The 56,127-nt window shown below is 63.5% G+C and carries 51 protein-coding genes and 1 pseudogene (1 of these 52 only partly in view); 27 read left to right on the plus strand and 25 right to left on the minus strand.

Features of this window, described 5'->3' with window-relative positions; all coding sequences use genetic code 11:
* Positions 1 to 296: 296 nt before the first annotated feature.
* Positions 297 to 2,597 (minus strand): patatin-like phospholipase family protein, encoded by a 2,301-nt coding sequence (locus tag RM96_RS21540; protein ID WP_082016649.1) that lies wholly within the window; start codon positions 2,595 to 2,597, stop codon positions 297 to 299.
* Between the two features lie 150 nt (positions 2,598 to 2,747).
* Positions 2,748 to 4,079, minus strand: coding sequence for an AraC family transcriptional regulator ligand-binding domain-containing protein (locus RM96_RS21545; protein WP_082016650.1), 1,332 nt, complete (start codon positions 4,077 to 4,079; stop codon positions 2,748 to 2,750).
* A gap of 142 nt (positions 4,080 to 4,221) precedes the next feature.
* On the opposite strand from RM96_RS21545, the gene RM96_RS21550 reads away from it, so the two are divergent.
* The 4 genes from RM96_RS21550 (at position 4,222) to RM96_RS21565 (ending at position 7,957) form a co-directional block, all read left to right on the plus strand.
* Positions 4,222 to 4,629: a carboxymuconolactone decarboxylase family protein gene (locus RM96_RS21550; RefSeq protein WP_039013546.1), complete on the plus strand. Its 408-nt coding sequence runs from the start codon at positions 4,222 to 4,224 to the stop codon at positions 4,627 to 4,629.
* A 67-nt stretch (positions 4,630 to 4,696) separates the two neighbouring features.
* On the plus strand, positions 4,697 to 5,752 hold the full coding sequence (locus tag RM96_RS21555) for a 3-keto-5-aminohexanoate cleavage protein (RefSeq protein ID WP_039013547.1): 1,056 nt from the start codon (positions 4,697 to 4,699) through the stop codon (positions 5,750 to 5,752).
* Between the two features lie 84 nt (positions 5,753 to 5,836).
* A complete protein-coding gene (locus RM96_RS21560) occupies positions 5,837 to 7,111 on the plus strand; it encodes an MFS transporter (protein ID WP_039013548.1) in 1,275 nt (424 codons plus the stop codon).
* A gap of 6 nt (positions 7,112 to 7,117) precedes the next feature.
* The gene (locus RM96_RS21565; RefSeq protein WP_039013549.1) at positions 7,118 to 7,957 is read left to right on the plus strand and encodes an SDR family NAD(P)-dependent oxidoreductase; all 840 of its coding nucleotides are present in this window, start codon (positions 7,118 to 7,120) and stop codon (positions 7,955 to 7,957) included.
* Positions 7,958 to 8,361: 404 nt separating this feature from the next.
* Here RM96_RS21565 and RM96_RS21570 read toward each other — a convergent pair whose 3' ends face one another.
* Entirely contained in the window at positions 8,362 to 9,138 is a 777-nt protein-coding gene (locus RM96_RS21570; protein ID WP_039013550.1) for a short-chain dehydrogenase/reductase, read from the minus strand.
* A 54-nt stretch (positions 9,139 to 9,192) separates the two neighbouring features.
* Positions 9,193 to 9,594, minus strand: a complete 402-nt coding sequence (locus RM96_RS21575) for a cupin domain-containing protein (protein ID WP_039013551.1) — start codon at positions 9,592 to 9,594, stop codon at positions 9,193 to 9,195.
* A gap of 550 nt (positions 9,595 to 10,144) precedes the next feature.
* Between RM96_RS21575 and RM96_RS21580 the strand changes: the two genes are divergently transcribed.
* The gene (locus RM96_RS21580) at positions 10,145 to 10,939 is read left to right on the plus strand and encodes an alpha/beta fold hydrolase (RefSeq protein ID WP_039013552.1); all 795 of its coding nucleotides are present in this window, start codon (positions 10,145 to 10,147) and stop codon (positions 10,937 to 10,939) included.
* Positions 10,940 to 11,010: 71 nt separating this feature from the next.
* Here the strand turns inward: RM96_RS21580 and RM96_RS21585 are convergent, their stop codons facing one another.
* The 3 genes from RM96_RS21585 to RM96_RS21595 form a co-directional block, all read right to left on the minus strand.
* A complete protein-coding gene (locus RM96_RS21585) occupies positions 11,011 to 12,405 on the minus strand; it encodes a hypothetical protein (protein ID WP_039013553.1) in 1,395 nt (464 codons plus the stop codon).
* 391 nt (positions 12,406 to 12,796) lie between these two features.
* The gene (locus RM96_RS21590; protein ID WP_039013555.1) at positions 12,797 to 14,335 is read right to left on the minus strand and encodes a sensor domain-containing diguanylate cyclase; all 1,539 of its coding nucleotides are present in this window, start codon (positions 14,333 to 14,335) and stop codon (positions 12,797 to 12,799) included.
* Between the two features lie 84 nt (positions 14,336 to 14,419).
* A complete protein-coding gene (locus tag RM96_RS21595; RefSeq protein WP_039013556.1) occupies positions 14,420 to 14,686 on the minus strand; it encodes a hypothetical protein in 267 nt (88 codons plus the stop codon).
* A gap of 486 nt (positions 14,687 to 15,172) precedes the next feature.
* On the opposite strand from RM96_RS21595, the gene RM96_RS21600 reads away from it, so the two are divergent.
* From RM96_RS21600 to RM96_RS40580, 4 genes are all read left to right on the plus strand, one after another.
* Positions 15,173 to 15,421 carry a hypothetical protein gene (locus tag RM96_RS21600; RefSeq protein WP_039013620.1) on the plus strand — a complete coding sequence of 83 codons (249 nt, stop codon included), beginning with the start codon at positions 15,173 to 15,175 and terminating at the stop codon, positions 15,419 to 15,421.
* Between the two features lie 124 nt (positions 15,422 to 15,545).
* Positions 15,546 to 15,815: a hypothetical protein gene (locus RM96_RS37460; protein ID WP_082016656.1), complete on the plus strand. Its 270-nt coding sequence runs from the start codon at positions 15,546 to 15,548 to the stop codon at positions 15,813 to 15,815.
* Positions 15,816 to 16,187: 372 nt separating this feature from the next.
* Positions 16,188 to 17,495, plus strand: coding sequence for an MFS transporter (locus RM96_RS21610; RefSeq protein WP_039013559.1), 1,308 nt, complete (start codon positions 16,188 to 16,190; stop codon positions 17,493 to 17,495).
* Between the two features lie 32 nt (positions 17,496 to 17,527).
* Positions 17,528 to 17,653 carry a hypothetical protein gene (locus RM96_RS40580; RefSeq protein WP_274520220.1) on the plus strand — a complete coding sequence of 42 codons (126 nt, stop codon included), beginning with the start codon at positions 17,528 to 17,530 and terminating at the stop codon, positions 17,651 to 17,653.
* A gap of 246 nt (positions 17,654 to 17,899) precedes the next feature.
* On the opposite strand, the gene RM96_RS36425 is transcribed toward RM96_RS40580, so the two are convergent.
* A complete protein-coding gene (locus tag RM96_RS36425) occupies positions 17,900 to 18,331 on the minus strand; it encodes a host attachment protein (protein WP_082016651.1) in 432 nt (143 codons plus the stop codon).
* Between the two features lie 338 nt (positions 18,332 to 18,669).
* Here RM96_RS36425 and RM96_RS21620 point away from each other — a divergent pair.
* Positions 18,670 to 19,373: pseudogene (locus RM96_RS21620) on the plus strand (dienelactone hydrolase family protein).
* Between the two features lie 198 nt (positions 19,374 to 19,571).
* Here RM96_RS21620 and RM96_RS21625 read toward each other — a convergent pair.
* Genes RM96_RS21625 through RM96_RS21640 form a run of 4 tightly spaced genes read right to left on the minus strand, consistent with a single transcriptional unit; the run spans position 19,572 to position 23,624 of the window.
* Positions 19,572 to 20,630: a VWA domain-containing protein gene (locus RM96_RS21625; RefSeq protein ID WP_039013561.1), complete on the minus strand. Its 1,059-nt coding sequence runs from the start codon at positions 20,628 to 20,630 to the stop codon at positions 19,572 to 19,574.
* Complete coding sequence (locus tag RM96_RS21630; RefSeq protein WP_039013563.1) at positions 20,627 to 21,673, minus strand: DUF58 domain-containing protein; 1,047 nt, start codon at positions 21,671 to 21,673, stop codon at positions 20,627 to 20,629. The genes RM96_RS21625 and RM96_RS21630 overlap by 4 nt, the downstream gene beginning before the upstream one ends.
* Complete coding sequence (locus RM96_RS21635) at positions 21,651 to 22,664, minus strand: AAA family ATPase (protein ID WP_039013564.1); 1,014 nt, start codon at positions 22,662 to 22,664, stop codon at positions 21,651 to 21,653. Before RM96_RS21635 ends, RM96_RS21630 begins: the two co-directional genes overlap by 23 nt.
* Before the next feature lie 12 nt (positions 22,665 to 22,676).
* On the minus strand, positions 22,677 to 23,624 hold the full coding sequence (locus RM96_RS21640; RefSeq protein ID WP_039013565.1) for a S1C family serine protease: 948 nt from the start codon (positions 23,622 to 23,624) through the stop codon (positions 22,677 to 22,679).
* A 75-nt stretch (positions 23,625 to 23,699) separates the two neighbouring features.
* Here RM96_RS21640 and RM96_RS21645 point away from each other — a divergent pair, with 75 nt between their 5' ends.
* Positions 23,700 to 24,764 carry a VWA domain-containing protein gene (locus RM96_RS21645; protein ID WP_039013566.1) on the plus strand — a complete coding sequence of 355 codons (1,065 nt, stop codon included), beginning with the start codon at positions 23,700 to 23,702 and terminating at the stop codon, positions 24,762 to 24,764.
* 246 nt (positions 24,765 to 25,010) lie between these two features.
* Here the strand turns inward: RM96_RS21645 and RM96_RS21650 are convergent, their stop codons facing one another.
* Positions 25,011 to 26,534: a CYTH and CHAD domain-containing protein gene (locus RM96_RS21650; RefSeq protein WP_052279647.1), complete on the minus strand. Its 1,524-nt coding sequence runs from the start codon at positions 26,532 to 26,534 to the stop codon at positions 25,011 to 25,013.
* A 410-nt stretch (positions 26,535 to 26,944) separates the two neighbouring features.
* Positions 26,945 to 27,148 (minus strand): hypothetical protein, encoded by a 204-nt coding sequence (locus tag RM96_RS37465; RefSeq protein ID WP_338011429.1) that lies wholly within the window; start codon positions 27,146 to 27,148, stop codon positions 26,945 to 26,947.
* A 537-nt stretch (positions 27,149 to 27,685) separates the two neighbouring features.
* Here RM96_RS37465 and RM96_RS21655 point away from each other — a divergent pair.
* Positions 27,686 to 28,237 carry a cytochrome b gene (locus tag RM96_RS21655; protein WP_039013569.1) on the plus strand — a complete coding sequence of 184 codons (552 nt, stop codon included), beginning with the start codon at positions 27,686 to 27,688 and terminating at the stop codon, positions 28,235 to 28,237.
* 17 nt (positions 28,238 to 28,254) lie between these two features.
* Here the strand turns inward: RM96_RS21655 and RM96_RS21660 are convergent, their stop codons facing one another.
* Together RM96_RS21660 and RM96_RS21665 are read right to left on the minus strand one after the other, a co-directional pair.
* Positions 28,255 to 28,854 carry an ABC-type transport auxiliary lipoprotein family protein gene (locus tag RM96_RS21660; protein ID WP_039013571.1) on the minus strand — a complete coding sequence of 200 codons (600 nt, stop codon included), beginning with the start codon at positions 28,852 to 28,854 and terminating at the stop codon, positions 28,255 to 28,257.
* The gene (locus RM96_RS21665; protein WP_039013572.1) at positions 28,851 to 29,678 is read right to left on the minus strand and encodes an MlaD family protein; all 828 of its coding nucleotides are present in this window, start codon (positions 29,676 to 29,678) and stop codon (positions 28,851 to 28,853) included. Before RM96_RS21665 ends, RM96_RS21660 begins: the two co-directional genes overlap by 4 nt.
* 645 nt (positions 29,679 to 30,323) lie before the next feature.
* Between RM96_RS21665 and RM96_RS21670 the strand changes: the two genes are divergently transcribed.
* Positions 30,324 to 32,690 (plus strand): DNA polymerase II, encoded by a 2,367-nt coding sequence (locus RM96_RS21670; RefSeq protein WP_039013574.1) that lies wholly within the window; start codon positions 30,324 to 30,326, stop codon positions 32,688 to 32,690.
* 36 nt (positions 32,691 to 32,726) lie between these two features.
* Here the strand turns inward: RM96_RS21670 and RM96_RS21675 are convergent, their stop codons facing one another.
* Positions 32,727 to 33,686: a Bug family tripartite tricarboxylate transporter substrate binding protein gene (locus RM96_RS21675; protein ID WP_039013576.1), complete on the minus strand. Its 960-nt coding sequence runs from the start codon at positions 33,684 to 33,686 to the stop codon at positions 32,727 to 32,729.
* Between the two features lie 171 nt (positions 33,687 to 33,857).
* Here RM96_RS21675 and RM96_RS21680 point away from each other — a divergent pair, with 171 nt between their 5' ends.
* Complete coding sequence (locus RM96_RS21680) at positions 33,858 to 34,280, plus strand: hypothetical protein (RefSeq protein ID WP_039013577.1); 423 nt, start codon at positions 33,858 to 33,860, stop codon at positions 34,278 to 34,280.
* 183 nt (positions 34,281 to 34,463) lie between these two features.
* Positions 34,464 to 34,961 (plus strand): hypothetical protein, encoded by a 498-nt coding sequence (locus RM96_RS21685; protein WP_039013578.1) that lies wholly within the window; start codon positions 34,464 to 34,466, stop codon positions 34,959 to 34,961.
* A 107-nt stretch (positions 34,962 to 35,068) separates the two neighbouring features.
* On the opposite strand, the gene RM96_RS21690 is transcribed toward RM96_RS21685, so the two are convergent.
* Positions 35,069 to 35,332, minus strand: a complete 264-nt coding sequence (locus tag RM96_RS21690; RefSeq protein WP_238587361.1) for a hypothetical protein — start codon at positions 35,330 to 35,332, stop codon at positions 35,069 to 35,071.
* Between the two features lie 542 nt (positions 35,333 to 35,874).
* Here RM96_RS21690 and RM96_RS21695 point away from each other — a divergent pair.
* The gene (locus tag RM96_RS21695; RefSeq protein ID WP_082016653.1) at positions 35,875 to 37,680 is read left to right on the plus strand and encodes a PHA/PHB synthase family protein; all 1,806 of its coding nucleotides are present in this window, start codon (positions 35,875 to 35,877) and stop codon (positions 37,678 to 37,680) included.
* Positions 37,681 to 37,745: 65 nt separating this feature from the next.
* Here the strand turns inward: RM96_RS21695 and phaZ are convergent, their stop codons facing one another.
* The 6 genes from phaZ to RM96_RS21725 form a co-directional block, all read right to left on the minus strand.
* Positions 37,746 to 39,002: a polyhydroxyalkanoate depolymerase gene (gene phaZ / locus RM96_RS21700; protein WP_039013580.1), complete on the minus strand. Its 1,257-nt coding sequence runs from the start codon at positions 39,000 to 39,002 to the stop codon at positions 37,746 to 37,748.
* Between the two features lie 729 nt (positions 39,003 to 39,731).
* Entirely contained in the window at positions 39,732 to 40,070 is a 339-nt protein-coding gene (locus tag RM96_RS37475) for a hypothetical protein (protein WP_238587362.1), read from the minus strand.
* Between the two features lie 125 nt (positions 40,071 to 40,195).
* Positions 40,196 to 40,396 (minus strand): DUF2905 domain-containing protein, encoded by a 201-nt coding sequence (locus tag RM96_RS21710; RefSeq protein WP_039013582.1) that lies wholly within the window; start codon positions 40,394 to 40,396, stop codon positions 40,196 to 40,198.
* A 50-nt stretch (positions 40,397 to 40,446) separates the two neighbouring features.
* The gene (locus tag RM96_RS21715; RefSeq protein ID WP_039013583.1) at positions 40,447 to 42,417 is read right to left on the minus strand and encodes an APC family permease; all 1,971 of its coding nucleotides are present in this window, start codon (positions 42,415 to 42,417) and stop codon (positions 40,447 to 40,449) included.
* 160 nt (positions 42,418 to 42,577) lie between these two features.
* The gene (locus RM96_RS21720) at positions 42,578 to 42,799 is read right to left on the minus strand and encodes a DUF2188 domain-containing protein (RefSeq protein ID WP_039013584.1); all 222 of its coding nucleotides are present in this window, start codon (positions 42,797 to 42,799) and stop codon (positions 42,578 to 42,580) included.
* A 121-nt stretch (positions 42,800 to 42,920) separates the two neighbouring features.
* On the minus strand, positions 42,921 to 43,469 hold the full coding sequence (locus RM96_RS21725; protein ID WP_039013586.1) for a universal stress protein: 549 nt from the start codon (positions 43,467 to 43,469) through the stop codon (positions 42,921 to 42,923).
* A gap of 412 nt (positions 43,470 to 43,881) precedes the next feature.
* On the opposite strand from RM96_RS21725, the gene RM96_RS39455 reads away from it, so the two are divergent.
* The 11 genes from RM96_RS39455 (at position 43,882) to RM96_RS21775 (ending at position 55,463) form a co-directional block, all read left to right on the plus strand.
* Positions 43,882 to 44,046 (plus strand): hypothetical protein, encoded by a 165-nt coding sequence (locus tag RM96_RS39455; RefSeq protein ID WP_193752502.1) that lies wholly within the window; start codon positions 43,882 to 43,884, stop codon positions 44,044 to 44,046.
* Entirely contained in the window at positions 44,046 to 44,135 is a 90-nt protein-coding gene (gene kdpF, locus RM96_RS21730; RefSeq protein WP_039013588.1) for a K(+)-transporting ATPase subunit F, read from the plus strand. The genes RM96_RS39455 and kdpF overlap by 1 nt, the downstream gene beginning before the upstream one ends.
* Positions 44,135 to 45,955 (plus strand): potassium-transporting ATPase subunit KdpA, encoded by a 1,821-nt coding sequence (kdpA, locus tag RM96_RS21735; protein WP_039013589.1) that lies wholly within the window; start codon positions 44,135 to 44,137, stop codon positions 45,953 to 45,955. Before kdpF ends, kdpA begins: the two co-directional genes overlap by 1 nt.
* Before the next feature lie 102 nt (positions 45,956 to 46,057).
* Complete coding sequence (gene kdpB / locus RM96_RS21740; RefSeq protein WP_039013590.1) at positions 46,058 to 48,283, plus strand: potassium-transporting ATPase subunit KdpB; 2,226 nt, start codon at positions 46,058 to 46,060, stop codon at positions 48,281 to 48,283.
* Between the two features lie 24 nt (positions 48,284 to 48,307).
* Positions 48,308 to 48,934 (plus strand): potassium-transporting ATPase subunit KdpC, encoded by a 627-nt coding sequence (kdpC, locus tag RM96_RS21745; protein ID WP_052279648.1) that lies wholly within the window; start codon positions 48,308 to 48,310, stop codon positions 48,932 to 48,934.
* Positions 48,935 to 49,048: 114 nt separating this feature from the next.
* Complete coding sequence (locus RM96_RS21750; protein WP_052279649.1) at positions 49,049 to 51,895, plus strand: sensor histidine kinase; 2,847 nt, start codon at positions 49,049 to 49,051, stop codon at positions 51,893 to 51,895.
* Positions 51,896 to 51,927: 32 nt separating this feature from the next.
* Positions 51,928 to 52,623: a two-component system response regulator KdpE gene (gene kdpE, locus RM96_RS21755; RefSeq protein ID WP_039013591.1), complete on the plus strand. Its 696-nt coding sequence runs from the start codon at positions 51,928 to 51,930 to the stop codon at positions 52,621 to 52,623.
* 205 nt (positions 52,624 to 52,828) lie between these two features.
* Positions 52,829 to 53,584, plus strand: coding sequence for a TorF family putative porin (locus RM96_RS21760; RefSeq protein ID WP_052279653.1), 756 nt, complete (start codon positions 52,829 to 52,831; stop codon positions 53,582 to 53,584).
* Positions 53,585 to 53,684: 100 nt separating this feature from the next.
* Positions 53,685 to 54,083: a hypothetical protein gene (locus RM96_RS21765; RefSeq protein ID WP_238587363.1), complete on the plus strand. Its 399-nt coding sequence runs from the start codon at positions 53,685 to 53,687 to the stop codon at positions 54,081 to 54,083.
* Positions 54,070 to 55,038: a 4-hydroxy-tetrahydrodipicolinate synthase gene (gene dapA, locus RM96_RS21770; RefSeq protein ID WP_052279650.1), complete on the plus strand. Its 969-nt coding sequence runs from the start codon at positions 54,070 to 54,072 to the stop codon at positions 55,036 to 55,038. The genes RM96_RS21765 and dapA overlap by 14 nt, the downstream gene beginning before the upstream one ends.
* A 230-nt stretch (positions 55,039 to 55,268) precedes the next feature.
* Positions 55,269 to 55,463 carry a hypothetical protein gene (locus RM96_RS21775; protein WP_152624183.1) on the plus strand — a complete coding sequence of 65 codons (195 nt, stop codon included), beginning with the start codon at positions 55,269 to 55,271 and terminating at the stop codon, positions 55,461 to 55,463.
* Positions 55,464 to 55,528: 65 nt separating this feature from the next.
* Here RM96_RS21775 and RM96_RS21780 read toward each other — a convergent pair whose 3' ends face one another.
* Positions 55,529 to 56,127 carry the 3' portion of a TetR/AcrR family transcriptional regulator gene (locus RM96_RS21780; protein WP_039013595.1) on the minus strand. It continues 19 nt past the right edge of the window, so the window shows 599 of its 618 coding nt (coding positions 20-618); the start codon falls outside the window, past its right edge — the gene reads right to left on this strand; the stop codon is at positions 55,529 to 55,531.

A 56,127-nucleotide genomic window follows, 5' to 3' on the forward strand; every position in this document is an offset into this window, starting at 1 on the left:
TCAATACCTCGCGCCGTCTCGTCCCAACGCGGCAGGCATCGTAGCTATGCCCTGAAGCCCATACCCGTACAAAAACCGTCGAACACTACGATAAGACTGGCCGTCCGCCGAGGACAGAAGGCGCTTTTTGCTTCCTTTTTGGCGCCGTCAAAAAGGAAGTCGCCCGGTAGGGCGAAATCGGGCCGTCGACCTACGACAGCGCCAAACCGCAGCCACCAACCTCAGACCCACCAGCAGCAGCGGCCCCTCCAAGACCCCAGCCCCGCAAACCGGCGAAGAACCTCTAAAGTCCGGCGTTACGGCTTGCCCAGGTACAGATAGAAGCTATAGTGACCAGCCGCAGCCCGCCCATAGGCGAGGTATAGTGGCCCGACCGGCGTGTCCAGCGCTACAAACAGCGACCCGGATTTGAGCACGCCGGTGGGGCTCCCCGGCACCAGCGGCGCACCCATGCGGCCCGCTTCCAGCGAGAAGCCACCATATACGCCTTCGAGCAAGGACTGCCTGGCCAGCTTGTAGTAGTAGACGGCCCGCACGAATTCGAGATTGGCCCCTATCAACTGCCCGGTACTGTATCCCGACTGCTGCAGGAAGCCTCCCCACTGGAACAGGTCATAGCGCGGCAGCGGATTGCCACCGATATTGCTACCCGCCTTGAAGCCGAAATTGAGCGTGTGCCGGCCTTCCGACCACGCGTAGCTGCCGTCGGCATCGGCCTTGACGTACGCCTGGCTGGCGCCCAGGCCCGGCTCGGAAGCAAAGACATGTGCCGTGGCGGCGTAACCCGAGCGCGGGAAGCTCGTGCTGTCCAGTTGGTCGAGCAGGAGCCGGCCCGTGATGGCGCCGCGCTTGACATAGTCGGGGCCCGGCGAGAGAAAAGCGGGTCCGGTACTAAGGCTTACGTTCTCGCGACCAAACAGCACGCCAAGCCTGGCTTCGCCGTACTTGGTGAACTGGCTGCCGACATCCAGGGCAATGTCATACTGGCGCAGGTCATACGTTGCGATACGGTCTGTGTCGCGGAACACGTAGACGGGACGGCGCTCGAGTTCCACGCGCGGTGCGACAAAGAGGGACTGCCGGGTGTTCAGCGGCTGGTAGAACTCGCTGGTCAGGCTGCTCGTCTGTCCTGCCTGCACATCGGTGCGCCATTCGGCGCCGAGCGAATTGATCCAGGTGCGGCGATGACTGGCCAGCAGGTTGAAATAGGACTCGCCGCGGAAGTCGGTGCTCAGTCCCAGACCAAAGCGCAGGTAGTTCGGCCCGTATGATTTTTCGATGGCGTCAACCGACAGGATCCGCTTGCCGGGCTCCTCGAGAATGCGGTAGTTGACGTATTCAAAATCCCCGGTGCCGAACAGCCGGCTCATATCCTGATCCAGCTCGGCCTGCTGGATGGGCAGGCCGGGCCTGGTCTCCATGGTGGCGGCAGCGAAGTCCGGATTGACGCGCTCCAATGGTGCGAAGCGAATCTCGTCGACTGGCCGCGGATCGGGCGGCGCAACATCCTGCTGGCGTTTGCGCAATGCGGCATAGGCCTGTGGCGGCAGGCCAAGCGGCGCCAGCCGGTCCTCCACCTTGCGTGCGGCGGCCTCGCCGATGGGGATGGTCTTTGGCAGGTGGTCAAAGTCGGTTGCCGAGAAATCGCCCAGCTCGGGCAAGATCAGGATGTCTTCGGGCCTGAGCCGGGCCAGCGAGGCACGCACGTTCTGTTCGGTGAGGATATTAAGCATCTGCCCGGTCACCCCGAGCAGGGAGCCCAATTCTTCGCGCCGCATGAGCGGCGTACCGAGGTTGACGGCAATGATGATGTCGGCGCCCATGGCGCGCGCCACATCCACGGGCAGGTTGTTTGTCAGCCCCCCGTCGACCAGCAGGTGCCCCTCGTAGTCGATCGGCGCGACGACCCCGGGCACCGACATGCTGGCGCGCATGACACTGGCCAGCTCGCCCTCGCTGAATACAACGGCGGTGCCTGTCACCAGGTCGGTCGCTACCGCGCGGTATGGAATCGGCAGGGCGTCGAAATTGCGATACCCCGGCGCACGCGCCAGCCCGCGCAGCACCTTCTCGAGTTGCACGCCGGTGATGGCGCCCTTGGGCAGCACCAGGCTGCCGTCCTTGACGCCAACTTCGGGGGTGAAGAGATTGGTGCGGTCTTCCAGCTTGCGCCGGATGGCAAGATCCTGCCGTGGGGGCCGCTCCCTGAACAGCTCCTTGCTGGACAAGCCGGACACCAGCGCCTCCATCTCGTCCGCGGTGACGCCGGTGGCATAAGCCGCACCGACCAGCGAACCCATGCTGGTGCCCGTGATGCAGTCAACCGGCACGCGCAGCGATTCCAGGACCTTCAACACGCCGATATGGGCAGCGCCACGAGCACCGCCGCCGGACAGCACCAGGCAGATACGGGGCCGGCCGAGGGGAGCGGCAGGAGACTGCGCTGCCGCAAAAGTCGGTGAAAGGAGCGTGATGAATGCGGCGGCCAGTGCACACCCAAGGCGCCTGGGGTGCGCGCGCCTTGACGGGCACGCATCTTCTCGGTGGACTATCCATGCCGGGCACCGATGCTTTCTTGATATCGCTTCGGCATTCATGGGCGGGATTCAAGGAAGCAGATTGCTTCAGGCTAGACCGTAAAACGCCGGGCCGATAGTGGACCAAAGTTGGACCATTGCCACCGGTCTGCGTGGCCGAATGTCAGTCCGTCCTGGATCTGCTGCCGCCTTTTCCCGTCGGCAACGCGATCAGGACGGCCGGATCTTGCGGGTGTGCCTTGCCCTCTTGACCTTGGGAGCCGCTGGTGGCGGCAGGTCCGGCGGCGCCGCAAGTAGTTCGGCCTGCCCCGGCAGGCGCTCGGAACTGGCGCCAGACTGCGCACGGTCAGGCGGCATGACCTGGTGCTTCAAGCTCTCGAGCTGCTCCCACAGTGCGCGCGCCAGCCGGTTCTGCTCCAGCGCGATGGCGCGTACGGCGTCGGGATCGGCAGGAAGATCGGAGGGGGCCAGGACGGCGGGCACGCCGCCAGCGTTTCCGATGCCAAATGACGCATTTGTGCCTGAATCCTGGGGTGCCGCCACATTACCCTTTCTGCTACGCCACTTCGAAACGCTGCACCCGAAGCGGCTCCCGAACCAGCGGGAAAATGCGCTCAAGGATGAGAAGCCCACCAGCGTCGCGACTTCAGACAGCGACCGATCATCGCTATCGATATACCGCTTCACCAGGTCCTCCCGCACGCCGTCGACGATAGCCAGGTAACTGTCGCCGTGCTGCGCGAGGCGGTTATATACGGTCCTGCGACCGACGCCCAGATGCTGCGCCACGCGATCCACTGAACAGGTGCCCGACGGCAGTAGCGTGATGACGAGCTTCCTTACCTTGTCGGACATCGTCGCGTTGGACTGAGCCAGCATCGCATCCAGGTAACGGCGCACCTGCTGCGCCATGACCGGATCGTAAGCCGGGATCGCGACTTCAAGATCGGCCGCCTGGCACACAAGACCATCAAAATCCTGCCTGAACAGAACCGGGGCCCCAAACACCCGCGCGTACATGGCGAGGCTGGCGGGAGCGGAATGCGTGAAGCAGATAGTACGAGGCCGCCACGCGGCGCCGAGAAGCGTGCTCAGCGTTCTGTGCAAGACGCCCAGCACCAGTTGCATTGCCTGCCGCATGGAGCCGGCGTAGCCGGCGAGCAGGTCCTCGCGGATGATGACGATGCCCTCCGCTTCCTCGATGCGCATGTGGAGCGCTTCATTCTGCAGCCGCAGGTAGTGCGACACCGAGTCGAGCGCCTTGCGTAGCGTAGGCTGCTCCTGCATCACAAAACCGAGCGGCCCAAGGTTGGAGAGCTGCCGGGTCTCCGCCATGCGCAGGCCAAGATCCTCGATGCCCGCGGCCTCGGCCGATGCCTCCAGCAGGCGCCCCGCCGCCTCGGCCGGAATCATGGTGTCCGGGGCCAATAACGCGGACCGGTCAATGCCGGCGTCACGCAAGTGCCGATAGGGGTCGATCCCAACGGATCGCGCCACCTTGACGTAGTCGGTCAGGGCGGCGCTGCGAACCAAGTAGGCCATAAGGTTTTCCCGTACTACCCAATATGTAAATTCAAACTCCCGGGATGTCAAATTGCCAATCCGCCCGTCTCCGATACTTGCCTCCAGACACACGAGGCGCGCATACGCAGCACGCCATCCGAGACAGTCAAGGAGACGAGTCATGAGCAATAAGACGAGCGGTACCGCTACGCCGGTCTGCGATCACCTGCGCGCAACCGGCCACTGGAATCCGGCCTGGGATCCCGTCGCGGAACTGGATCCCGCCTGGACAGAGAAATTCATGGCAATGGGCGCGCACACGGTGATGTCGGGCGTGCTGGAGCCGAAGGTGCTCGAATTCATCGCCATCGCGGTGGACGCGTCCTGCACCCATATGTACGCACCGGGCACGCGCCGTCATATCCGCAAGGCGCTCGAACTGGGCGCCACCGGGGCAGAAATTGCTGCCGTGCTGCAGGCGGTGAGTGTGCTTGGCATCCATACCAGCAGCCTGGGGGCACCAATCCTTCTGGAGGAACTGGCGGCCATCGAGCAGGCCAGGACGACCAGCACCCAGGCTGCCGCCTGAGTGCCAATCCGCGATCCCCCAATCCCCCAATCACTTCACTCACGAACATCATCGAGGACGACAAGCCATGCATTTCCCAGACGACTCCCTGCTGCCCGAAAACCAGGAAAAACTCGTGATCCAGGTCGCGCCGTACGGGCCGCAGTGGATCCCCGGCGACTCGGACGATATCCCGGTCACGATGGACGAGCAGATCCAGAAGGCGGTCGACTGCTACAACGCCGGCGCCACCGTGCTGCACGTGCATGTGCGCGAGGCCGACGGCAAGGGCAGCAAGCGCTTGTCCATGTTCAACGAGATGCTGGCCCGCCTGCGCGAAGCCGTGCCCGGGATGGTGCTGCAAGTCGGCGGTTCGATTTCGTTCGCGCCGGAAGACGAAGGCCAGGCGGCCAGGTGGATGAATGACGACACGCGTCACATGCTGGCTGAACTGGATCCCCGTCCAGACCAGGTGACGGTCGCGATCAACACCAGCCAGATGAACGTGATGGAGTTGATGACCGAGGCCGATATTGCCGGCACCTCGCTCACCAGCCCGGCGCTCCAGGCCGCCTACCGCGACATGATCGTGCCGTCCAATCCGTCCTGGCACGAGGAGCACATCCGGCGATTGGTTGCCAGCGGCATCCAGCCGCATTTCATGCTGGGCCATATTGCTTCATTGGAGACGGTCCAGCGCCTGATCCGTCGGGGCATCTACACGGGCCCGTTGATCCTCAACTACGTGGCCATCGGCGGCGGTGCTGCCGGCTTGCATCCAGCCGACATGCTGGAGTTCGCGCGGCGCACGCCCGATGGGGCCGTGCTCACGCTGGAAACCCTGAATCGCAACGTAGTGCCAATGAACACCATGGCCATCGCGCTGGGCCTGCACGTGCGCGTCGGCATCGAGGACACGCTGTTCGGCCCGGACGGGGAACGCGCGACCTCGGTGCAGCAGATCGAGAAGATGGTGCGCATTGCGCGTGAGCTCAATCGCGACATCGCCACTGGCGAAGATGCCCACCGCATCTATCAGATCGGCACCCAGTGGAAATCCACGGATGACACGCTGAAAGCCCTGGGCATGGCGCCCAACCGTGCGCCAGCGCAGCGCGGTGTTCCTGTGCGCAAGGTAGCGTAAGCCGGTGAGTCCCGGACGGACTGCGGCAGCGTACCGTATTTCGTCCGGCACACGACAAATGATCCTGCGGCCTGGAGACCTCTGATGTTCTGGAAAAAAAGCCCCTCTGCCGTTCTGGCAACGTTGTTGACGATCCACCTGCTTGCGCATATCGACCGCAACATGCTGCTGGGCTTCTCGCCGCAAATCATCAAGGATCTGGCGATCAACAATGCGCAATATGGATTCCTGGTCGGCGCGGTCTGGGTGCTGAGCTTCGGCGTCATGGCAATGTTCATGGGCACGCTCGCGGATCGCTTCAGCCGGACGCGGATCATCGCGGCCGGCGTGCTGATCTGGAGCGCCTGCACCTGGGCGTCTGGCCACGCCCAGACCTTCGAGCAAATGGCGATCGCGCGCTTCTTTGTCGCCAGCGGCGAGGCGGCCCTCGTGCCAGCCGCGGTGGGATTGCTGGCCGAGCTGTTCTCCGAGAAGCGTCGCGGCACGGCGATGGGCTTGTTCTTCATGGGCATCCCCCTGGGTATCGGCTGCAGCTTCCTGCTGGCCGGCACCATTGGTGCCGCGCACGGCTGGCGCACAACCTTTTATGCCCTGGGCGTGATCGGTGTCGCCATTGCCGTACCGCTGGCCTTGCTGAAGGAAGATCGCGGCCAGCTCGCACCGCAGGAGGTGGGTGCCCCCGCCCTCAAACAAGTGCTTGCAGTACTTCGACTGATCAGGGGGCATCGCGCGCTTCGCTTCACCATCGTTGGCTTCGTGCTGACGCACATCGCCTTCGCCGGCCTCTCCTTTACGCAACTGTGGATGGTGAACGAGCGCGGCATGGATGCCGCCGGCATCGCCACCCGCATCGGCGCGCTGCAACTGGTGTTCGGCACGCTGGGCTCGGTGGTGGGTGGCGTCCTCAGCGACCGCGTGGCGCGCAAACTACCTGGCGGACATGCCACGTTCATGACGTTGCTGATCGTCATCTGCGCACCATTGGTCATCGCCTATCGTTTCGCCCCTGCCGGCTCCGCCCTGTTCTACATCGGCATGTGCGTGGGCTTCTTCCTGCCGCTGGCACTTTACGGCCCGGCCAATGCAGCTATCACGAGCATGGCGCCGCAGAAGATGCGCTCGACGATCTCTGGCTTCACGATGCTATGCATCAATGTCTTCGCGATCGCGATTGGCACCGTGGCCGTCGGCGCTGCGACAGATTATCTCGTCGCGAATGGCAGCACTGCGCCGCTGACACGCGTACTGCTGACCACCGACGTGCTCGCTATCGCTTCAGCACTCTTCTTCGCGCTGGCCGCGCGCGCGTCGTGTAAGCAGCCGGCCATCGACATTCACCCCCTGCAAGCCACAAGGTAAGGAATCATGAAGCAGAATCAAGGGAAAAATCTCCAAGGGCGAGTCGCCCTGGTCACTGGCGCCGGTCGCGGCATGGGTGGCGCTATCGCGATCGACCTCGCCGGGGCGGGTGCGCACGTCGTGATCTGTGACATCGACATGCCCGCACTCGAGCAAACGCGCGTGGCGGTGGAAGCGGCCGGTGCACAGTGCCTCGCGCTGCGCTGCGACGTGTCATCGAGGATTGAAGTCGACAGCATGTTCGCCGCTATCGTCAAACGCTTCGGCACATTGCACATCCTGGTCAATAACGCTGCGCTCGTGCCAAACCGGCCAATCGACATCGAGCGCCGCAACAAGCATTACGCCTATATCACCTCCCCGGTGCCACGCCAGTCTCTGAGCTTTACCAGCAATATGAGTGACGAAGACTGGCATCGTTACTGGGACGTCAACGTGCATGGCCTGTTCTATTGCACGCGCGAAGCGCTCACGCTGATGGAACCTCAGCGAAACGGCAAGATCATCAACATCGCATCGATTGCCGGCTTCTCGGCGATGAGCGCGCACAGCCCGAATTACTGCGCGACCAAAGGCGCGGTAATCGCCTTCACCAAATCGGTAGCCGCTGAAGTGGCCGGTGCCAATATTTTTGTCAATGCGATGGCTCCAGGGGGTGTGGCAACCCCAGAATTTACGGAGTATTTCGAGAGCATGGATGAGGCAAAGCGCAACCAATTCTGGCAAGTATGTCCGGCCGGACGTCTGGGGTCGATGCATGAATACGCATCAACCGTAACCTACCTGGCCGGCGATCATTATCTGATCGGCCAAGTGATCAGCCCCAACGGTGGAGTTGTGATCTGACCGCACGCGCCGCACGTCGCGGCACGATCTGCGGCGTGTCGAGCAGACTGGTCAGACTATATGGCGGAGCCTTCCGCGTTTCCCGAAGGATCTGGCCAAAGCAGAATAACGAGCCTCAGAAAAAATGGGACAGACATCATCGCGAGCCCTCAAGTCGGCAAATGCCGTGGTGGATGAGGAGTTCCCGAGAACGCGACAGTAAGTAAGAACCACAACACCGACAGCGGAGGCAGGCAAAGCGAAGCGGCACAAAGCAGCCGGACCTTTCAGCACTAAAACGGCAGAAGCTCCGCAATTTGAACCGTTCGCGCTTGTGCCCCTGTGCGATCCGAAGCGCAACACTGCCCGTGGTACGACTACGGGTTCAAGATTGCGCTGCGAGGAATCCGTGATGATTGCCCCGCTCAGCCGTCCCTGTATTGGGCTCCACCATCGGCGTCAACCACGACACCGCTCAGATAAGAGGCACGATCAGACGCCAGGTAAACGACCAGATCTGCGATTTCCTCCGGTCGGGCGGCACGTCCGAACGGCAGGTGCTGGAGCATTTCCTCCCACCGCGACTCGTCCCCGAACTTCTGGAGCGCGCGCGCCTTGTAGAGCGAGATCAGACGATCTGTCCTTGTTGGGCCGGGATTCACCCCAACGACTCGCACGCCCCGCGTCGTGGCGAAAGCGCCGACCGCACGCGTGAATGTGGAAAGTGCGGCATTACCGACCGATCCGCAAAGGTAGTCATAGCGCGGCATCCTGGCGGCAATGCCGATTACGTTCACGATGACGCCCCGACCGCGCGCCATCATTTCCGGAAGGGCCTGGCGCGTCGTATCAATGTAACCATGGACCTTGAGATCCCAAGCGGTGCGCCACTGCTCGTCGCTTAGCGAAGTCAATCCCCCGCCGGGGATCGCCCCGGCGTTGTTGACGAGGATGTCGGCGCCTCGGAGCTGCTCGGCGAGCGCTTGCCGCCCCTCGGGGCGCGACAGATCTGCGCAAAGCGCCTTTACGCCGATGCCTTCCCTGTCCCGCAATGCAATTCGCGCTTCGTCCACGGAAGCTTGGGTACTGCCGGCGACGATGACCTGGGCACCTTCGACGACAAATGCCCTGGCGCAGGCCAGACCGATGCCACGTGTACCGCCGGTGATGAGTACCGATTTTCCCGCGAGGTGTAGGTCCATTTCTCTTGTCCCCGACGCTGGCGTTCAACCGCAGAGAGGAAGTCAAACACAGTCTCATTGATCGTTGACCGTCTCGATCTTCGCCGGCATATGAATCTCGATCAGCTCGCAGTCATCCGACCACCCCACGACTGTGTGTCGTATGCCGGGTGGCTGCACCCAACTCGATCCCGCGACGAGGCGGTGACGCCCAACGCCCTCAAATTCGGTCTCGAACCAGCCCTTGAGGCAGTAGACCATCTGGAACTTCAGGTTGTGGTGGTGTTGCAGGCTCAGCTCGGGGCGGAAGGGAGCAATCATTCGGATCACATGGGCCTCTACCATTCCGCCTGACGCATCAGCGACTCCCAAATCCCGATAGGCGGAGTAGCCGCGCAGGCCTCCGGTCTTGAAGTCCGCCTCCTTCAGGTGACTGACGACAAAGCGCTGCTGACTTGATTGCAGTTCGGTTGCCATGCTGCCCTCGCCAAGTTATGTGTTTGGAACACAACGGAACGCGCATTTCTGATTGAGATAAGGTGCCACCTGTGCCGAAAAGCCGAGACCCGGAAGCCCGGCAAGAAAGGCTAACTTCCGGCGCCCCCTACTGGCTCGCGATCGTCGCCCCGTACAAGAGATGGCATTCCGCTGCCGGCGGAACCCGCCAACAGCAAGCCGAATATGACCATCAGGGCGGCGACCTTGGCCCCTGAATTCGATATGGTCACGCCCCTCGTATCGAGACTGCGACGACGACTATGATCCTGCTTCAGGATTACTCAGTACGCCATCGCACAGACAGGCGAGCACCATGGTAGCGGGGCGACATTCGCTCGGGGCACGACTTGACGCGAACCCTGAGTCGGACGGCCCGCTTCCGCGGCTATCTGATCCGAAGTGGAGGAGGTTTGCCTGCCGCACTGCTGACGCTCGTCACGCCCGCCTGGCGGCGCTAATATCAATCTCGACGGCGCGATCGTCGACGCGTTCGACGTCTCCTTCATTGCTCTGAACCCGGAGAAGCAAAGTGCCATACGTAACGTCCGACGGTGTTTCGATCCACTACGAGCTCAAGGGCCAGGGTTCGCCCGTGCTTCTTCTGGCGGGGCTTGCGGGTGTGGGCGCGTCCTGGGGCCCACAGATCAATCTCTTCGCCCAGCATCACCAGGTGATCGTACCTGATCACCGCGGTACGGGCGCTTCCGAGCACACTGCACACGACATGACGATTGCGCAACACGCGCGGGACATGGCGCGGGTCATCGAGGCGGTCGGACGCGGGCCAGTCCACGTGGTCGGCTCCTCAACCGGGGGCGCCATCGCACAGTTGCTGGCGATCCATCACCGCGAACTATTGCGTAGCGCGACGATTGTCTCTTCGATTGCACGCGCGGACGCGTTCTACCGTCGACAATTCGACATGCGGCGACGCATGCTGACCGATTCCGGCCTGCGCGCGTCCACCGAGGCAAACGCACTGTTCCTCTTCGATCCGAAGTTCATTCGCGAGTACCCGGAGCAGGTCCAGGCTTGGGTGAACACTTCATCGGCTCGCACATTCGAACCTGAGATCGGCTTTGCCCGGATCGACATGATCGTGGAGCACGACGCCTTCGATGATCTTCCGTCGATCGCGACGCCGACGCTGGTGCTGGTGGGCGAGCGCGACTTCTGCGCCCCGCCGTACTTCTCCTCGGAGCTTGCAGAGCGGATTCCGGGAGCCGAGTTTGCCATCCTGGACGGTGGTCACTTCATCTTCCTGGAGAAGCCCGAACTACTGCACGATACCGTTGAGGGCTTCATCGCCAAGCACGAGCGATGATCAGCTCGGCTCGGAAGGCCGGTGCTTCCCGTTAGGGCCGGTGCGAGCTGGCCGTTATCCGGCCGCGCGCTTCAGGAAAGATCCTCCACCCGGTCCCGTTGCGAGCGGATCTCCTCCGGACTCAGGACGATATAGCCCAGTGCCTTCAGCAACTGCACCGCCTCGAGCTCCGCGTCGAGATACACCGTACGTTCCGGATGGCGCGAGCGTGGTGCAGGTGGCAGCCACGAGGCACCGGTGTGCGGCTCGGACGCCAGCTTGCTGTCGGACCAACGGGTGGTCAGGATGCGGCAATGCTCCAGGTTGGGCTTCCAGGAGACATCCACGGCGGCATTGAACCTGGCTGTACAGAGCCGCAACTGCTTCAGCGCTCTCAGCCAGTTGACGAATGCATCGCGCTCCGATGGCTGGTAACCCTTCAGCAAGGTATTGAGATGATCCTGCGCGGTGGCTCCCCCGGCTGCGCGGTCATCTTCGAGCAGGGCAATCTCGAGCGCCACGCGTTGGCGGCCGTCCTGGTCATAGATCGCGCAATCGCTGTCCAGCACGCCTTCGCGCAGCAGTTCGCACAGCAATGCCCAGGCCCTTGGATTCTTGTCGAGCCGGCCATCGAGGGTCGGATCGATCTGGCTGAGGATGTCCGGGATGGAACGCTCCTGATCCAGGTGGACGGCCAGTGCGAATGCCATGGCGTTGGCCGATGGCCTGCCATTGCGTGCCAGCATCTGCAAGGATGCCTCCCGGAGCTCACGGATTTCCGCCGCGGTATCCACGGCATGCGTCCATGCATAGTCCTCCAGGCTTGCGCACAGCTTGCGAGCGGCCCTGGCCATCTGGCCGGCCAGCGTCTGGATAAAGCCAGTGCAAAGGGCGCAGTGGCACTCCTGGCGGCCAGCATGCAGGAAGCCGGCGTATAGCCGTTCCTGATGCCCGCAGTGCCCGCATTCAAGCGAAAATCCGCCTTGCCGCGCGGGCCGCTGCGTGGCGAGCAGTCCATCGACCTGGTAGTGCGCCTGTCCGTCGCAGCACGGGCAGATCCATCGCAGCTTGTGCGCGCCGTCGCGAGGTGCCACCGCGCGGTCGAACTGGCGCTCCATGACGCTGCGGGGAATGCCCTGCGCCCGCCCGACCACGTCCGCGCAATAGCGCCAGTAGCAGTATGAGTGGGCCGCGGCGGCCGCCTCCGGTGTGAGGCGCTGCAACTCCGGCAGCAAGCGGGAGCTGCGCCGGATATCGTCCGTCATCCCGTCGATCAGCGCCTGGCCGCCGGGCATGACTGCCTCAAGGGCGGCGCGGCTCTGTTCCAGGAAATCCGGTACGTAGACGCGGCGGATGAAATCTTCGTTCTCGAGCCAGAACAGATGCCCGGGGAGGGTTTCCAGGGCCTCAACCCCTTCCCTGACATCGGACATGCCCGGGCAGGCGAGAAACGTGAACGGCTTACTGAACAGGAAGGTGTCTGTCATGTTGTCGTCAACGGAGTATCCCGCCCACGAGCGTCCAACACGCCCCGTGTGCGATGGTCTCACCCCGTGACTCAGCCAAGGCAAACACACGGCCGGCGCAATGCCGCTGGCGCGATCCGTGCCGGGGACTTTCCCCTTCTTTTTTTCAGATCGGACGAGATCTGGGGCAGATTTGCATCTGCCACATGGACAGCATAGGCGACGCTGCCGCATCCTTACAAAGGAATCGAGGTGGGCCTAATGATGAGAGGGTTTTGCCCTGATGCCTCGACGCCATCGTGCCGGCTGCCTCAGGCCCGTTCAATAAGATTAATGTCAGATCTAAAAATGTTTGCGAGCCTCGGGCGCCAGCTGCAGCGCCATGTTCGCCGCCATGGCCGATTCGCCGACCTTATACGGCCGCGACGGCTGCACCACTGACGGCAGACTCCGCCACACGGTTTCTGCCGGCGCGCTTCGCCTGGTATAGCGCCTCGTCTCCCGCCCGCAGGAGCGCGCGCAGCTCGCCGAATGTCCGGTTGCCGCCCGCGTCGGGCGTATCCGTCACCACGCCGATGCTGATCGTCAGTTCACCCAGGGCGCTGTCGGGATTCTCGATGTGCAGGTTCTGGACGGCCGCACGAATGGTATCCGCGACGGCTGCCGCGCCCGCGGCGTCGGTGTTCGGCAGCAGCACGGCAAACTCCTCGCCGCCATAGCGGCCGGCAAAATCGCCCGGGCGGCGGATATGCCGCTGGATGCAGTCGGCCACCGACGCCAGCGCGTCGTCGCCGGCCAGGTGGCCGTAGCGGTCGTTGAACTGTTTGAAGTGGTCGACGTCGAGCATCAGCAGCGAGAAGGGCTGGCCATGGCGCCGCGCGCGCCGCCATTCGACATCGGCGGCGTCATCCAGCGCGCGGCGGCTGCCCAGGCCGGTCAGGCCATCGGTGTTCACCATCAGGCGCAGGTGGCGCTCCATGTCCATGCGGCGGCGCCATTGGCGCGAAAGCAGCACCGACAATGCGATGACCAGGATATCCACGACCGCAATCAGCGAAGAGAACAGCCATGCGCGCGTTTTCCACGCCGCCAGCACGTCGTCGAGCGACAGGCCCACCACGACGATCAGCGGGTAGCCTGGCATCCGCCGGAAGCTGTACAGCCGCTGCACGCCGTCAAGCGCGGCCATGCCAACGAAGGAACCGCGCTCGCCATGAAGCAGCGGCGTAAACGAGTCGCTGTGCGAGATGTCGCGCCCGATCGACGCATCTTCATATGGCCGGCGCATGACGATGATGCCGTCGGTGCGCACCAGCGTGAGGGTGCCGCCCGAGCCCAGGCTCATGCCGTCGAAGAGCTTGCGGAAATAGTTGACCCGCAGTGTCCCGACGACGATGCCGGCAAAGCTGCCGTCCGGCGTCGAAATCCGGCGGCTGATGCCGATGGACTTGCTTTCCGGCGTCATGCGCGGCTGGAACGGACGGCTGACAAACACGCCGGCATTCGGGGAGGTGAGGTGTACCTGGAAGTAATCGCGGTCCGCCACGTTCACCGGCCGGGGCGGCCACACGCGGGAATCCAGCACGAGATTGCCGAGGGCGTCCGTGGCGAGCAGCGACCCCATATCCTCGGCATTGCTGGACCGGTCGAACAGCACCCGTTGCCGCACAGACGGCGCCAGCGCCATGATCCGCGGATCCTGCATGGCGTCCATGACGCCGAGGATGGACAGCTCATAGACCTGCAGGTTGCGCGTGATGCTGCGTTCCAGGGTCAGGGCGAGGTTGGACGAGGCTTCACTGGCATTCTCGAGGGCATCGCGCCGCATCTGCAGGAGGGCGAAGGCCCCTAGCCCCGCGATGGCGGCAGCCAGCATGATGCTGGCCGCGACGATCATCGCAGGCGGATTGAAGCTGGCGCGAAGGCCTGTTCCTCGTGCGGGGTGGGGCATCTGTTGCGGGCTGCCGTTTCGATAGCGCGTATTGTAGTTCCTGCGCTCATGGCCGGACGGCTGTCGGGGGGAAGGTCCGCCTGGCTATGGCAAATGTCTGCCGGGTAGCGTCGGCGCCGGCCCGCGCGCGCCGAGCGGGCGCGGGCTTCGCGCAGTTTCCTTGCCGGGCCTTGCCGCCATGGTGCGACTGTCGCGCAGCCCCGGGTAGCCCTTGCCGCGCGGCGCAGTGGCGAATGCGCCGATCCTGACTTCCTCGCCCATCCCTCCTGCAACCTGCTGGCCCTGAGCGGCTCCCGATGCGGTAGCCAGCACGGCCATTGCCATCAGGGAGAACGAGAGGATCTGTTTCATGGACGTTTCTGCTTTTTGTGTTGTAGGACGCGCGGCGGCGTTGGCGCCGCGGCGTCAGTCAGGTGGGGGAGGATAGTTCAACCGAATTTCCATGAATGTAATCGATTGTTAATGGCCGAGCATAAAGCGTGCTACGCCCGCCGCGGGCGCTGTCGCGGCGTTGCGCGGTCCCCGCTGACAGAGACCGCACTGCCATCTCTGTCTTAACGAGGCTGGGGCTGGAAAACCTGACCCGGGAAATAGCCGTAGTGGCAAGCCGAACGCCGACGTCACCGGCGTCATTCCGGGGCTCCCCGGGGTTGGCTGGTGGCTACCCGGCTAAAATGTAGGTGTGTGAACCCAGATCGGCTTGCCTTGATGGAACGGCAGGTCGAATGCATCTTCGCGCAAGATATGTCAGCGGTTGTCTGATGCAGACCGGCGAAACGAACGCCGCCACGCTGCCAGCCGGCTGCCTGTCTCGCGCACTAATCTGGAACTGGAATGATGAAGACGACAATCTCGATCATCGCGTTCGTCCTGGCTGCCCTCAGTTTGTCGGCGCACGCGAGCCTGAGCGCCGATGCCCATGCCTTCAAGGAAAACGTGAAGTCGGCGGGGAAGCAGGGCGGGCATGCCGTGCGCGATGGCGCGAAGGCGATTGGCCACGGCGCCAAGGAGGCCGGCCACGCCGTTGCTGATGCAACCAGGCACGGCTATCACGCGACGAAGAAGGCGGTAACCGGGCACGAATAGGTCATCAGACAACTTATGAGATGGGTGTCGGGGGAAGGAGGACGAAGGATTCAGCGCTTGCCGGAGCGAGGGGTGCCATTGCTGCACGTAGATTGAAGCAATGGACTTCCATCAGGAGGCAATCATGAAACACAGCTGCTATCTCATTGCCATCGCAGCCGGCGCCGCGGCGTTATCGGTTGCGCAAGGGGCACTCGCCCGGGAATACGTGGAAGGGCAGGCGCCAGCCTATGTCGAGCCGGCGCATCGTCCGCCCCCGCCGCGTCATGTGCCGACCGGTTGGCATGGGGATCGCTACTACGACGGCCATCGTTGGTGGGAACGCGAGGAATGGAATAAGCGCCATCACCACCACGACGATAATCATCGCCATGATGATGATCATCATCATTAAGCCGACTGAATCGGCGTAGCTGCGAGCCGCGGATAACAGCCACGAGTGTGCGTCCCGGATTGACCTCCCGGGGCGGCTTTTCCGGTTCCTGAGCGGTCGTTCGTCCCCTGCGGAGGCGGAAGCTTCAAATGAAGGGGGATCACGAATGGCCGCTTATGCGGTTGTCTCTGCTTTACCCCTGACCGGGTATCAAGAGGTGCGCGCGAGTAAGCGAATGCATCGGAAAGGTGCGTTGGCTTCGATGGGGCATGCCTCGGCACACCAGATCCCGTTTTTTACCTACGCTAACAGTAGCGTCGGCTTACTGGCGCCATTTGGGCGGCTCTCGAGAAGCCGGCTACCGCGCAACCCACTGAACCGCTTGCTACGAAAATGCCGGCCGCTTCTGGTAACGGTTCCGAGGGCAGCGACCGAACCCTGCTGTATTTCGGTTGGCTGACCCTGCTCATCGCTCTGGCAACGCCGGCCGGTGCCCTGGTTGATATACAGACGTCGTACCTGCTCAAGAACCAGTTGCAGGCGACAGCGACGCAGATTTCGGTATTCCGGCTGGTGACGGGCATCCCCGTCTACGTTGCGTTCGTTTTTGGCCTCGCCCGCGACCAGTGGAACCCGCTGGGATTGCGGGATCGCGGCTTCTTCCTGATTTTCGCTCCGGTGACCGCATTGGCATTCATCTGGATGGCGTTTTCAGGCTTCTCATACGCGGCACTGGTCACCGGGATGCTGCTGGCCATGCTGTCGTCCCGATTTGTCGCCGCAGCCTATCAGGGCTTGATCGCTCTGGTGGGCCAGGAGAAGCTCATGTCCGGGCGCCTGAGCGCCCTGTTGAACGTGGTCGGCTCCGTCCCGGTTGTTATGGGCGCGTTCGCCTCCGGGTATATCTCCGATCATCTTGCCGCGAAGGAAGCCTTCTTCCTGGTGGCGATGGCCGCTTCACTGATTGCCGTGTTTGGGCTCTGGAAGCCCGTTTCCGTCTTCGGCCATATCTACGAAAAGCCGCGAGCCAGGGGCACGGATCTGGTTGGGAATGTCAGGCGGCTGGTGAAGCATAAGGCTGTCTATCCGGCGGTTCTGATCTGCTTTCTGTGGAACTTTGCGCCAGGAGCGGCCACGCCGCTGCAGTTCTATCTGACCAATACGCTGCATGCATCGGATTCCGTTTACTCGTACTACAACGGGATCTTTGCCGCTGCGTTCATCCCGACATTCTTGCTGTATGGCGTTCTGTGCAAGAAAGTAGCGCTGAACAAGTTGCTGTGGTGGGGAACGATCGTCGCAGTGCCGCAGATGATTCCGCTGGCATTCATCCACTCAGCCAATCTCGCGCTTGTCTTGGCGGCACCGATCGGGCTGATGGGCGGTGTCGCCACGGCCGCATACTTCGATCTGGCGATGCGCTCCTGTCCGCCAGGCTTGCAAGGAACCCTGATGATGCTGGTGGATGGCGTTCTCGCGCTCTCGGCGCGTGCGGGCGATCTGTTGGGCTCATGGATCTATAACAGCAGCCCGACGCACGGTTTCACATATTGTGTGATCGCGACGACCGTGGTGTACGCGCTGATCCTGGCACTGATCCCGCTGACGCCGAAAGCAGTGATCGCTACCAGGGATGGAGAACCAAATCCGGAGGTCGACGCCGCGGTGCTGAGCGAGATCCGGGAACCTGAGCGTACATAGACCCCGCGACCCGGGCGGGAGCGGCCCGGTTGATGGCCAGCCCCGAGGAGGCCAAGCTCCTCGGCAAACTCGAGGAGTTTATCGTCTACCTCGACAACAACCGGCACTTCATCGTGAACTACGGTGACCGCTACTGCCTTCCAGTTTCGACGGAGTGACGGGAAATACCGAGAGGGGAAATGGGAAGTGACCCCTGGGATGTCTGTCTCTTCGATGGCCTTCTCACTGCCCCGTTCAGCGCCCGCTTCAACCCTCCCCGACTTGTGCTTCCTAGCCGAACGCAGCGTCAGGCCCGCCAGCACTACGACGACTGCGGGGGTCTCGACCGTGATGAAAAGATTATGGATCAGCAGGAGTTGGAGAGGCGCGAGGCATGGCAGAGGGCTAGCGGAGGCCTGCCCGGCTCAGCGGCTGGCCAGGCGGTTCTGCACTTCGCGCGCCCCCAGCCTGGACATGTCCTCATTGATCTCCTCGAAGACCACCTTCTGTACTTCTTTGCCCAGATGCTCGCGCAGCATGCCCAGGAACTTTGGCGAGGCGGCGAGCCGCAGTTTGTCATAGCGCTGTTCGGTGCGCGCCTGCTCGAGATACTGTGTCAGCATGCGGGCGAACTCGTCACGCTCCTTATCGGCCTGATCGACCCGCGTCGCCATCGAATGCATGGGCTCGCCCTTGCCGGCAAAGCGCCCCTGCGCATCGTCGCGCAGCTCGCCGTCCTTGGCCCGGCCAAGCGGATTGACAAAGTCCTGAATTTCTTCCATGTCCCTTTCCATTCCATGCGCCTGGAAGATCCGTGCATGGGTGCTATCTGCGGCTAGCGTCCAGATTGTCGTCATCGTTTGCTCCTTTTGTGGCGGCAGTAGCGATGTAACAAGGATAGGCCTGGGCCTTACGATCGTCCCGGCAGTTTTGTAACGCCGCGTCGGGGCAGGCAGCGGCATGGATCGTTGCGCCCGCCGTGGCGCAGGTGATGTGTCGGAGAGAGGGCTCGAAAAATCCGCTTCTGAGCAGGGCGTTACCTGGGGGACACTAAGATTCGCCCTTATGCGCTGCAGCGGGGAGCCGCGGCGGCCGCCGGGTTCGCCGCTTGCCGCTGCCCGCGTATTCCGGAGCACCTCCCTTGCGCTATCATCCGGCCCATCTGGTCCACAGCAAACGACAGGAGCAGCCCATCATGCGACACATCGGTCAAACCGTCTCATTCACCCGTCCCGACGGCCAGTCGGTCAACGGATACCTTGCCAGGCCGGATCTCACCGACGGCGCGCCGGCCATCATCGTCGTCCAGGAGTGGTGGGGCCTGAACAACCAGATTCGCGGCGTGGCGGACCGCCTTGCGCGTGCCGGCTACTACGCGCTGGTGCCTGACCTCTACCGCGGCGCCAGCACGGTCGCGCAGGAAGAGGCCCACCACCTGATGTCCAAGCTGAACTTCGGCGATGCCGTGGCGCAGGACATTCGCGGCGCCGTGCAGTACCTCGGCACCCTGAGCAGCCGCATCGGCATCACCGGCTTCTGCTGGGTGGCGCGCTGACGCTGCTGTCGCTGAACGCCATCCCCGAACTGAAGGCAGGTGTGCCGTTCTACGGCATGCCGCCACTGGAAGCCATCGACCCCGCCAATATCAAGGCGCCGGTGCTCGTCCACTCGGCCACGCAGGACGCGTTCTTTGCGGCCGAGGACTTTGACAAGCTCGAGGAGAAGCTGCGCGCCGGCGGCGTCGACGCGACGTTCCACCGTTACCTCGCGCACCATGCTTTTGCCAACGAGGAAGCCATCGGCGACGGACGCATCGCCGGCACCCAGTACGACGCCGCCTGGGCGCAGGTCGCCTGGGACCGCACGCTGACGTTCTTCGCGCGCCACCTCTGGCGCTGATCATCGCCAGCCGGGAAGCATCCCGGCCGCGGCCAGGGCGACTCCGGATTTTCCATCATCGAGTCACTGGATCGCGTTGCGGACAGTGCCGCCAGGGCCTCCGTAGGCCGATGTGTGACCGGGAGGCAAACAGCCGCTCTGAGGAGCGCCAGATAGAGAGGGGACACTCGGGTTTCCTCTGCCGGAGCCAGTCCCTGCCTACATCACGCGCCCGAACCACCACAACGACAGCAGCCCCGCGCACGTGGCCAGCAACGCCCCCAGCGCGGCAAAGAACGCAGTAATTTCAACCTGTTCGCTCTTGCCAAGCGCCAGCCGCGTATTGAGCGTCCGGTACACCTTCTTCAGTTGCGCGGCATCCTTAAGCCGGAAATACTCTGCCCCCGTCGCATCGGCGACTTCCTTCAACACCTTCTCATCCAGCCTGACGCGCGCCGACCAGCCATCGACCGAAAGCACCACACCCTCGGTCGTGCCAACCCCGACGGTATAAACGCGCACGCCGTGCGCGGCGGCAAGTTGCGCCGCCTGTGTCGCGGCCGGGCCGGTGTTGCTTTCACCGTCGGAGAACAGGACGATTGCCCCGGAGGGATAAGAGCCGGGCGTCACGGCTTCGCCACTGCGGGAAGCGTCCGGCTGTTGCAGCGGCGTAGTGTCGCCGTTCATGAGGCGCTCGGCGTCACCAGCCGTCTGCGGCAGCAGCGTCGTCAGCGCGACGAGCAGGCCATTGCCCAGCGCGGTGCCGCCTTGCGGCTTGAGACGGTCGATCGCAGTGGCCGCGGCATCCTTGCTGCGGCTGGGCGCCTGTGCCACGGCGGCAGTGCCGGCCATCGCGACTACCCCCACGCTGACGCCCGCGGGCAGTGCGTCGAGCAGAACCTTGGCCACTTGCTGAGCGGCGCGCAAGCGGCTGGGCTGGATATCCTGCGCGCGCATGCTGCCGGACAGATCGATGACCAGGACCACGGTCTCGATCCGCGACGGCAGCGGCATCACCGCCTGGGGTCGTGCGATGGCGAAGATCAGCGCGGCCAGGGCCAGCAGGAGCAGCATGGGCGACACGTGGCGGCGCCAGGTCGCGCCGCCCTTGATGGCGACGCCGACGGTTTTCAGGGTGGGGTAGTGCACCGTCGCGTGGCGCCGGCGCCGATCGAGCCATACGTAGCCAGCGGACAGCACGAGGACGAGCGCGAGCAACCACAACATGCCTGGCCACAGGAAGCTGAAGACGGGTAGCCGGCTGATGGCATCGGTCATGCTGCCCCCTTTGGCCCGCTCTCCTGTTTTGCTACCGCGGCGGCCCCTTGACGGTGGCGGCGCCGTCGGGTGAAGTCCAGCAGGGCGAGGTCCAGGCGGGCGTAGGTCGACAGCGTCAGGCACGCCACGCCAGCCTGGGTGAAGGCCAGGCGCAACTCGGCCTCGCGCGCCTCGGCGGCGGCGGCGAAGCGTTTGCGGAAGGCCGGGTCGTGCGTGTCGACGAACATCTGCTCCGCGGTTTCGGCATCCTGCAGCACGACCAGGCCCAGGTCGGGCAAGGCCATCTCCAGCGGGTCGACCAGCCGCACGGCGACGACCTCATGGCGCCGGGCCAGCATTCCGAGCGATGCCTGCCAGCCCGGGGCGCTGATGAAGTCGGAGACCACGAACAGCACCGATCGGTGTTTCGCGACCGCCCGCGCGCGCTCCAGCAGGTCGCGCAAGCGGGTGTCGCCCGGCAACGCGGCGGGTGTGGCATGCATGCGGTCGAGCAGGTGCAGCAGATGCCGGCGCCCCGAGCGCGCCGGCACCACCGAAGCGCCCGCGTCTGTGGCGCCGCCGTAGAGCAGGGCGCCGACCCGGTTGCCATAGCGCGTCAGCAGCAGCGCCATGACGGTGGTGAAGTCGCTCAGCAGGTCGCGCTTGCTCACGCTGCCGGAACCGAAACCGACCGATCCGCTCAGGTCCAGCAGGAACCAGACGGAGACCTCCCGGTCTTCCTGGTACTCACGCACGTACGGCGTCTGCAGCCGCGCCGTCACGTTCCAGTCGATGTGCCGCACGTCGTCGCCGGGGCGGTACTCGCGCAGGTCGGCAAGATCCAGCCCGAAGCCGCGGAACAGCGTGCGGTAGTCGCCCTGCAGCAGGCCATCGAGGCGGCGCACCACGGTCCATTCCAGGTGCCGCAGCAAGGCCTCGGCCTGCCTTGCGTCGACGCTGGTCAGCGCCGTGCCGGCAGGCGTGCCGGCGGGTGCGCTATCGGGTGCGCTACCGGGTGCGGCTTCCGGGCCGCTCCGGCGCCTAGCGCGCAGGCGCCCGAACATGGGATTCCAATGGGCGCTCCGGGACCGGCAGCGCCTGCAGGATGCGGGTGACGAGCTGGTCGGCAGTCACGCCGTCGGACATGGCCTCGTACGAGAGCACCAGGCGGTGGCGCAAGACATCCGGCACGAGGTCGACCACGTCATCGGGCAGCGCATAGTGCCGGCCGCGCAGGAACGCCAGGGCGCGCGCGCCTTCGATCAGGCCGATGGTGGCGCGGGGGCTGGCACCGAACGATATGTATCGATCCAGATCTTCCAGCCCGTAGCTTCCCGGCTTGCGGCTGGCCGCCACCACTCGCACCGCATACTGGACCAGGCTCGGATCCACATAGATCCCGCCGCATTCCTCCTGCAGGCTTGCCAGGCGCTCGGGCGTGGCGATAGGGCTCACGCTGATGCGGGGGCCGGTGACACGGTTGACGATGACGGCCTCCTCCTCTTCGCTGGGATAGCCCACCAGGACCTTCATCATGAAGCGGTCGACCTGCGCCTCGGGCAAGGGGTAGGTGCCTTCCGTTTCTATCGGGTTCTGCGTGGCCATGACGAGGAAAGGCGTGGGCACCAGATGGGACTCGCCGGCGATGGTGACCTGCTTTTCCTGCATGACTTCCAGCAGGGCGCTCTGTACCTTGGCCGGCGCGCGGTTGATCTCGTCGGCCAGCAGCAGGTTGGCGAAGACCGGGCCGCGCACGGTGGAGAACTCGCCCGTGCCCTGGTTATACATGCGCGTGCCGATCAGGTCGGCCGGCAGCAGGTCGGGCGTGAACTGGATGCGCTTGAAGGAGCCGCTCATGGTACTGGCCAGCGTCTTGACGGTCAGCGTCTTGGCCAGGCCCGGCACGCCTTCTACCAGCAGGTGGCCACCCGCAAGGATCGCCACCAGCACCCGTTCGAGGAAGTAGTCCTGCCCCACCACCACGCGCTTCACCTCATACAGCAGGCGTTCCATCAAGTCGGCGCTGTCCACAGCGCCCCTGGCTTGGTCGTTCATATGCCCCCGCGTCTAGAAAGGAGAGGATCCGATGGCAACGCCGGCGCTTTCGATCGTGACAGCAAAGCCGATGCCGAGGAAAGTGCCGCTCTCGTTGGGGTTGAGGATGGCGGTAACGATCCCTACCACCTCGCCATCCAGATTCACCAGCGGTCCGCCGGAGTTGCCCGGATTGGCGGCGGCGTCGAACTGGATGAGCTTGTCCAGGTCCTGCTTGCCGTCCGGCGAAACGAACCTGCGGTCGAGCCCCGACACCACGCCGGCGGACACCGACGGGCCGATGCCGAACGGGAAGCCGACCGCGATGACTTCGGTGCCGGGCGCGAGGTTCCGGCTGGAACCGAGCGTCGCCGGCGGCAGGTCGTCGGGGATGGAACTGGGCCGGATCACGGCGAGGTCTTTCTCCGGGAACGCCTGCACCACCGAGGCCTCGGCCGTGTGGCCGTCGTGGAACATGACCTCCAGGCGCAGGGCGTCGGCGACGACGTGGTAGCTGGTGAGAATGATGCCGCTTTCGGTCACGACCACGCCCGAACCTATGTGGCGGGCTTTGCGCTTGCCGTCGGACTCGGCCTTGCCGCCCGATGGGTCGCCTTTTGCGAGTTCATCGCGAGAGGGCGGCGGGGATGGCGGGTGCGATTCGGGAAGCGCTTTGGGGCGTGTGGCACGGGAATCACGCCTGGCGTGGCGGGCGGCTGCCGCTTCCGTCGGCTTGTCCGCCGCCTTTTCCGCCGGCGCATAGCTGCGAACTTCCACCACCGACTCGCGGACCGCCTCTGCCGCCCTCGCTGTGCGCGAAGGCAGGCGCATGGTTTCCAGCGTGTGCAGCACGGCCGAGTCGATGTCGGCTTGCTTGAGGACGCGCGGCGTCGGCCGCAACAGCCAGGCAGAGCCCACGACCGCGGCGAGAACCAGCGCGACCGCTGCCGAGACCCATCCGTAGATCGTTACCCGTTTCATTGCCGCCCCCGAGGTCCCGTCCCGCCGTGGAAAATACAGTACCATCGTCTTACCCACGCGCCAAGGAGCAGGGGTATGCAGTTTCTCTGGCCGCAAATGCTCTGGCTGCTGCTCATGCTGCCCCTGCTGGCAGCCGTTTACCTGTACCTGATTGCGCGGCGCAAGAAAATCGCCCTGTTGTATGCCAGCCTTGCGCTGCCGCGCGCCGCCCTGGGTCCCGGCCAACGACTGCGGCGTCACATCCCGCCGCTGATCTTCCTGCTCGCGCTGGGCATGGCCCTGCTGGCTTGCGCCCGTCCTACTGCGACGATCACGCTGCCGTCCGACACCATCACCCTGGTACTGGCCATGGACACCTCCCGCAGCATGGCGGCAACCGACGTTGCGCCCACCCGGATCGGCGCATCCCAGCAGGCCGCCCGGGATCTCATCGTCGGGCTGCCGGCCAGCGTGCGCCTGGGCATTGTCTCTTTTGCCGCCACGGCGACCGTGGTGCTGCCCCCAACCGACAACCGGCGGGACATGCTCGACGCAATCGGTCGCTTCCAGCTCCAGCACGGCACGGCGACCGGCAGCGGGCTGATCCAGGCACTGGCAGTGTTGTTCCCCGACGATGGTATCGACCTGGAAGCGATCCTTTTCAGCGGCGAATCGCTCGCACCCGGGCCCGGCGGCAGATCGCTGACAGAGGCCGCCGCGGCGGACGCCGTCCGCAAGCGCGAACAGGAACGGCCGGCGGCGCAGCCCGGCTCGTATCGGCACGGTGCGGTGATCCTGCTCAGCGATGGCCGCCGCACCACCGGCCCGGACCCGCTGGACGCCGCGCGCATGGCCGCCCAGCGCGGCGTGCGCGTCTATACGGTGGGCTTCGGTACGCCGCAGGGCGCAGCCGCGATAGAGTCGGGCCTGTCTTACTATATGCAGCTCGATGAACCCGCCTTGCGGGCGGTAGCGGCGATAACGGACGGCGAGTACTTCCAGGCAGGCTCGGCTGCGGACCTGAGCCAGGTGTATCGCCAGCTCAGCGCCCGCTTCGCGCTCGAGCGCAAGGAAACCGAGCTCAGTGCATTGTTCTCGGCAGCAGCGGTCCTGCTGCTGGGGGTGGCGTGCGGGCTCTCGATGTTGTGGTTCCGGCGGTGACCAAGCAGCTCCACCTCGCCCATTCTGAGTGCATAGGCGACCGTGATCGAGTCCCTATGGACATCCAACCCGGCATATAAGTGCTATCGTGTTCCATGCTGGCTTCCGCGCTGGCAATCGCCGGGTGTGGCACTGTCCATACCGTGCGGCTCTGGCAGGCATGCTAACCCGCGTTTGATTCCTCGCGGCGGGCCAGCCTCTGCCTCACGGAGTCATATACTGACTAATCGGCGTGACTCCGCCCGTTCACCTGGGCGAGCCTGGACGGGATGTACCCCGGAACTGCTTCCACAGCTTCCGTTGATTATCACGATCGTCTGCCACGCGTGCCGCCAGGAAGCCGCGCGCGTAGCTGGCACCGTCGGAGGCCTTGCGATGGTGCTGCTGCAGATGGCCTAGCAGGCCATCTGCGACCGCCATGTCGTTGCCCCAACCCAAATCATCCTGCAATTTCGCCAGCACCTGTCGATACGGCTTCAGGCGCCGCTGCTTGAAGAGGTCGCCGAAAAATTCAGCCGCGTAGCGCAGTTTCTTTGCCGCGATCCGCGCGCGGTGGCGATGATGCGCATCGAGCTTGTGCAGGCCTCGTCCACGGCGGACGAGCGTGCGATGGCGTTTGCGCAGGACCCGATCGGCAAGCACACCGACACATTTCTTCAGCAATTTGCGCGTTTCATCAGATGAATCGCGCCATGAACTCGTCGTGATCCAGTGATCGAGCGCAAGCGCCACGCGTGCATAGCGCGGCGACTGTACCGCCGCCGTTGCCTTGGCGTGGCGGGCCTTCGCGATCTCGGCGGCCGCCGCTCTGGTTTCCGCCATGCGGTCGCGCTTGTCGTCGCCTGCATCAACCTGCAACAGTGTGGAATGCGCCAGCACGTACCAGTCATGGGATTGGCCGAGTTCGTCGGCAATCCACTTCACTTCTTCCTCGAGGGCAGGCGGCATTGTGACTATGTCCTCGAACATATCGAGCGCGGAACGGAAGCGGCGCAGTCCCACGCGCATCTGATGCACGCCCTCGGGCGAATGTCCGGTGGCTACCAGCGGCGCATTGGCATGTACCTGGGCCAGGCAGTTGTGCAATATCTTGCAGAGGGCCTCTTCCACGGTGTCTTTCTTCCTTAGCGTGATGGGCTGGGCCCTGGCTGCCGAGCGGTTCTCAGTTAGCAGCAGGTCGTAGCCCCGGTCGCTCTTGCTCTGCATGCTCAGGCTCAACGGCACCTTGTCGATGAGCCGTAGCCCGATTTCGCCAAGGTGGCGCGGATCGCCATGTTTGAGTTCCAGTTCAAGCTCGGAGAACGGGCGAGCCTGCTCCGCTGCCGTGACTTTTCCTGTGTCCAGTGCGACTTCGATCTCCTCGCCGCTGGCCAGCTTCAGTGTCCACAGTTTGCGTGTAACCGTGCTACGGAAAACCGGGACCAGCCGATCCGCCAGCGCGCCGTTCTTGAGAAGCTGGGAAAGCGGCGAAGACCTTGGCACGATCGCGCGTAAGGCGTCGAGATCGGGCTTTGCCCCTTGCAGCGCGCACTCATACTCTTCCCGCTCGAACAGCCCGCCGCGCTGGTCGCCGGACGACTTCAGAGTCTGAACGAACTGGTCGCCATTGCGGCGGACGCGCAAAGCGGCGCCATTTCGGCGCAGCAGAAAGTCCGTATCGAAGTATTCGCTTTCCAGGGCCTGTTCCTGTGGCGAATCCAGTTCCACATCCAGTAGCCTCGGCAATTCACGCAAGGCGGCATCCTGCGCTTCCGCCAGTTCAAACTTCAACTCTCTTTCCATGACATTGTTCCGTCTTTGAAGACCGCGGGGCATTTTTACGGTAAAGGTCGCCGGTCAGTTCCTACAGCGGAGCCCCCGGATTTACCCGTCGCTGGCTGCGAAAGCGGGGACTCCGGCACGTCGCGTGTGCGATAGCGTGGAAACCTGCAAGAGACGTGCCGTGGCCGGGCCGGGAGATGTCGGAGAAGTGTCAAAGTTTCTGCATATTTTGCAGGGATTTGTGCAATGCAGTAGCCGAAGCGCCTGAATCATCGTGGCTCGCCGGAGCGCAGGCTCTTCAACGAACAAGGAGTCGAGCGAACGCATCAGCTTTGCACCTTGCTCGCCAGCCGTAGTGTTCGCCGATCCGCCCGATGCCCAGAAGGTGTCGTAGAAGAAGCAGTAAGCGCCGAGTGTCTCTAGACGCCAGGCGGGAAGACATACCAGGCACCGTCGCCGTGGCGGAAGAAAGCCATGGAGAGGCCGGTCGATTCAACGCAGACAAAACTGCCTTTGCGAAGAGCTTGATGTCCAAAGCAGGTCACCCGCACAGGGCTGCCCTCCGTCGGCGCCAGCCATTTATCCACCAGCCGGCGTAGGGAATATTCGGAGTCACGCATCATGTCACTCTATCTGAGCCAGGCTCCTGGTGCCGAACAGGCATCACTGGTGCCTCCATGATTCCATGCTAGGTGCAGCGCCGCACTTTTGGTTTCGGCCGAAGCCGACAGCACGCATCAGGACATGCTGAAACGGTTGTAGGACCTGCCTTACAGGAAGGAGCGCAGCGCGGCGAGCGCTATTTGAGATCTGGGCCGAGAAAAAGCCACACCGGGTTCGAAGGGGGGCGGCGCTCGCCGTTTCCTACCCCTATCCATCTGGGGGTTTGTCGGACGGTCGCCTGCCGTGGGGCATTGGATGCCTCTGAACGACCCCTTCACGGTCATTCGTACCTCTTTCATTGAATGGACGATGTTCCGCTGGACGCAGACGTTGGCCTGCTGGTTCCCCCTGAGCTAAACTTGCTCGCACCATGCCAGCTCTGCCGCCCCCTTAAATCGCCTGAAAGCATGCAATCCAGCAAAAGGGGCGCGACATCAAAATGCATCCGGCACCCCCGATTAGGGTTGGCAACACTATTGGTGAATGGAGTGCGAGCGATGACCCCGATCGAGAACACCGAAGACCGCTATGGTGTTGTCGCGATCATGCTTCACTGGTCGATGGCCCTTCTTATGATCGGGCTTGCGGCATTGGGGCTTTACATGGTCACACTGCCGGATGCGGGCTTCGATACGAAAAAGATCACGCTGATTCTCTACCACAAGGAACTCGGGCTACTGGCCTTCGTCTTGTTCGCTTTGCGCTTGAGCTGGCGTGTCACTCAGGTAATCCCGAAACTCGCTGATCATCTGCCTGAATGGCAGATGATCGCCGCCCGGTTTGTCCACCTCTGCTTCTATGGCCTGATGTTTGCCTTGCCGATGTCAGGCTGGCTGATGTCCTCGGCTGCCGGCATTCCGGTATCGTTTCTTGGGCTCTTTACGCTGCCCGATCTCATCCACCGCAACGATCATCTGTTTGCCCTGTTCATCGACATCCACAAATGGCTGGGATACGCGCTCGTTCCCTTACTCGCTCTCCATATGGGCGCCGCCCTGCGGCATCATATTGTGTACAAGGACGACACCTTGCGAAAAATGCTGCCTTAGCACCGATGCCTGGGTTGTTAGTGGGCATTCTCGATCACAAATCTGGAGAGCTCCCGCAACAATCGTCCTGCGGCCTCATTCGCCGCCACAACTCCCGCGTAGGGAGTCCTATCGGCGAGCCGTACCTGCACCGAAAGTTCCTTCGCTGCGATCAGCCGGTTAGTCGTTTCCTGCCTGAGATCGAAGCGTGCCGTGAGCCGCAGCACCGCGGGATCTGACATGAAATCCTGACTCAGTTCGATGATCTCAGTGTGAAGCATGAAAGTCTGCCGCCCAAAATCGGGAGGGGAGAGAACCGCGCTGAAGTAGTGGGTGCGCCGAAGTGTTTCCACGATCAACGGCAGCATCATTTGCGCAGGTGTTTCCACCCATTCGTTCTGACTGAAGTAGGCGATCTGATATTTCCGGGTCGTATAAGCCATGCGAGACGTCGCATAGGCCGGCGCGGTTTCCGGAACGAGCACCAGCAGCGTGGCAGGATGTGTCCTTTCGATGGGAAGATCGTCCGGGATCGTGCTTAGCGCATACTTTTTTGTATCGATGTCGACCGGCGTGAACAGAGTGCACGCGGAAAGTGAAAGGATGCACAGTGCGCCGATTGTCGCGGCCACAGTCATGGCTTTTCCCCCGGCCCGGGCGATGGCGCCGCCGTGCCGCGGATCAGGATTGACGGGTCGCGGTTGATCCTGTTCGTGACGGCAGCGAGGGAAGTCGACAAGTTATCGAGGTCGGTGAGCACCCTGTAGGACTCGGGCAGGACTTGCGCTTGAAGCGCTATCACCGTCTCGTGGGTCGATTCCATGAGCGGCTCGAACCGGTGACTGGCCCGCTCGGTATTGGCCACAATGGCCTCCAACCTCTTAGTATCTTCCGCCATCGCCTGAGTGATTTTTTGCAGACTCTCGGCGGATTGCTTCAGGGATGCGATGGTCTGCTCGTCGAGAATCGATGTCAGCAGCGCGGTAACGGCCTGGAAATTGTCGTTGAGCTGACTGATGGCTGTGTCGAGCGTCACGAGTTTCGAAGGCGCGTCCGGGATTGTGGGATAGCGGTCGCCGGGTCGTAGGACCGGTTGCCTGGAATCGGCGCCGACGTTTTCAAGCGCAATGAACACATATCCGGTGAATCCTCGTGTTGCCAGCCCACGGGAAGTAATCGTGGCTACGGTTGCGGCAGTCACTGGGGCGGTCTTGTCGATGGACACCAGGATGTCCACCGTCTGCGCGTTGACGAGCCTGATGCTTTCGACTTTCCCCACTTCGATCCCGTGGAATTCGACCGGCGCGTCGGCCATGAGCCCCGAGACAGGCTCCCGCGTATAAACGTGATAAGTCGCGTATCGGCTGACCGAGAACAAGTACCAGATGGCTCCGGCGATCGTCGCGACAAGCAAGCACGCCGCGAAAAGGAGCTTTGCCTTCGTGTCGATGCCAGATTTCATGGCGAAACCCTCCAGGCAGACAAGTTGGTTTGATCACCCTCACGGAAGCCCGATTTGACAGGCTTGCCCGCGCAGCGACGCGGGCATTTTCCCTTGCGTCAATGGATTTGACGATTCGCCAGAGCGCTCAGGGAACGTACCCTTGCGGTGATGGCGGCGGGGAGTAGGGCCTGTAATTGGCAGGTAGCGTCGCAGGCGGGAACGCAAGCGTCTGGTCGTAGACCGCGATCCGGTGTCCGCTGGCGTACATGCACGAATGTGGGCTGTCATTCTGGTTTGTCTGGATACTCCGCGCACCTATCTCCGACCCGGCTGCGTCTTGCCTGCAAGGGCTCTGCGCTTTTTCTGTAAACGGTGGAAAGGTCGGATTTATTCCATTCTCCAGTCCCCGAGTTCCTAAAGAAGTATCTCGAAAGATCCTTCCGGAACAGCGTGTTTCCACCGTGATGCTCACAGGCTGCATGGCTCAAATCTCAAACTGCGTACCTCGACAGTCCGTCTCCAGGCCGTGGGTAGCGTGCGCCGAATCCTGACGTGTGTCTCTCAGGCCAGCGGTGTCTTATCGCGGGCGTCAGAACGCAACGGGCACAATAGCAGCCCCTCTCCGCTAGAATCGACCACAAGCCGTTTCCCAAACTTCTCAACGTGGCACTTCAGCAGGGTTTCATCCTGACCCGACACTGGCGCGATACGGCGGCTGGCACCGAAGTCGAATTCTGGCTGGCGACCGATGATGGACCGCGCCGGCTGCGCCTGTCCTGTCAGCCGTCAATCGCGTTTATTCCCGAGACACAGCGTGAGCGTGCCGAGGCGCTGCTGCGCCCGGAGCGCAATGTCGAACTGCGCCCGCTCGGGCTTCAGGATTTCCAGCGCAGGCCCGTACTGGGCCTGTACTGCCACCAGCATCGGCAACTGATCCAGCTCGGCCGCTCTTTGCGCGACGCCGGGGTGGATGTCTACGAGGCCGATATCCGCCCGCCCGAGCGCTACCTGATGGAGCGCTTCATTACCGCCCCCGTCTGGTTCGACGGCGAGCCGGATGCCAGCGACGTGCTGCGCAATGCCCAGATGAAGCCTTCGGCGGAGTACCGGCCCACGCTGCGCGTGGTCTCGCTCGACATCGAAACCAACGCATTCGGCGACCTCTATTCGATTGCGCTGGAAGGCTGCGGCGAGCGCCAGGCCTACATGTTGGGCCCGGCGCCGCAGATGCCCGTCGACGTCGATTTCTCGCTCGAATACTGCGCAACGCGGCCCGAGTTGCTGGAGAAGTTGAACCGGTGGCTGGCCGATCACGATCCCGATGCGATCATTGGCTGGAATCTGGTCCAGTTCGACCTGCGCGTGTTGCACGAGCATGCACGCCGGTTCGACATTTCGCTGCGCCTCGGCCGGGGCGGTGCGGAGATGGAATGGCGCGAGCACAACGCCCAGCAGCACTATTTCGCCAGTGCGCCAGGCCGGCTGATCATCGACGGCATCGAGGCGCTGCGTTCCGCCACGTGGAGCTTTCCGTCGTTCAGCCTCGAATCGGTGGCGCAGGCGCTGCTCGGCGAAGGCAAGGCGATCGACGACCCGTATGACCGCATGGACGCCATCGATCGCATGTTTGCGCAGGACAAGCCGGCGTTGGCCCGCTATAACCTGCGCGATTGCGAGCTGGTGACGCGGATCTTCGGGAAGACGGAGCTGCTGCCTTTCCTGCTGGAGCGCGCCACGGTCACGGGCCTGCCGGCCGACCGGAGCGGCGGTTCGGTCGCCGCCTTCACGCATCTCTACATGCCGCTGATGCACCGGCAGGGTTATGTCGCGCCCAACCTCGGCGAGAAGGCACCCGAGGCCAGCCCTGGCGGCTTCGTCATGGATTCGCGGCCGGGGCTCTACGAATCGGTGCTCGTGCTGGACTACAAGAGCCTCTATCCGTCAATCATCCGTACCTTCCTGATCGACCCGATCGGCCTGGTCGAGGGCCTGGCGCATCCGGACGATGCCGATTCGGTGCCTGGCTTTCGCGGTGCGCGGTTTTCCAGGACGAAGCACTGTCTGCCGGCGATCGTCGCCAGGGTCTGGCAAGGCCGCGAGGCCGCCAAGCGCGACGGGAACAAGCCGCTCGCGCAAGCGCTCAAGATCATCATGAACGCGTTCTACGGCGTGCTCGGGTCCAGTGGCTGCCGGTTCTTCGATTCGCGGCTGGCGTCGTCGATCACCATGCGTGGACACGAGATCATGCGGCAGACCCGGGCGCTGATCGAGGCCCGCGGCTATGAGGTGATCTATGGCGACACGGATTCCACGTTCGTCTGGCTGCGCCGCGCCCGCACGCAATCCGACGCGAACCAGATCGGCCGCAGCCTCGTCGCATACGTCAACGACTGGTGGCGAGACCACCTCTGGCAGACCTATGGCCTCGACAGTGCGCTGGAACTCCAGTTCGAAACGCACTTCCGGCGCTTCCTGATGCCGACGATCCGCGGCACGGATCTTGGCAGCAAGAAGCGCTATGCCGGCCAGGCGGAACGGCCCGACGGCAAGGTCGAAATGGTGTTCAAGGGGCTCGAGACGGTGCGTACAGACTGGTCACCGCTCGCCCAGCGCTTCCAGCAGACCCTCTACGAAAAGATCTTCAACTGCGAACCGTACGCGGATTATGTGCGGGACATCGTGCGTCGCACCCTGGCCGGCGAGCTCGACGAGCAACTGGTCTATCGCAAGCGGCTGCGCCGCAAGCTCGATGAATACCAGCGTAACGTGCCGCCGCACGTCCGGGCCGCCCGTATCGCCGATGCCTATAACGAGCGCCACGGGCGGCCGCGCCAGTATCAGCACGGCGGCTGGATCAGCTATGTGATGACCGTGGCAGGGCCGGAGCCGCTTGAGGCCCGGTCGGCGCCGATCGACTATGGCCACTACGTTACCAAGCAGCTCCAGCCGATTGCCGATGCGATCCTGCCATTCCTGGACGACGGTTTCGAGACGCTGCTCACTGGCCAGATGGCGCTCTTTCCGCCGTAGCAGCGGCAGCGCGCCACAGCGGTTGGTTGACGGCGGCTAATCCGCCGTCGCTCCCGACCGCTTCACCACCGTCGCCCATTTCCGAATCTCGCTATCCACGAACTTTCCCGTCTCGGCCGGCGTCATCGGGATCGGCTCCGACCCGCGGTCGGTAATGAACTTGTGCAGGTCGGGCGATTGCAGCGCCTTCACCGTCTCCGCATTGAGCTGATTGACGATGGCCGGCGGCGTGCCCGCGGGCGCCATCATCACCGCCCATCCAAGCGCTTCGAAACCCGGCACGCCTTCTTCACGCACGGTCGGCACCGACGGCAACTGCGGCACACGCTTTGACGTTGTCACGGCCAGCGGCACAGCCTTGCTGGTCTGGATCAGCGGCATGGCCGCGGTCACGGAATCGACCATCAGCGGAACCTGGTTGCCCAGGAAATCCGCCTGTGCGGGGCCGCTGCCCTTGTAGGGAATATGCACGATAAACACGCCGGTCTGTGCCTTGAGCATTTCGGCAGACAGGTGCTGAGTGCCGCCGATGCCGGCGCTGGCATAGCTGTACCTGCCCGGTGCGGCCTTGGCCTTGGCGATCAGGTCGCGCAATGACCTGAAGCCCGATTGCGGCGTGGCCAGGAAGACCAACGGCACCGAGAACACCCCCGAGACCGGCGCGAAGTCCTGGCGCGGATCGTAGTTGACCTTCTTGTAAAGCGTCTGGTTGATGGCCATCGCGCTGCCGCCCATGACCAGCGTATAGCCATCGGCCGGGGCTTTTGCGGCCACTTCCATGCCGATGTTGCCCCCGGCGCCGGCGCGGTTTTCCACCACGACCGGCTGACCGAGCTGCTTGCCGAGCTTTTCGGCCAGGGCGCGCGCGAAGATGTCGGTGGCCTGTCCGGGCGGGAACGGCACGATCAGCTTGATGGGGTGGTCAGGATAGGCGGCGTGGGCGGTGCCGGCGACGGCCAGCAGCAGCGCGACAACATGGTTCCTCGACGGCTTCAACGGGATCTCCTCAGATGATTGTCGATGACGTGACGTCTCTCGATGGCGTCTTCAGGCGAGATTCTACGCCTGCGCATTTCTGAATCGACGACACAATAGCGGGCCATACCGCTATTGGTTAGGCCGCCCCAGCGGTTATACTCCGCGCTCCACAACTAACGGGAAATCAACATGGTCGCAGCAAACAAGGCAACTACTCAGGCAAACGCAGTCTCCAGGAAAAAGCCTGCCGCAAAGAAGACCGCGGTGCCGGCGAAGAAAGCCAGCGTGCTCGCACGTGAAGCCCAGGCAGCGAAGAAGGGCTTGCTGAAACTGCGCGCCGACACGAAGAAGGCCATCGAAGCGGCGAAGCGTGAGGTCGCCCAGGCAGTGGAAGCCGCAAAGTCCGCGCTGCGTTTTGAGAAGCAAGCCGCAAAGGACAAGCTCGCGGCGAAGAAGGCCAAGGCCGCCGCTACCAAGGCGGCCCCAAAGAAGGCTGTTCCCAATAAGGCCCCGGCGAAAACTGCTCCGAAGAAGGTGGCAGTGAAATCGGCTACGAAGAAACAGGCTCCGGCGAAGAAGGCGGTTTCGAAGGAAACGGTAGCAACCGCCTGAAGATTCGGCGTGATCTTTGCCTCGGCCGGTACGGTACGTCGCCAACCGGTCGATTGAAAGAAGACGGGCGCGCGGTTTGCGCCCGGACCCATGCCCGGCTTGAACCGTGCATCGAACCAATCAGGCTCAGCACGGTGCCGGGATCGACAGACTATTGGTTCCACGACCAGTACGACGAGATTTATGCACCAAACCGACGACTCCCTTTCGGAGCACGAATCCTCTGCAATCCACGAGCCGCGGCTCTGGCGAGACAAGGGCTGGACCGCCCGGGTGATCAAGAACGAGGATGGTGAGGGCTGGGCGGTCGAAATGACCAGGGATGGCTGCGCCGAGCCGGCGCTTGTCGGGCCCTGGACCATGGGGCGAAACAAGGTCGATCCGAAGCCGCTCGATGCCACGGCCCACCAGACGCTGGTCAAGACTGCCTCGGAAGTCATCCGGCGGCATGAGCAGCAACTGCACGCTCAACTCAACAAGCAGTGCAGTATTGAGACTGACTCCGGAAGCGTGACTGTCAAGCTCGTCGTCACGCCAGATGAATTCGAACCCTACGGTACGCTCACGGCCGCGGATTCTCTCGGGGAAGTGATTGCAACCGTCAAAGTGCCGCCCGATTTTCGCCTGACGCGCGATGGCGCCGCCCGCTGGGCGGCTGATGGCTTCAACAAGATTCGTTAATGCCGCACTCGGTGGACGCAGTTGATCCCGGCGGTTTCCTATTGCCGCTACGGACTGGCCGCATGGATCCGAGATAGGTGGTGATCCGGGTCTGGTGTGCGCCGGGCTCAGGCGTCAGTCGGAAACCGGGTGGGCAGAACGGATTCAAAGTCAAAATGGGCGGCGGCATACACGGCGTTGCACGCCCAGACTTCTTCCCCGTCCTTATAGAAGGTGACCCATTTGCCGTCGCTGGTGCACTGGGCGCCGGGAAACACCTCTTCATGGCCGTTTGGACCGTCCAGCGGGAAGGGCGCGTGCGGCGTGGCCCAGTAGTGGCCGTTCGGCAAGGCCGTAATCGATCTTCGGGACATTCTCTTCAGTACCGCCATGCGCGGTCACGCAACGCGCGAACCGGCCCGCCGCGGCGAACCGGTTTGTGTCAATCCTGCAACGGCGTGGCACCGTCCCAGGACAGCCTTGTGTAGCCTCACTGCCAATTACCTCACGCCATACGGTGCAAGTTCGTCATGGCGCGATACCCCAGATTGCGGTTCGAGCCCTGGCGACGGCGCCAACCTTGTGATCTTTGCCGTTGTCTCACCGCAAGTATATGTTGGCACGTAAGTGGCCAAGATGCCCCGCCCCAACATATGTGCACCAATAGGCATTTAACTGTATTTATTTGCAAAGGTCGTGAGCGAAGCCGCAAAGTCTGTCGGCCCACTCGTCCAGGAGCGCTTGTGGCCCTTGTGCCGGATTATGCGAGCGTCAGCGCCGGGACGGTTCAGAATGCGATTGACGCCCTTCGTGAGCGCGAGATCGTATGGAAAGAGTCATGAGGCTTGTAAGAGATCGAAGATCAAGCCTGGCTGAGTTGGCTCCGCGCCAAAGGTCTGACGTCCTGACGAGCGCGGCCATTTGAGGAATTGCGATGACCGGGACTGCGCCCGAACCTGCCGACAAACCGCACCGGGTGGCGATTGCGGCCGAGTCGCCAACTGGCTCCGATTGTCCGCAGGCACTTGACGGCGGGTCGCTCAGCGCGTCGGCCGAGCGCATCGATCGACGCTTGCATGCAGCGCTGGCTCAGGTCACGCGCGGTGTCTCGCCCGCTGCGCTGGGCTTGGCATGGCTGGACTGGGCCTGGCATTTGGCCATTTCACCTGGCAGGCAGGTGGCGCTAGCGCAACAGTTGATGCAACACTGGCGCGGCCGGTCGCCGGACTTGCCCACCCCTCGCATGGAAATCGGCGACCCCCGCTTTGCCGATCCGGACTGGGAGCGATGGCCGTATGGCCTTTTTCGTGACATGTTCGTGCGCACCGAAGCGTTCTGGCAAGCCGCCACCACCGGTCTGCGCGGGGTTTCGCCACACCATGAGCAGGTAATCAGTTTTGCGGCCCGGCAATGGACGGACTTGCTCTCGCCGAGCAACTGCTGGTGGCTGAATCCTGAGGTGCTGCGCGTGACAATGGAGACGGGCGGACGAAACTTTCTCGCCGGCGGAGCGCATTGGCTGGAACACCAGCAAGAGATCTGGTCCGGGTACGTCCCCGGCGCTTCGCGTCGGCGTTGTGCCCCGTCTCGGGTCGGCCAGAGCATCGCCGTCACGCCCGGCAAGGTGGTCTATCGCAATGCCTTGATGGAACTGATCCAGTACGCGCCGCAAACGCCGGAAGTCTGGCGGGAGCCCGTGTTGGTCGTGCCCTCCTGGATCCTGAAGTATTACATCCTGGACCTGGCGCCTCACAGTTCGCTCGTGCGCTATCTGGTGGAACGCGGTCACACCGTCTTCATGATTTCCTGGAAGAACCCGGGTGAAGAGGCACGCGACCTGGGTCTGAACGACTATCTTGCGTCCGGCCTGTTCGATGCGCTCGCCCAACTGCGTCACATTGCCGGCCCGAGCCCGGTCCATGCTGCCGGCTATTGCCTTGGCGGCACGCTGCTGGCGATTGGTGCCGCTGTGCTCGAGCGCGACGCAGGGCGAGAGCCCGCTTCGCTTCTATCGGTCACCTTGTTCGCGGCACAGACGGATTTCAGCGAGCCGGGCGAACTGGGCCTGTTCATCGACGCGAGCGAGCTCGGGTATCTCGATGCCTTGATGTGGGAACAAGGCTATCTGGATGGCGCACAGATGGCCGGCGCCTTTCAGCTGCTGCACTCGCGCGATCTGGTCTGGTCTCGACTGATGCGCGAGTACTTGCTGGGCGAGCACCCTGAGCCGACCGATCTGATGGCCTGGAACGCCGACACCACGCGCTTGCCTTACCGCATGCATAGCGAGAATTTACAACGTCTGTATCTGCGTAACGATCTGGCGGAGGGCCGATATTGCGTGGAGGATCGGCCGGTCGCCCTGGCCGATCTCAAGTTGCCCATGTTCGTGGTCGGCACCGAACGCGACCACGTATCGCCTTGGCGTTCCGTCTACAAGCTTCACCTGCTGACCAGCACCGAAATCAGCTTCCTGCTCACCTCGGGCGGGCACAATGCGGGCATCATCTCGGAGCCAGGCCATCCCGGACGGCATTTTCGTTTCGGCACGCGGCCCGGGGGCGGACCCTATTTCAGTCCGGATGAGTGGTTCGCCCGCACACCGGTATGTGACGGATCGTGGTGGCCGCGGTGGCAACAATGGCTCGCCGATCATTCCAGCGAGAAGACGACTCCGCCCGCCCTGGGTGGTGGTTCCGTATTGGCCGATGCCCCTGGCACCTATGTATTCGAACCCTGATCGCGTGCCGGTGGCGCACCCGAATCGAGAGTATCTCGGGAAACCCGCGGCCGCGATCGCAATGCTTACGGACGCGGCGTCCTTGTCAGCCATCGGATCTGGTCGCGGACGATGGGATAAATCTCGGTACGCCAGCGTGGCCCGGAAAACAGATCGTAGTGACCACACTGGTGGACCGTGACGTGCCGCTTGTGGCATGCGGCAATGCCGTGACACAGATCGTGCGCGGCTTGGGTCTGGCCGCGGCCGGTGATGTCATCCAGTTCGCCTTCGATGGTGAGCAGGGCGGTGGTGTGGATGTCTTGCGGGCGCACTGGCTGGTCCCGCACGCGCCAACTGCCGCGGGCCAGCCGAAATTCCTGAAATACGATCCGGACGGTGTCCAGATAAAACTCGGCCGCCATATCAAGCACCGCGTTATACGCGTCGCACACGCGCCGTTGCACTTCGGCGCGCGGGACGTCACCCCGAATGAGATTGAAGTAGTGGTCCCAGTGCGATCCGACCAGATGGTCGGGCTGTGCCGCCACCAGATCGGCCACTTGCAGGAAACTCGGATACACCTTGCGACCGGCGCCGGGGTAGGGGGCTGGCACGGCGTGGATGAGGTTCTGTTGAAACCAGGCAAGCGGCCGGCGCGCCGCCAGCTTGTTGAGCCCGGTGGGGCTGCGGCGGGCATCGATCGGGCCGCCCATCATGATCAGGCTCCGGGGCGTCGGCTCGCCCGCGCTCGCCATCAGGGAAATGGCCGCCAGCGCGGGCACGGTTGCCTGGCAAATTGCAAGCACGTGCAAGCGGTCGGTGCCGATCTGGCGGATGCACGCCTGCACTAGCGCCACATCCTCATCCAGGTCGAACGGCCCGTCAGCCAACGGCACGCGGCGGGCATCGGTCCAGTCGGTCACGTACACCTCGTGGTCCGGCAGCAACGTTGTCACGGCCTCCCGCAGCATGACGGCATGGTGACCCGCGAGCGGGGCGCAGAGCAGCACCGCTGGCCTCTCCTCGCGGCCGGCGACGCCGCCAACCGCGGCCACCTCGGGCGCAAAGCGCCGCAGGCGGCAGAATGGCCTGTCGAGCAGCGTCTTCTCGACCACCGGGATTGTGCGACCCTCCTGTTCGACCGCCCCGATGTTGAACTCGGGCTTCTCATTGGCTTTGCCGAGCCGGTAGAGAAATTCGTAGCCTGCAGCTAGGTATGGCGCACCCGGAAGCCAGGCCAACGGGCTGTCAGCATCGGCAAAGGCGTGCGCGGCGCCTGCTGCCCACATCGTCAACGGATGCAGGAGCGCGCGCTGATATTCAACGAACTGGTACAGCATTGGGCCTCCCGCGAGCAGGCCAGACGTTCCGGACATCACCGTCAGATGCGGCGCCAGGTTCTTACTATAGGGCAGGGACTGTCGGTTGGGCGTTGTCGTAGGTCGACGGCCTCAGGTTTCGCCCCTGAAGGGGCTACCTACTTTTGGACGGCCCAAAAGTAGGCAAAAGGCGCCGTCTGCCCTAGACTGGCGGCCAGTCTTATCGTAGTGAGCTACGGTTTTTGTACGGGTATTTGCTTCAGGGCATAGCTACGATGCCTGCCGCGTTGGGACGAGATGGCGCGAGGCATTGACAGTCCGTCCTCCCGACCTCGTGAGAGCGGAGTGGTACGCAGCTTGATGTCCGTCAGGATATGCAGCGCGAATCGCGCACCACGGTTGTCGGCCAAAAACTCTTGCCGCAGGCACGCCACTTGATCACGGTGCCACTCCGCTCTCACGAGGTCGGGAGGACAGCGCTGTTCCCGGCGTTGCCCCTGGCGATCTGCGCGGCAGGCAGTCCAGCTATGCCCTGAAGCGAATACCCGTACAAAAACCGTCGAACACTACGATAAGACTCCCGCCCGGCGGGCAAGAAGGCGCTTTTTGCTTCCTTTTTGGCGCAGTCAAAAAGGGAGTCGCCGGCTACGCCGGCGAAACAGCAGCGCATCCAAGAACACAGACCCGAAATCCGGCGAAGAACCAAAAAAAGCCCGCGCAAAGGCGGCCGTCGCAAATGTCGAGTCGGCGTCAATATGCACCGGGGCGGGACATGACGACAGCGGCAGCGGCTTTTCCTCGCGCGGCAGGATCCGCTATCCCTGCCGATAGGTAATAGCAATGCACAATAAGCGCGCGGTGCTTGATGAGTTCCTTGAGGCTGTCACACATATTGGCTCGAATCTGCTCGGCGGTCTCGCTGTCAACGCCGTCTTTCTTCAGGTGCGCAATCCGCTGTTCCTGCGCTTCAATGCGCTTCCTAAGGCGCTCGATGGCCTGATCCGTTTCGTCCAGGTCTTCGAGATCTTCCTCTATGTTGCGCGTGACCTCTAATCCCGGTTGCATGATGGGCTCCATGCTGATGACCATGCTTCTGTGATAGGTCAGGGGCGAGAGCACAGGTATCAGGCGTGGTCCTACAACCCGCTGCTGGCGATGAATGGCGCATCAACCAGGGATGTCGCGTGGGTCATTGTCACCGGCTTACCCGGCGTTCAGCGCCGGAAGATCCAGATCACGACCGACACCACCACTGACACCAGAACGCAGGTCGTGATCGGAAAGTAGAAGCTGAACCCGTCCCGGACGATATGGATATCGCCGGGCAGCCGCCCGAGCGGCAGCTTCGACAGCCAGGGCCAGAAAGCGGCGGCGGCGATCAGCAGGCCACCTAGGATGAGAAGCAGGCGTTGCATGAGTGGGATCGGTCAGGTTCTGCCATGTTCTGATGCGTTGGACCGGGCGATCATGGCACGTTCATCGGGAGCAGCACCATCTGTTTGCCCCGCATGTGCAGGCGCGCCTGCAGTTCTACCGGCGTCTGGTTGTGCAGCCATGCCGTCAGGAAATTGACCTGTCGAAAGATAAGTTTGCTGGCGAAGCAGACGCTGTTTGGATATTCCTCCAGCACGGCTTCGGCCAGCCTCACGAATTCGCGTACGGGGTCCGTGCCGAACGCCACCCGGGAATCCGCGGCAAGACCGTGGCGGTGACAATGGCCGATGTAGTAGTGCAATGATGCGCCAATCGCATTCTGCAGGCGATGCAGAGTTTCCTGCCCTTCATAGCTCTGGGCATCGACTTCCCCCACCGCCAGGAAGATCACGTTCTTGAAATGGCCGGGGAAGAGCCGTTCGACCCACAGCAAGGCATGCATGCTGACGCCGCGATGCTTGCCCACCAGCACGACGGCTGTGGGTTGGGCCGGATCAAGCGGCCGGATCTGGCTGGCATCGACGGGCGGCGGCCCGCCCGCAAACAGTTCATCTTCGCGCGCGAGCTCGGCGCGCGTCTCGGTGTAGTGGCGCTTGATGAGGAAGCACACGCCAACGACGGCGCTTGTGACCAGCACGGTGAGCCAGCCACCGGCGGTAAACTTCTCGACCAGGGTAATGACAAGCACGGTCGCGGTTACGGTGAAGCCCAGCATCGAGAGGGCGAACCGGACGATCCATTGGCCACCCTCATGGCGGTGGCGCCACCAATAGATGCACAAGCCAAGCAGCGACAGGCTGAAGGTCAGGAAGACGTTGATGCTGTAGAGCACCACCAGCACCGCGACCTGGCCGTGTGTCCACAGCAGGATCAAAAGACTGGCGATCCCCATCACGATGATGCCGTTTTGCCGGACCAGCCGGGTCGAGAGGTCCCGAAAGTGCCGCGGGACCCAGTAATCCGCCGCCATATTGGACAGCACCGCGGGCCCGTCCAGGAAACCGGTCTGGGCCCCGACCAGCAGGAGTCCCGCTTCGAATGCGAGCACGGAGGCCAGCAGCGCATGGCGGGCAAAATCCGATCCCAGCCCGAGGTTGTCGATGATGTTGGCGAATACGACGGCGTTCAGTGTCTGACCTTCGGCTGGCCTGGCGTTCCAGAGCATGTAGAGGAGGATGATTCCCCCTGCCGTGAAGGCGAGCGACGTTGCCATATAAAGCATCGTCCACTTTCCATTGGGAACGCGGGGCTCGGCCAGCATGTTGACATTGTTCGATACGGCCTCCAGGCCCGTATAAGTGCCGCCACCCAGGGAGAATGCACGCATCAGGATGGCGACTACCGCCATGGGCCCGAGAACCTGCGAAAGCTTCGACGCTTCGCCCACAGCGTTCGGAACTACGGCACCGAGATGATCGGCGTGGGCAACGATGCCATAAGAAATCAATCCCAGGTGCAGCACGACGAAGCCAAGAAAGATCGGCATCAGGATCAGGATCGACTCCTTCATCCCGCGAAAGTTGAGGCCGGTCATCCCTGCCACCAACACCAGCTCCGTGGCCAGCTTGAACGCCTGCGCCCCAACCGGCAGCAGGCTGAAGAAGGCGTCGACGCCGCTGGCCAGCGAGGTGGCGACCGTCAGCACATAGTCGACCAGCAATGCCGCGCCGGACACCAGCCCTGGCCGCGGCCCCAGCAGCGCCGTGGCCACCCGATAGCCGCCGCCGCCGGTAGGGAAGAGTTCAATGACCTGGTTGTATCCGACGGCAATGATGAAGACCGTCGCGGCAGTGGCAAACGCGAGGAACACTGCCAGCGGGGTATGCGCGCCCAAGGCGAGAAAGGCCTCCTCGGGGCCGTAGCAGGACGACGAGAGACCGTCCGCGCCGAGTCCGACCCAGGCAAGAACCGGTGCGACAGCGATCGCGTGACGGGTCCCTGGGTCGAGCGGATCGAGCGGCTTGCCGGCCAGGACCTTCCACCACTTCGATAATTCCGCCATCGTCGCCACCCGGCACGCTATTGCAGCGCAGCACGCGAGGCGCCGCGCACGGACTCATGGCTGGCGGCGTCGATACGCAGGCGCCGGCTTGCCTGGACCGGCCAGGCGATGGCATCCGGCCCGGTTCGGGGGACAGGCCGTTGGGTGATCGAGGGGTGTGTCACGCTATCCATCCCGCAAGCGAGGTACCGAAGTCGTATCGAGAGATCTCGTTGCCGTCGCGATCGAATGTGACGAGGATCGCGCCATCGCGCCTGGCCTGAGCGGTCGCCGCCGCCACCGCAGCCTCGCGGGCGGGATGGTGCGATTCAGCGTTTCGCGCGCTCTCGTAGATGACATCCCATCCGTCACGGTAGGGGACGACCTGGAGTTCGGCGGACATGGGGCTCCTTTACCGATCAACGCATCTCCCTTGCGAGCATTGATCGCGCATTGTTAGCTGGACCTGCTTTGGGCTGCTTCCATAGAGAACGCCCGGGGGGCGAACACACCCCGGCGGGGCCTCAGTGGGCAAGACTGTCAACGCACGGGGGTTGGAACGCGGCCGGATAGACGACAAGCGCAGGGCGTGCATGAGCCGTGCGTGGGCGGTACACCGTGAACTCCGACGGGATCTGCGCGCGCGGGGCATTGACCAGCGTAACGGGCACACGGGCGCGTCGCATGATCCTGGCCGGAATGCCGGCGCCTGCCAGTGCCAGGAGCCGCGACCAGGCCGACAGGCCAAGGACAATACCGTCGCATTGGCAGGCCTGCGTGGCGTTCAATATCGTACTCGCGGGCGACCCGATGCCTATCTGTGCCACATAGTCCACGCCGGAATCGTCAAGAATTTCGCCTGCACGTGCCAGTGCGGCTTCCCCTTCCTTGCGTTCGCGCTCTCGCAGCCTGGCGACGGAGTGGTAGGCGCACGCCTTTCCCTGCTCAATCGGGGTTTGCACGTTGAGCAGCACGATCTGCGAAACGCTTCCCTCTCTATAGAGGAATGCTGCATGCCGGACAGCCCATAACGAACTGTCCGAGCCGTCAACGGCGACGAGGAGCTTGATCATGGCGGTTCAACACGGGTAGCGGCACCGCGCCGGCGGCGATTTGTCGGCGAGGCAAGTCCTATGCAACCAGCGTATGCGAGGACGCGTTTACCGTGCATCAATATATGGCGGCAGCGCATAAAAATTCGATAAAGAAGCGCCAGCCGACCCGGCAGGTTCTTGCTCGACGACGCTGCAGCAGCAAGACGCATTGGTGCGACCAGCTCCGGGTGCTCTCGTCCAAGCCGAAACCGGTGTGTTTTCCACTACTGATCAAGCCGCCAGCAGGCGGCGAAGTGCTTTTCCATTCGCTTGGCTGGTCCGTTCATGCTGATCTTTATGTGTTCTTTATACGTACCGATCACCTTTCTACCCAGTTTTTACTACCCCGTCGCTAAGCTGCAAGCCGAAAACCACTCAAGGGTGTTTGGTCATGGACGGGATCTTTCTGATCGTATTGATTGGCTTCGCCGTGCTGAGCGCGGCCCTGCTGGGGCTTTGCGTCATGCTTGCCCCGCATTCTTCGGCGGGCACCGGGCACGGCGCTCCGCATAACCAGGTGCTGTCAAAGAACAGCGCGTCGGACAGGGGGCTGTGATGAGCTGGACCGATATGTTGAGCGGCGTGCTGGCAGCTGCCATTTTTGTTTACCTCCTTATTGCGCTGTTCCGGCCGGAGAAATTCTGATGTCCTCGCAATTCGTGGGCCTGCTGGTCCTGTATCTCGTCATTCTCCTGGCATGCGCACCATTCCTCGGGCGCTATCTCAGGCGTGCCGTGGAGGATGGCCGCTACGCGCTGACCGCGTGGGGCCGCCCGCTGGAGCGGCTGCTGTATCGCCTGGGCGGCGTGCGTGCCGAGGCCGAGATGGGGTGGAAGCAATACACCATCGCGGTCCTCGCCTTCAACCTGCTTGGCGTGGTAGCGGTCTACGCGCTGCAGCGCCTGCAGGGCATGTTGCCGCTGAATCCGCAAGGTTTTGGTGCTGTCACGCCGGACTCGGCCTTCAACACAGCCATCAGCTTTGTCACCAATACCAACTGGCAAGGCTATTCCGGTGAGTCGACCATGGGCTATCTGACACAGATGCTCGCGCTCACCGTGCAGAACTTCTTTTCCGCCGCAACCGGCATCGCCGTGGTCTTCGCGCTGATTCGGGGCTTCGCGCGCCAGAGCGCGGCCACCATTGGCAACTTCTGGGTCGATATGACCCGGACCACCCTGTATGTATTGGCGCCGATCGCCACGGTGATCGCGCTGGCGATGGTCAGCCAGGGCGTGATTCAGAATTTCGATGCCTACAAGGAAGTCAGCCTCGTCACGCCGGTCGAGTACAGCCAGCCCAAGGTCGATGCGGCCGGGCAGCCGGTGCTCGATGCGCAGGGCAAGCCGGTGACGGAAGACCTGAAGACGGACAAGCAGACACTGGCGATGGGTCCGGTCGCCTCGCAAGAGGCCATCAAGATGCTTGGCACCAACGGCGGCGGCTTCTTCAATGCCAACTCGGCGCATCCGTTCGAGAACCCGAACTCCCTGGCCAACTTCATCCAGATGCTTGCGATCTTCCTGATCCCGGCCGCTCTGTGCTTTACGTTCGGCGAGATGGTGGGGGACAGGCGACAGGGGGTGGCGGTGCTGGCCTCCATGACGGTGATCTTTGTCGCCATGGCTTGCGTCGCCGCAATGTCCGAGCAAATGGTCAACCCTGCCTTGTCCGGCTTGCCGGTCGACCATGCCAGTTCCCTGTTGCAGGCTGGCGGCAATATGGAAGGCAAGGAAACGCGCTTCGGCATGGCGGCGTCGGCGCTGTTCGCCACCATCACGACGGCGGCATCGTGCGGCGCGGTCAATGCGATGCATGACTCGTTCACCGCCATCGGCGGGCTGGTGCCGATGCTGCTGATCCAGCTGGGCGAAGTGGTGTTCGGCGGCGTCGGCTCGGGGCTGTACGGCATGCTCGTCTATGCGGTGCTTGCTGTCTTCATCGCCGGCCTGATGATCGGGCGCACGCCGGAGTACCTTGGCAAGAAGATCGAAGCCTACGAAATGAAGATGGCCGCCGTGGCGATCCTGGTCACGCCGCTGCTGGTGCTGCTCGGCACCTCGGTGGCGGTCATGGCCGAAGCAGGGCGCGCGGGCGTCTTCAATCCCGGCACGCACGGCTTCTCGGAGATCCTTTACGCGCTCTCGTCGGCCGCCAACAACAACGGCAGTGCCTTTGCGGGCCTCTCCGCCAACACGCCGTTCTACAACACGCTGCTGGCAGCGGCCATGTGGTTCGGCCGGTTCTGGATCATCATTCCGGTCCTTGCGCTGGCGGGCTCGCTCGCGGCCAAGAAGCGCGTGCCGCCGAGCGGCGGCACGATGCCGACGCACGGCCCGCTGTTCGTGGTCCTGCTGGTGGGCACGGTGCTGATGGTTGGCGCGCTGACCTATGTGCCGGCACTGGCGCTCGGGCCGGTTGCCGAGCAGCTCCAGGGCGCGGTGACGGCAACCGCGGCCAAGTAAAGCGACTACTGACGAAGAGATATCGGGCATTCCTACACGTTCGGCACCTGCGCTGGATGGCATCGCAGGCGCCGGATGTCCCTAGTGGATTGCGGAGAAACCATGCAACATGATTCGATGGCCCCAGCGGCCAAGCGCGGCGGCAAGACGCACGACGCGACTTCCACCAACACAGTCCAGGCGCAGAGCGTGCCGGTGTCCGGGCGGCAACGCGGTTCCCACCATCATCGCCCGCCGGCGCGAAGCATGTTCGCGCCGGAACTGGTGAAGCCCGCGATCGTCGCGGCCTTCAGGAAACTGTCGCCGCGGGACCAGCTGCGTAACCCGGTAATGTTCGTGGTCTACGTGGGCAGCATCCTGACGACCATCCTGTTCCTGCGGGCGATGTTCGTGCCCTCGGCAGCGCCTGGCGGGGAAAGCGCGGCCTTCATCCTGGCGGTATCGGTATGGCTGTGGTTCACGGTGCTGTTCGCCAACTTTGCCGAGGCCTTGGCGGAAGGGCGGAGCAAGCAGCAGGCGGAAGCGCTGCGCGGTCTCAAGACGACGGTCACCGCGCGCGTACTGAAGGACGGCAAGCGAGGTAGCGCCACGGAGGCCCGTGCCGCTACGGCGCTGCGGCGTGGCGACGTCGTGCTGGTGGAAGCCGGCGACATGATCCCCGGGGACGGAGAAGTGATCGACGGCGTGGCCTCGGTTGACGAAAGCGCCATCACCGGCGAATCGGCGCCGGTGATCCGCGAGTCGGGCGGCGACTTCTCCTCGGTGACCGGCGGCACGCGCGTGCTGTCTGACTGGATCGTGGTACGCATCACGACCAATCCCGGCGAGAGTTTCATCGACCGCATGATCACGATGGTCGAAGGCGCCAAGCGGCAGAAGACTCCGAACGAGCTGGCCCTGACCATCCTGCTTGTCGGCCTGACCCTCGTACTGCTGCTGGCCACGGCCACGCTGCAGCCGTTTTCGCTCTACAGTGTCCTGGTGACAAAGGCCGGCGTGCCGGTGACGATCACCGTACTGGTGGCGCTCCTGGTCTGCCTGATTCCGACCACGATCGGCGGCCTGCTGTCGGCAATCGGTGTCGCCGGCATGAGCCGGATGATGGAAGCGAACGTGATCGCAACGTCGGGCCGTGCCGTCGAAGCCGCCGGTGACGTGGATGTGCTCCTGCTCGACAAGACCGGCACCATTACCCATGGCAACCGTCAGGCATCGCGCTTCATCCCGGCACCGGGCGTGTCGCTGTTGCAGCTCGCGGAAGCGGCCTGGATGTCGTCGCTGGCCGACGAGACGCCCGAAGGCCGCAGCATCGTCACGCTGGCCCGCCAGCAGGCGGGGTTGGCGGCGCCGGAGATCGCAATGCTGAAGCACGTATTCGTGCCGTTCAGCGCCCAGACCCGCATGAGTGGTGTCGACCTGGGCGACGAAGGCAACGAGCGGCACGTGCGCAAGGGCGCGGCCGAGGCCGTGCGCCACTATGTGACGGAGCGTGCCGGGAAATTCCCGGATGCCGTATCGCAGGCCGTGGATGAGGTCGCGCGCGTCGGCAGCACGCCGCTGGTGGTGGCCGACGGCAGCGGCGCTGCGGTGCGCGTGCTTGGCGTGATCGAACTGAAGGACATCGTCAAGACCGGCATTCGCGAGCGCTTCGGCGAGCTGCGCAAGATGGGCATCAGGACCGTGATGATCACCGGCGACAACCGGCTGACGGCGGCCTCGATTGCCGCTGAAGCCGGCGTCGATGACTTCCTGGCCGAGGCTACGCCGGAAGCCAAGCTGAAGCTGATCCGGCAGTACCAGACCGAAGGGCGGCTCGTTGCGATGACCGGTGACGGCACCAACGATGCACCGGCACTCGCGCAGGCCGACGTCGCCGTGGCGATGAACAGCGGCACGCAGGCGGCCAAGGAAGCCGGCAACATGGTGGACCTGGACAGCAACCCGACCAAGCTGATCGAGATCGTCGAGATCGGCAAGCAGATGCTGATGACGCGCGGCTCGCTGACGACCTTCAGTGTCGCCAACGACATCGCCAAGTACTTCGCCATCATCCCGGCGGCGTTTGCCACCACGTATCCGCAGCTCAACCTGCTGAATGTGATGGGGCTCGCCACCCCGGCTTCGGCCATCATGTCGGCGGTGATCTTCAATGCGCTGATCATCGTCGTGCTGATTCCGCTTGCGCTGAAGGGCGTCGTCTACCGGCCGCTGGGCGCCGCGGTGCTGCTGCGCCGCAACCTGCTGATCTACGGCCTTGGCGGCATCCTGGTGCCATTTGTCGGCATCAAGTTGATCGACATGATCCTTGCCGTGTTTGGCTGGGTCTGATTTCCCCTACGATTCGGAGCATTCATGAATACGCAAGTGCAGTCCCCGCAGCCGTCGCCTCCACCCGTGCAGGCGGGTCTTGTCAGGCCGATGCTGGTGGTGTTCATCACCCTGTCGCTGATTACCGGCCTGCTGTATCCCGGCGTGATTACAGCCATCTCGAAGGCCGTGTTCCCGCATCAGGCAGCCGGCTCGCTGATCGAAAAGGATGGGAAGGTGATTGGATCGGAACTGATCGGCCAGCCGTTCTCCGACCCGAAGTACTTCTGGGGGCGGTTGTCGGCGACGGCGCCGATGCCGTATAACCCCGCCGCGTCGGCAGGGTCGAACCTGGGCCCGACCAATCCGGCGCTGACCGACGCGGCCCGTGCGCGCATCGACGCGTTGCACGCCGCCGATCCCGGCAACCAGGCGCGGGTGCCCGTGGACCTGGTCACGGCATCCGGAAGCGGGCTGGATCCGCAAATCAGCCCTGCCGCGGCCGAATACCAGGCGGCGCGCGTCGCACGGACCAGGGGGATTCCGATCGAACAGGTGAAACAACTGATCGCCGCGAGTACCGAAGCGCCGCTGCTGTCGGTACTGGGTGACCCAGGCGTCAATGTGCTGAAGCTGAACCTTGCATTGGATGGCATCGCGCCGAAGCAATGAAGTCCCTGAAGGTTGGGCGATGTTGTCGGGCTGCACGCCCGGATCAGCGGCAGCGGTACCCGGATGCGGAACCGGATGGGTCCGCTCCTGCCGGGATTGGGGGGGAGCCATCCTATGACTGATGCCGAATTTCGCGAGGCTGATGCGCGCCCCGACCCCGACGCGTTGCTCCAGCGCGTGCAGGCCGAGGGTGCGCGGGCATCGCGCGGCAAGCTCCGGGTCTACTTTGGCGCCTCGGCAGGGGTTGGCAAGACCTTTGCCATGCTCACTGCAGCGCGAGCGGCATCCGTGCAGGGTACGGATGTCCTCATTGGTATCGTGGAGACCCACGGCCGCGCGGAAACCGAGGCACTGATCGCCGGTGTCGAACGGCTGCCAATGAAGGATGTGCCGTACCGTGAGCGGGTGCTCAAGGAGTTCGACCTGGACGCGGCGCTGGCCCGGCATCCCTCGCTGATCCTGGTTGACGAACTGGCACATTCCAACGCGCCGGGCAGCCGCCATCCCAAGCGGTGGCAGGATATACAGGAACTGCAAGCCGCCGGCATCGACGTCTGGACCACGGTCAATGTGCAGCACCTCGACAGCCTGAACGAGGCCGTGGGGGGCATCACGGGAATTCGCGTGTGGGAAACGGTGCCGGATACTGTCTTCGACAGCGCGGACGAAGTCGTGCTTGTCGACCTGCCCGCCGATGAACTGCTGCGTCGGCTGAAGGAGGGCAAGGTCTATCTGCCGGAGCAGGCGCGACATGCGGCACGCAATTTCTTCCGCAAAGGCAACCTGATTGCCCTGCGAGAGTTGGCGCTGCGCCGGACCGCCGACCGCGTGGACTACGATGTCCGGGCATGGCGCCAGTCGGAATCCGTGCAGGCGGTCTGGCGGACCCGGGAGGCGGTGCTCGCTTGCGTCGGCAGCGGCGATGATGCGGAGCAGGTCGTCAAGAGCGCCCGCCGGCTTGCCGGCCAGCTCGATTGCGACTGGCATGTGGTGACCATCGCCACACCGAGACTGGCGCCGCCATCCAATGCCGCAAAGGTTCGCCTGCAGACGGCCATGGGTCTTGCCGAGGAGCTGGGCGCGCGCACCGAGACACTGGCTGGCAACGACATGGTCCAGGCAGTCGTCGGTTACGTGCGCCGCCACAACCTGACCAAGGTGGTGATCGGCCGGGCGCCGGCAGACTGGCGCCGGGGTGGGACCTCGCTTGCAGAGCGGGCCCGCTCCCTGCTTGGCCTGGCCTTGTCGCCATTTGTCAACGCGCCGGCGTGGCTGTTCGGCCGCCGCAGCTTTGCCGATGCGCTGGCGATCGGGTGTCCGGAGATCGATATCATCCGCGTAGCCGCCGACACGACGCGGGCCGACATTCGCCCGCGCCACGGCGCCGAGGAGCCGGAAGTCCCGGCGGCAAGCGACGGGGCGACGCGCAAAGATTACTTGTGGGCAGCAGTATGGTGCGCCGGTGCCACGGCACTGTCGGCGCTGGCCCACCCCTGGTTCGACCTCGTCAACATCGCCATGCTGTTTCTCGCGGCGGTGGTCGGGGTCGCGCTTCGTCACGGCCGCGGGCCGGCAGCGCTGGCTTCGGTACTGGCCGTGGCCGCGTTCGATTTCTTCTTCGTGCCACCGCGGCTGTCATTTGCCGTCAGCGACGTGCAGTATCTGCTGACATTCCTGGTGCTGCTCTCCGTCGGGCTGGTCATTGGACAACTGACAGCCGGTTTGCGCGAACAGGCGCAAGTGGCCGTGCAGCGGGAAGAAGACGCGCGTACGCTGTACGAGCTGGCCCGTGAATTGTCTGCCGCGCTGATGCCGGATCAGATCGTTTCGATTGGCAGCCGATTCCTGCGCGCTGCATTCGGTGCCAACTCGGCCTTCTTCCTGGTTTCACCGGAAGGGCGGTTGTTGCCACCAGTATCCGATGCCCGCCAGCATGACTCCGAGGCGCGAACCGACTCGATTGACCGTGTGCTGGCAGCGTGGGTATTCGACCACGGCCAGCCGGCCGGCACAGGCACGCATACATTGCCCGGCAGCACAGTACTGTATCTTCCGTTGAAGGCACCGATGCAGACGCGTGGCGTCCTGGCGGTGGAGCCGGCGGTCTCGCACGCCTTCGCGCAACCAGCGCTACGGCGTCAGGTCGACGTGTTCTGCACCCTGATCGCGATCGCAATAGAACGATTGCACTATGTCGAAGTGGCACAGGAGGCCTTGCTGTCGATGGAGTCCGAGCGTTTGCGCAGCTCATTGCTGGCCGCCGTATCCCATGATCTGCGAACCCCGCTGACAAGCCTCATCGGCATGGCGGAAACCGTTCAGCGTAGCTATCCGGCGCTGGCGCCGCCGCTGGACGAGACAGTATCCGCCATGCTGGAGCAGGCAAAGCGGATGCGGACGATGGTGGTGAATCTGCTTGACATGGCTAAGTTGCAGAGTCGTGATGTCCGGACGAACAAGGAGTGGCAGTCGGTGGAGGAACTCGTAGGCGCCAGCCTTGCCGCCATGCGCGATGCACTCGGACGCCATCGCGTTGTCGTCGCCGACTTGTCCAAGGTACCTCTGGTCGAATGCGACGCCGTGCTGCTCGAACGCGTGCTGTGCAACCTGTTGGAGAATGCAGCCAAGTACACGCCGGCGGGTACTGAAATCCGGCTGTCGGCCGCGCCTGTCGAGGACGAAATCAGGATTGCAGTCGAGGATGACGGGCCGGGCGTGCCAAAGGGCAAGGAGCGGCAGATCTTCGAGAAATTCACGCGCGGTGAGCGCGAGTCCGCGACCGCGGGTGTCGGCCTGGGGCTCGCCGTATGCGAGGCAATCATGCAAGCGCATGGCGGGCGCATCTGGGTGGAGCCGGCCCAGCGGCCAGACCGGCCCGGCGGGCAGGCGGGCGCGCGCTTCATGGTCGCGTTGCCGCGCGGCAATCCGCCAGCGGTGGAGCCGGAGCCGGCTGATGCCTAGCAGGGTGCCATACACGCAAGGAGAGGAAGTTCATGCCATTCGATTTTTCCCCGACGATTCTGCTCGTTGAGGATGAACCACATATCCGGCGCTTTGTCCGCTCGACGCTGGAGTCCGAAGGCTGCACAGTGCATGAGGCTGAATCGCTCAAGCGCGGATTGATCGAGGCGGGTACCCGGCAGCCTGATCTTGTCGTGCTCGACCTCGGGCTGCCTGATGGCGACGGCGTGCAATTGATTCGCGAGATGCGTACGTGGACCGATGTGCCAATCCTTGTGCTGTCTGCGCGCAGTGGGGAAGCCGACAAGATCGGCGCGCTGGATGCCGGCGCCGACGACTACCTGACCAAGCCCTTCGGCGTCGGGGAACTGATCGCACGCCTGCGCGTGCTGCTGCGACGGCATGCGAGGGCCAACCCTCAAGGCTCCCACCAGATCACGTTTGGCGACGTCCATGTCGACCTCGCGAGCCGTGTTGTCACCCGTTCCGGACAGGACGTGCATCTGACCCCGATCGAGTATCGCCTGTTGGCGGTGCTGCTCGCCCACCGTGGCAAGGTCATGACGCACCGGGAATTGCTGCGAGAGGTGTGGGGACCTTCACAGGCCGAAAGCAGCCAGTACCTGCGCGTCTACATGGGACATCTGCGGCACAAGCTTGAAGCGGACCCGGCGCAGCCCGCCCATCTGCTGACGGAAGTGGGCCTGGGCTACCGGTTTGCCGGATAGCATCGAAAGCCCCCGATTCTTTATTGAATCTGCACACAGGCATTGCGGCTTTTGATACCGTTTTTAGGTGTCAGGCCATATCGTGGCGAGGCTCCCTGCAACGGGGATTTCTTCAACTTTCGTCACAACAACAATGACTGACTTGCGCCATACCGCAGCCGCGCTGCTTGCCTGTTCCGTACCTTCCATCCTCTTGTTCGCCACCATGCCCGCCATGGCGCAATCCCAGCCAGACGCCGGGGTGCCTGCAGCGGCTCCGGCCGCTGCCGCTGCCGAGCCGGCATCGCCGCATACGTTCACGGCCAACGTTTCGCTGGTCTCGGACTACCGCTATCGCGGCATCAGCCAGACCAACCTGCGTCCGGCGATCCAGGGTGGCTTCGACTACGTGCACGAGAGCGGCTTCTACGCGGGGAACTGGAACTCCAGCATCAGTTGGCTCGAGGATGCCAACCCGTCGGTGTCGGCGCCGGTTGAAATGGACTTCTACGGCGGCTTCAAGAACACCTTCAAGGTGTCTGGCCTCGAGTTCAACTATGACCTGGGCGTGCTCGAGTACTACTACCCGGGCGGCTACAACAACCCGCGCCCGTACACCACGGAACTGTACGCCGGGATCGGCTGGGGCCCGGTGTTCCTGAAGTATTCGCATGCCGTGACCAACCTGTTCGGCTTCAACGACAGCAAGAACAGCTACTACGTCGACCTGACGGCCAACGTGCCGCTGAATTTCTGGGACCTGACGCTGAATGCGCATGTGGGTTACCAGGGCGTGACGCACAACAGCGACGCCTCGTATACCGACTGGAAGATCGGCCTGACCAAAGACCTGGGCAAGGGCTTTGCGCTGGCGGTGGCCTACGTGGACACCAACGCCAGGGAGTCGGTCTACACCAGCGCCAACCGGGGCCGCTACCTCGGCAAGGCCGCGGCCTGGGCTTCGCTGACGAAGACGTTCTGAGCGCGAGCGCTGTGCCAGCGTCGCCGATCTTGATGCCGATTTAATGCCTCGGCCCAATATCCTTGCATCAAATTTAGACGGCGCTGGCTAGCATAAAGCCATGTCCAACACGCGACCCGCTACCGCGAGGGTCTACCAAATCATGCGACAGTCAAGCCTGGCCGTTGACAACGTTCCCCGACGTACCGCCTTGCGTAGTAGCGAAGGCACCATGACCGCGCTGCGAGCGGTCCCACGGCAGGCGCCGGCCTGGATCCGTTTGAGTCTTGCGGTGGCATCCACCCAGGTGTTCGCTTTGCGGCAGACCATGCACAGGGCACTAGGCGACCTTGCCCGCGTCTATGTGGTGAAGGTGGACTACCGGCACGGCGAGACCATGATGTACGTGGAACTGGCCCGCACGGACCGCGACGAGGTCATGCACGCCATCATGATGACTTTTCCGGCCGCGCAGTTTGGGGTAACGACAGCCCTGGGGAATGAGCATGTGGCGCACTGAAGAAGAGAGCTTCTCCGGTCCTGCTGTCCGCGCCTGCAGCGGTATCGTAGCGATTTCCCGCAAGGCGCCGTGGGGTATCTGGGTGCCCATGGTGACGCCCATGCGCGCCGGGGCGCTGGATCTGTCGGCTGCAGGCAGGCTGGCTGAGAGCTATGTCAAGGCAGGCGTGAACGGCCTGATCATACTAGGCACGACGGGCGAGGGAGGCCTGCTTGACACCCGCGAGCGGCAAGTCTTCACAGCGGCAGTGCTCGAGGCTGTCCATGGCGAGCTGCCGGTGATGGCTGGCGCAGGCGCGGTGGATACCCGGACGGTGTGCGCGCAGATTGCTGAGCTGGACGCCTTTGACCTTGCCGGCTATCTTGTGCCACCGCCGTACTACCTGCGCCCCTCTGATGAGGGCATTGCGTGGCATTTCAACGAGGTGGCGCGTGCAACCGATCGTCCGTTGATGCTGTACAACGTTCCCAAGCGGACGGGATGTGGGTTGTCGCCGGGGCTCATACGATCGCTGCTTGCACATCCGCAGATCGCGGCGGTCAAGGAGTGCGACAGCGGAAATCTCGGCGCGCTTGCCGAGGATGCGCATGCCACCGTGCTGTGCGGAGAGGACGCCGCCATGCTGGATCACCTGCTTGCCGGCGGCGCCGGCGTGATAGCAGCGTCGTCGCATATCCGGCCGGATCTCTACGTGCGCCTGCTGCATCTGGCGCAGACCGGCCATTTCGGCGCGGCGCGTGTATTGTTTGCCAGACTGGCTCCGATGATTTCCCTTATGTTCGCAGAGACGAATCCCGCGCCGGTGAAGGCCGCATTGGCACTTTACGGCGTGATCTCCCCGGAAACACGCCTGCCGCTGCAGCCGGCAAGTTCCGTGTTGTTGCAGCGGCTGGAGGAGGCCATGGCCCTTCTTCCGCCGCCTTGCACGGCACGGCACCAGCCTGTTGCGGCCTGATAGCCCGCCATCGCTGCCCGGCCGCCTCGCGACTGGCTGTCGGGCAGCTTCAGGCGACGGATTTTATGCGTTGTTAATACCGCTGGCCAAGGTATTTACACCGGTTTTGCGATTGCGTTTGTAAATTGATATCAGGCCCCCGGGAGCCTGGGACTCCGTAAATGCTGGTCTGGGGCGCCAGGGGCAGGGCCCTTGGCGGGCTACCCGCCGGCTCATTCGTCGAGGCGAACATGAAACTTCCCGTGCCGATCTTCCTCACCTGCACAGCATGCGGGCATATTCACTCGGAAACCCTGCAGGATCTGGTCTCAGGAACGGTGCCGCTGCCGTTGGCCTGCCCCGCCTGCCATCGGGAGCTCAGCGTCGACTGGGACTCGGTTGCCGGTCAGGCCGAACTCCTGGGGCTCATGGATACGGAGCGATAATTCGCCAACCGTGGGTGCCCTGGTCAAGCGGGTCTGGCAACCCCGCACGCAGTGGCACCCAAGTGTCATCGCACCTCCAGTGCGAAATCCCTGAGCAGCGTCTGCTGGCTTGCGTCCAGTATTTCCTGCCCGAGCTCGGGATTGGCGCCGGCTACCGCGCGCGACAGGATGAGCGCGCCCACCATCTCGCTGTAGAACGCGATTGCCTCCCGGCGCGCTTCCTGGCTGTCTGCGCCTTCGGCGCGCTGCTCCGCGACGAGCCTCGTCAAGGTTTCGATCATCTCCTGCAAGCCATTCGCAAAGCGCGCTTGCGCCTCGTGGCCTAGCCGGCGGATGTCCGCGGTGAGGCCGGCTACCGCGCAACCCTGCTCGATATCGCTGCAATGCGTGCCGGACAGGTAATAGTCGACCTGCCGCCGCAAACGGTTGCCGCCCGGGGCAATTGGTGCTGCGATGGCTTCCTTCAGATCGTGGTTGGCTTTGTCCATCGCAGTCGCCACGACTTCAGCCGCCAGCGCCTCCTTCGATTCGAAGTGGTTGTAGAAGCCACCCTGGGTAAAGCCCGCGGCCTTCATCAGCGCGCTCAGGCCGACACCATCGATTCCGTGCTCGCGGAACAGCTTCTCCGAAGCCGCAATGATGGCCTTGCGGTTCTCTGCCGCCT

It is taken from the genome of Cupriavidus sp. IDO, from assembly GCF_000812465.1.
Taxonomy (GTDB): Bacteria; Pseudomonadota; Gammaproteobacteria; order Burkholderiales; family Burkholderiaceae; genus Cupriavidus.

What these genes read in the sequence shown, in the direction of transcription:
- RM96_RS21540 (WP_082016649.1), bottom strand. Translation starts at nt 2,597, where the DNA reads ATGAATGCCGAAGCGATATCAAGAAAGCATCGGTGCCCGGCATGGATA.
- RM96_RS21545 (WP_082016650.1), bottom strand. Translation starts at nt 4,079, where the DNA reads ATGGCCTACTTGGTTCGCAGCGCCGCCCTGACCGACTACGTCAAGGTG.
- RM96_RS21550 (WP_039013546.1), top strand. Translation starts at nt 4,222, where the DNA reads ATGAGCAATAAGACGAGCGGTACCGCTACGCCGGTCTGCGATCACCTG.
- RM96_RS21555 (WP_039013547.1), top strand. Translation starts at nt 4,697, where the DNA reads ATGCATTTCCCAGACGACTCCCTGCTGCCCGAAAACCAGGAAAAACTC.
- RM96_RS21560 (WP_039013548.1), top strand. Translation starts at nt 5,837, where the DNA reads ATGTTCTGGAAAAAAAGCCCCTCTGCCGTTCTGGCAACGTTGTTGACG.
- RM96_RS21565 (WP_039013549.1), top strand. Translation starts at nt 7,118, where the DNA reads ATGAAGCAGAATCAAGGGAAAAATCTCCAAGGGCGAGTCGCCCTGGTC.
- RM96_RS21570 (WP_039013550.1), bottom strand. Translation starts at nt 9,138, where the DNA reads ATGGACCTACACCTCGCGGGAAAATCGGTACTCATCACCGGCGGTACA.
- RM96_RS21575 (WP_039013551.1), bottom strand. Translation starts at nt 9,594, where the DNA reads ATGGCAACCGAACTGCAATCAAGTCAGCAGCGCTTTGTCGTCAGTCAC.
- RM96_RS21585 (WP_039013553.1), bottom strand. Translation starts at nt 12,405, where the DNA reads ATGACAGACACCTTCCTGTTCAGTAAGCCGTTCACGTTTCTCGCCTGC.
- RM96_RS21590 (WP_039013555.1), bottom strand. Translation starts at nt 14,335, where the DNA reads ATGCCCCACCCCGCACGAGGAACAGGCCTTCGCGCCAGCTTCAATCCG.
- RM96_RS21595 (WP_039013556.1), bottom strand. Translation starts at nt 14,686, where the DNA reads ATGAAACAGATCCTCTCGTTCTCCCTGATGGCAATGGCCGTGCTGGCT.
- RM96_RS21600 (WP_039013620.1), top strand. Translation starts at nt 15,173, where the DNA reads ATGAAGACGACAATCTCGATCATCGCGTTCGTCCTGGCTGCCCTCAGT.
- RM96_RS37460 (WP_082016656.1), top strand. Translation starts at nt 15,546, where the DNA reads ATGAAACACAGCTGCTATCTCATTGCCATCGCAGCCGGCGCCGCGGCG.
- RM96_RS21610 (WP_039013559.1), top strand. Translation starts at nt 16,188, where the DNA reads ATGCCGGCCGCTTCTGGTAACGGTTCCGAGGGCAGCGACCGAACCCTG.
- RM96_RS40580 (WP_274520220.1), top strand. Translation starts at nt 17,528, where the DNA reads ATGGCCAGCCCCGAGGAGGCCAAGCTCCTCGGCAAACTCGAGGAGTTT.
- RM96_RS36425 (WP_082016651.1), bottom strand. Translation starts at nt 18,331, where the DNA reads ATGACGACAATCTGGACGCTAGCCGCAGATAGCACCCATGCACGGATC.
- RM96_RS21625 (WP_039013561.1), bottom strand. Translation starts at nt 20,630, where the DNA reads ATGACCGATGCCATCAGCCGGCTACCCGTCTTCAGCTTCCTGTGGCCA.
- RM96_RS21630 (WP_039013563.1), bottom strand. Translation starts at nt 21,673, where the DNA reads ATGTTCGGGCGCCTGCGCGCTAGGCGCCGGAGCGGCCCGGAAGCCGCA.
- RM96_RS21635 (WP_039013564.1), bottom strand. Translation starts at nt 22,664, where the DNA reads ATGAACGACCAAGCCAGGGGCGCTGTGGACAGCGCCGACTTGATGGAA.
- RM96_RS21640 (WP_039013565.1), bottom strand. Translation starts at nt 23,624, where the DNA reads ATGAAACGGGTAACGATCTACGGATGGGTCTCGGCAGCGGTCGCGCTG.
- RM96_RS21645 (WP_039013566.1), top strand. Translation starts at nt 23,700, where the DNA reads ATGCAGTTTCTCTGGCCGCAAATGCTCTGGCTGCTGCTCATGCTGCCC.
- RM96_RS37465 (WP_338011429.1), bottom strand. Translation starts at nt 27,148, where the DNA reads ATGATGCGTGACTCCGAATATTCCCTACGCCGGCTGGTGGATAAATGG.
- RM96_RS21655 (WP_039013569.1), top strand. Translation starts at nt 27,686, where the DNA reads ATGACCCCGATCGAGAACACCGAAGACCGCTATGGTGTTGTCGCGATC.
- RM96_RS21660 (WP_039013571.1), bottom strand. Translation starts at nt 28,854, where the DNA reads ATGACTGTGGCCGCGACAATCGGCGCACTGTGCATCCTTTCACTTTCC.
- RM96_RS21665 (WP_039013572.1), bottom strand. Translation starts at nt 29,678, where the DNA reads ATGAAATCTGGCATCGACACGAAGGCAAAGCTCCTTTTCGCGGCGTGC.
- RM96_RS21680 (WP_039013577.1), top strand. Translation starts at nt 33,858, where the DNA reads ATGGTCGCAGCAAACAAGGCAACTACTCAGGCAAACGCAGTCTCCAGG.
- RM96_RS21685 (WP_039013578.1), top strand. Translation starts at nt 34,464, where the DNA reads ATGCACCAAACCGACGACTCCCTTTCGGAGCACGAATCCTCTGCAATC.
- RM96_RS21690 (WP_238587361.1), bottom strand. Translation starts at nt 35,332, where the DNA reads ATGGCGGTACTGAAGAGAATGTCCCGAAGATCGATTACGGCCTTGCCG.
- RM96_RS21695 (WP_082016653.1), top strand. Translation starts at nt 35,875, where the DNA reads ATGACCGGGACTGCGCCCGAACCTGCCGACAAACCGCACCGGGTGGCG.
- phaZ (WP_039013580.1), bottom strand. Translation starts at nt 39,002, where the DNA reads ATGCTGTACCAGTTCGTTGAATATCAGCGCGCGCTCCTGCATCCGTTG.
- RM96_RS37475 (WP_238587362.1), bottom strand. Translation starts at nt 40,070, where the DNA reads ATGGTCATCAGCATGGAGCCCATCATGCAACCGGGATTAGAGGTCACG.
- RM96_RS21710 (WP_039013582.1), bottom strand. Translation starts at nt 40,396, where the DNA reads ATGCAACGCCTGCTTCTCATCCTAGGTGGCCTGCTGATCGCCGCCGCC.
- RM96_RS21715 (WP_039013583.1), bottom strand. Translation starts at nt 42,417, where the DNA reads ATGGCGGAATTATCGAAGTGGTGGAAGGTCCTGGCCGGCAAGCCGCTC.
- RM96_RS21720 (WP_039013584.1), bottom strand. Translation starts at nt 42,799, where the DNA reads ATGTCCGCCGAACTCCAGGTCGTCCCCTACCGTGACGGATGGGATGTC.
- RM96_RS21725 (WP_039013586.1), bottom strand. Translation starts at nt 43,469, where the DNA reads ATGATCAAGCTCCTCGTCGCCGTTGACGGCTCGGACAGTTCGTTATGG.
- RM96_RS39455 (WP_193752502.1), top strand. Translation starts at nt 43,882, where the DNA reads ATGGACGGGATCTTTCTGATCGTATTGATTGGCTTCGCCGTGCTGAGC.
- kdpF (WP_039013588.1), top strand. Translation starts at nt 44,046, where the DNA reads ATGAGCTGGACCGATATGTTGAGCGGCGTGCTGGCAGCTGCCATTTTT.
- kdpA (WP_039013589.1), top strand. Translation starts at nt 44,135, where the DNA reads ATGTCCTCGCAATTCGTGGGCCTGCTGGTCCTGTATCTCGTCATTCTC.
- kdpB (WP_039013590.1), top strand. Translation starts at nt 46,058, where the DNA reads ATGCAACATGATTCGATGGCCCCAGCGGCCAAGCGCGGCGGCAAGACG.
- kdpC (WP_052279648.1), top strand. Translation starts at nt 48,308, where the DNA reads ATGAATACGCAAGTGCAGTCCCCGCAGCCGTCGCCTCCACCCGTGCAG.
- RM96_RS21750 (WP_052279649.1), top strand. Translation starts at nt 49,049, where the DNA reads ATGACTGATGCCGAATTTCGCGAGGCTGATGCGCGCCCCGACCCCGAC.
- kdpE (WP_039013591.1), top strand. Translation starts at nt 51,928, where the DNA reads ATGCCATTCGATTTTTCCCCGACGATTCTGCTCGTTGAGGATGAACCA.
- RM96_RS21760 (WP_052279653.1), top strand. Translation starts at nt 52,829, where the DNA reads ATGCCCGCCATGGCGCAATCCCAGCCAGACGCCGGGGTGCCTGCAGCG.
- RM96_RS21765 (WP_238587363.1), top strand. Translation starts at nt 53,685, where the DNA reads ATGTCCAACACGCGACCCGCTACCGCGAGGGTCTACCAAATCATGCGA.
- dapA (WP_052279650.1), top strand. Translation starts at nt 54,070, where the DNA reads ATGTGGCGCACTGAAGAAGAGAGCTTCTCCGGTCCTGCTGTCCGCGCC.
- RM96_RS21775 (WP_152624183.1), top strand. Translation starts at nt 55,269, where the DNA reads ATGAAACTTCCCGTGCCGATCTTCCTCACCTGCACAGCATGCGGGCAT.